The organism is Hymenobacter terrenus (assembly GCF_000972495.1).
Taxonomy (GTDB): domain Bacteria; phylum Bacteroidota; class Bacteroidia; order Cytophagales; family Hymenobacteraceae; genus Hymenobacter; species Hymenobacter terrenus.
The window spans coordinates 1-57671 of record NZ_LATM01000024.1 but is presented as its reverse complement, the minus strand read 5'-3'; the positions used below and the strand labels follow the sequence as shown (position 1 = coordinate 57671).

Annotated in this window: 50 protein-coding genes and 1 riboswitch (1 of these 51 running past the window's edge); of the genes, 34 read left to right on the top strand and 16 right to left on the bottom strand. The window is 58.3% G+C overall.

Features of this window, described 5'->3' with window-relative positions:
• The 3 genes from queA to WX88_RS20920 form a co-directional block, all read left to right on the top strand.
• On the top strand, positions 1 to 846 hold the 3' portion of the coding sequence (gene queA, locus WX88_RS20930) for a tRNA preQ1(34) S-adenosylmethionine ribosyltransferase-isomerase QueA (RefSeq protein WP_046246368.1). The gene continues 204 nt to the left of window position 1, outside the view; only the last 846 of its 1050 coding nucleotides appear in the window; its start codon lies off the left edge, out of view; it ends in the stop codon at positions 844 to 846.
• Between the two features lie 113 nt (positions 847 to 959).
• Complete coding sequence (locus tag WX88_RS20925; RefSeq protein ID WP_046246367.1) at positions 960 to 1679, top strand: 2-C-methyl-D-erythritol 4-phosphate cytidylyltransferase; 720 nt, start codon at positions 960 to 962, stop codon at positions 1677 to 1679.
• 159 nt (positions 1680 to 1838) lie between these two features.
• On the top strand, positions 1839 to 2624 hold the full coding sequence (locus WX88_RS20920; protein ID WP_046246366.1) for an enoyl-CoA hydratase-related protein: 786 nt from the start codon (positions 1839 to 1841) through the stop codon (positions 2622 to 2624).
• Between the two features lie 431 nt (positions 2625 to 3055).
• On the opposite strand, the gene WX88_RS20915 is transcribed toward WX88_RS20920, so the two are convergent.
• Entirely contained in the window at positions 3056 to 3313 is a 258-nt protein-coding gene (locus WX88_RS20915) for a hypothetical protein (protein WP_046246365.1), read from the bottom strand.
• A gap of 215 nt (positions 3314 to 3528) precedes the next feature.
• The gene (locus WX88_RS31830) at positions 3529 to 3660 is read right to left on the bottom strand and encodes a hypothetical protein (RefSeq protein WP_262489855.1); all 132 of its coding nucleotides are present in this window, start codon (positions 3658 to 3660) and stop codon (positions 3529 to 3531) included.
• A 183-nt stretch (positions 3661 to 3843) separates the two neighbouring features.
• Here WX88_RS31830 and WX88_RS20910 point away from each other — a divergent pair, with 183 nt between their 5' ends.
• Together WX88_RS20910 and WX88_RS28105 are read left to right on the top strand one after the other, a co-directional pair.
• Positions 3844 to 4455, top strand: a complete 612-nt coding sequence (locus WX88_RS20910; RefSeq protein WP_082116197.1) for a DUF4142 domain-containing protein — start codon at positions 3844 to 3846, stop codon at positions 4453 to 4455.
• Between the two features lie 296 nt (positions 4456 to 4751).
• On the top strand, positions 4752 to 5492 hold the full coding sequence (locus WX88_RS28105) for a DUF4142 domain-containing protein (RefSeq protein ID WP_052732933.1): 741 nt from the start codon (positions 4752 to 4754) through the stop codon (positions 5490 to 5492).
• A gap of 145 nt (positions 5493 to 5637) precedes the next feature.
• On the opposite strand, the gene WX88_RS20900 is transcribed toward WX88_RS28105, so the two are convergent.
• Together WX88_RS20900 and WX88_RS28100 are read right to left on the bottom strand one after the other, a co-directional pair.
• Complete coding sequence (locus WX88_RS20900) at positions 5638 to 6882, bottom strand: SMP-30/gluconolactonase/LRE family protein (protein ID WP_046246363.1); 1245 nt, start codon at positions 6880 to 6882, stop codon at positions 5638 to 5640.
• Between the two features lie 46 nt (positions 6883 to 6928).
• Positions 6929 to 7465 (bottom strand): TetR/AcrR family transcriptional regulator, encoded by a 537-nt coding sequence (locus tag WX88_RS28100; RefSeq protein WP_052732932.1) that lies wholly within the window; start codon positions 7463 to 7465, stop codon positions 6929 to 6931.
• A gap of 240 nt (positions 7466 to 7705) precedes the next feature.
• On the opposite strand from WX88_RS28100, the gene WX88_RS20890 reads away from it, so the two are divergent.
• The 4 genes from WX88_RS20890 (at position 7706) to WX88_RS20875 (ending at position 10424) form a co-directional block, all read left to right on the top strand.
• Positions 7706 to 8311, top strand: a complete 606-nt coding sequence (locus WX88_RS20890; RefSeq protein WP_046246362.1) for a Crp/Fnr family transcriptional regulator — start codon at positions 7706 to 7708, stop codon at positions 8309 to 8311.
• A gap of 88 nt (positions 8312 to 8399) precedes the next feature.
• On the top strand, positions 8400 to 8753 hold the full coding sequence (locus tag WX88_RS20885) for a nuclear transport factor 2 family protein (protein WP_052732931.1): 354 nt from the start codon (positions 8400 to 8402) through the stop codon (positions 8751 to 8753).
• A gap of 36 nt (positions 8754 to 8789) precedes the next feature.
• Entirely contained in the window at positions 8790 to 9254 is a 465-nt protein-coding gene (locus tag WX88_RS20880; RefSeq protein ID WP_046246360.1) for a DoxX family protein, read from the top strand.
• Between the two features lie 153 nt (positions 9255 to 9407).
• Positions 9408 to 10424, top strand: a complete 1017-nt coding sequence (locus WX88_RS20875) for a bestrophin family protein (RefSeq protein WP_046246359.1) — start codon at positions 9408 to 9410, stop codon at positions 10422 to 10424.
• Between the two features lie 160 nt (positions 10425 to 10584).
• Here WX88_RS20875 and WX88_RS31535 read toward each other — a convergent pair whose 3' ends face one another.
• A complete protein-coding gene (locus WX88_RS31535; RefSeq protein WP_231590761.1) occupies positions 10585 to 10752 on the bottom strand; it encodes a hypothetical protein in 168 nt (55 codons plus the stop codon).
• On the opposite strand from WX88_RS31535, the gene WX88_RS20870 reads away from it, so the two are divergent.
• Positions 10742 to 11323 carry an NmrA family NAD(P)-binding protein gene (locus WX88_RS20870; protein WP_156176320.1) on the top strand — a complete coding sequence of 194 codons (582 nt, stop codon included), beginning with the start codon at positions 10742 to 10744 and terminating at the stop codon, positions 11321 to 11323. The two genes, WX88_RS31535 and WX88_RS20870, sit on opposite strands and share 11 nt — an antisense overlap.
• Before the next feature lie 73 nt (positions 11324 to 11396).
• Here the strand turns inward: WX88_RS20870 and WX88_RS28095 are convergent, their stop codons facing one another.
• The gene (locus tag WX88_RS28095; RefSeq protein WP_052732928.1) at positions 11397 to 12344 is read right to left on the bottom strand and encodes a lipocalin-like domain-containing protein; all 948 of its coding nucleotides are present in this window, start codon (positions 12342 to 12344) and stop codon (positions 11397 to 11399) included.
• Positions 12345 to 12734: 390 nt separating this feature from the next.
• Between WX88_RS28095 and WX88_RS20860 the strand changes: the two genes are divergently transcribed.
• Both WX88_RS20860 and WX88_RS20855 read left to right on the top strand, forming a co-directional pair.
• Positions 12735 to 13730 (top strand): sensor histidine kinase, encoded by a 996-nt coding sequence (locus WX88_RS20860; RefSeq protein ID WP_052732927.1) that lies wholly within the window; start codon positions 12735 to 12737, stop codon positions 13728 to 13730.
• Complete coding sequence (locus tag WX88_RS20855) at positions 13727 to 14482, top strand: LytR/AlgR family response regulator transcription factor (RefSeq protein WP_046246358.1); 756 nt, start codon at positions 13727 to 13729, stop codon at positions 14480 to 14482. The genes WX88_RS20860 and WX88_RS20855 overlap by 4 nt, the downstream gene beginning before the upstream one ends.
• Here the strand turns inward: WX88_RS20855 and WX88_RS20850 are convergent.
• The 5 genes from WX88_RS20850 to WX88_RS28090 all read right to left on the bottom strand — a co-directional run bounded on the left by WX88_RS20850 (position 14479) and on the right by WX88_RS28090 (position 22556).
• Positions 14479 to 16848, bottom strand: a complete 2370-nt coding sequence (locus WX88_RS20850) for a TonB-dependent receptor (protein WP_046246357.1) — start codon at positions 16846 to 16848, stop codon at positions 14479 to 14481. The two genes, WX88_RS20855 and WX88_RS20850, sit on opposite strands and share 4 nt — an antisense overlap.
• Before the next feature lie 321 nt (positions 16849 to 17169).
• Positions 17170 to 19191 (bottom strand): peptidase associated/transthyretin-like domain-containing protein, encoded by a 2022-nt coding sequence (locus WX88_RS20845; protein ID WP_046246356.1) that lies wholly within the window; start codon positions 19189 to 19191, stop codon positions 17170 to 17172.
• Between the two features lie 48 nt (positions 19192 to 19239).
• On the bottom strand, positions 19240 to 20298 hold the full coding sequence (locus WX88_RS20840) for a FecR domain-containing protein (protein ID WP_046246355.1): 1059 nt from the start codon (positions 20296 to 20298) through the stop codon (positions 19240 to 19242).
• 3 nt (positions 20299 to 20301) lie between these two features.
• Entirely contained in the window at positions 20302 to 20883 is a 582-nt protein-coding gene (locus WX88_RS20835) for an RNA polymerase sigma-70 factor (RefSeq protein WP_072053068.1), read from the bottom strand.
• A gap of 446 nt (positions 20884 to 21329) precedes the next feature.
• On the bottom strand, positions 21330 to 22556 hold the full coding sequence (locus tag WX88_RS28090; protein ID WP_052732926.1) for a zinc dependent phospholipase C family protein: 1227 nt from the start codon (positions 22554 to 22556) through the stop codon (positions 21330 to 21332).
• 763 nt (positions 22557 to 23319) lie between these two features.
• Between WX88_RS28090 and tssD the strand changes: the two genes are divergently transcribed.
• The 4 genes from tssD to WX88_RS20810 all read left to right on the top strand — a co-directional run bounded on the left by tssD (position 23320) and on the right by WX88_RS20810 (position 31739).
• Positions 23320 to 23604, top strand: a complete 285-nt coding sequence (tssD, locus tag WX88_RS20825) for a type VI secretion system tube protein TssD (protein WP_046246353.1) — start codon at positions 23320 to 23322, stop codon at positions 23602 to 23604.
• 178 nt (positions 23605 to 23782) lie between these two features.
• Positions 23783 to 23899, top strand: a riboswitch (SAM riboswitch).
• 509 nt (positions 23900 to 24408) lie between these two features.
• Positions 24409 to 27438 (top strand): SusC/RagA family TonB-linked outer membrane protein, encoded by a 3030-nt coding sequence (locus WX88_RS20820; RefSeq protein WP_052732925.1) that lies wholly within the window; start codon positions 24409 to 24411, stop codon positions 27436 to 27438.
• A 156-nt stretch (positions 27439 to 27594) separates the two neighbouring features.
• A complete protein-coding gene (locus tag WX88_RS20815; RefSeq protein WP_046246352.1) occupies positions 27595 to 28950 on the top strand; it encodes a RagB/SusD family nutrient uptake outer membrane protein in 1356 nt (451 codons plus the stop codon).
• Between the two features lie 152 nt (positions 28951 to 29102).
• A complete protein-coding gene (locus tag WX88_RS20810) occupies positions 29103 to 31739 on the top strand; it encodes a M14 family zinc carboxypeptidase (protein WP_046246351.1) in 2637 nt (878 codons plus the stop codon).
• Between the two features lie 162 nt (positions 31740 to 31901).
• Here WX88_RS20810 and WX88_RS20805 read toward each other — a convergent pair whose 3' ends face one another.
• The gene (locus tag WX88_RS20805) at positions 31902 to 32498 is read right to left on the bottom strand and encodes an FMN-dependent NADH-azoreductase (RefSeq protein WP_046246350.1); all 597 of its coding nucleotides are present in this window, start codon (positions 32496 to 32498) and stop codon (positions 31902 to 31904) included.
• Between the two features lie 115 nt (positions 32499 to 32613).
• Between WX88_RS20805 and WX88_RS20800 the strand changes: the two genes are divergently transcribed.
• From WX88_RS20800 to WX88_RS20790, 3 genes are all read left to right on the top strand, one after another.
• Entirely contained in the window at positions 32614 to 33003 is a 390-nt protein-coding gene (locus WX88_RS20800) for a winged helix-turn-helix transcriptional regulator (protein WP_046246384.1), read from the top strand.
• Between the two features lie 175 nt (positions 33004 to 33178).
• Entirely contained in the window at positions 33179 to 33757 is a 579-nt protein-coding gene (locus tag WX88_RS20795) for a Crp/Fnr family transcriptional regulator (RefSeq protein ID WP_046246349.1), read from the top strand.
• Positions 33758 to 33845: 88 nt separating this feature from the next.
• Entirely contained in the window at positions 33846 to 34232 is a 387-nt protein-coding gene (locus WX88_RS20790) for a DoxX family protein (RefSeq protein ID WP_046246348.1), read from the top strand.
• Positions 34233 to 34376: 144 nt separating this feature from the next.
• Here the strand turns inward: WX88_RS20790 and WX88_RS20785 are convergent, their stop codons facing one another.
• Together WX88_RS20785 and WX88_RS20780 are read right to left on the bottom strand one after the other, a co-directional pair.
• Complete coding sequence (locus WX88_RS20785) at positions 34377 to 35498, bottom strand: hypothetical protein (RefSeq protein ID WP_156176319.1); 1122 nt, start codon at positions 35496 to 35498, stop codon at positions 34377 to 34379.
• Between the two features lie 138 nt (positions 35499 to 35636).
• The gene (locus WX88_RS20780) at positions 35637 to 37736 is read right to left on the bottom strand and encodes a DUF2264 domain-containing protein (RefSeq protein WP_072053066.1); all 2100 of its coding nucleotides are present in this window, start codon (positions 37734 to 37736) and stop codon (positions 35637 to 35639) included.
• 1026 nt (positions 37737 to 38762) lie between these two features.
• On the opposite strand from WX88_RS20780, the gene WX88_RS20775 reads away from it, so the two are divergent.
• From WX88_RS20775 to WX88_RS20765, 4 genes are all read left to right on the top strand, one after another.
• On the top strand, positions 38763 to 39110 hold the full coding sequence (locus WX88_RS20775; protein WP_046246346.1) for a YciI family protein: 348 nt from the start codon (positions 38763 to 38765) through the stop codon (positions 39108 to 39110).
• Between the two features lie 461 nt (positions 39111 to 39571).
• Positions 39572 to 39730 carry a hypothetical protein gene (locus tag WX88_RS30345; protein ID WP_156176318.1) on the top strand — a complete coding sequence of 53 codons (159 nt, stop codon included), beginning with the start codon at positions 39572 to 39574 and terminating at the stop codon, positions 39728 to 39730.
• Positions 39731 to 39851: 121 nt separating this feature from the next.
• Complete coding sequence (locus WX88_RS20770; RefSeq protein WP_046246345.1) at positions 39852 to 40244, top strand: hypothetical protein; 393 nt, start codon at positions 39852 to 39854, stop codon at positions 40242 to 40244.
• A 183-nt stretch (positions 40245 to 40427) separates the two neighbouring features.
• Positions 40428 to 41678, top strand: coding sequence for an RNA polymerase sigma factor (locus WX88_RS20765; protein WP_046246344.1), 1251 nt, complete (start codon positions 40428 to 40430; stop codon positions 41676 to 41678).
• Between the two features lie 184 nt (positions 41679 to 41862).
• Here the strand turns inward: WX88_RS20765 and WX88_RS28085 are convergent, their stop codons facing one another.
• Both WX88_RS28085 and WX88_RS28080 read right to left on the bottom strand, forming a co-directional pair.
• The gene (locus WX88_RS28085) at positions 41863 to 44952 is read right to left on the bottom strand and encodes a sigma 54-interacting transcriptional regulator (protein ID WP_052732923.1); all 3090 of its coding nucleotides are present in this window, start codon (positions 44950 to 44952) and stop codon (positions 41863 to 41865) included.
• Positions 44949 to 46643 carry a tetratricopeptide repeat-containing sensor histidine kinase gene (locus tag WX88_RS28080; RefSeq protein WP_197076879.1) on the bottom strand — a complete coding sequence of 565 codons (1695 nt, stop codon included), beginning with the start codon at positions 46641 to 46643 and terminating at the stop codon, positions 44949 to 44951. Before WX88_RS28080 ends, WX88_RS28085 begins: the two co-directional genes overlap by 4 nt.
• A 651-nt stretch (positions 46644 to 47294) precedes the next feature.
• On the opposite strand from WX88_RS28080, the gene WX88_RS20750 reads away from it, so the two are divergent.
• From WX88_RS20750 to WX88_RS20705, 11 genes are all read left to right on the top strand, one after another.
• Positions 47295 to 47918 carry an NADPH-dependent F420 reductase gene (locus WX88_RS20750; protein WP_046246343.1) on the top strand — a complete coding sequence of 208 codons (624 nt, stop codon included), beginning with the start codon at positions 47295 to 47297 and terminating at the stop codon, positions 47916 to 47918.
• Positions 47919 to 48234: 316 nt separating this feature from the next.
• Positions 48235 to 48957: an SDR family oxidoreductase gene (locus WX88_RS20745; protein ID WP_046246342.1), complete on the top strand. Its 723-nt coding sequence runs from the start codon at positions 48235 to 48237 to the stop codon at positions 48955 to 48957.
• Positions 48958 to 49050: 93 nt separating this feature from the next.
• Complete coding sequence (locus WX88_RS20740; protein WP_046246341.1) at positions 49051 to 49647, top strand: hypothetical protein; 597 nt, start codon at positions 49051 to 49053, stop codon at positions 49645 to 49647.
• A gap of 119 nt (positions 49648 to 49766) precedes the next feature.
• Positions 49767 to 50297: an ester cyclase gene (locus WX88_RS20735; RefSeq protein ID WP_052732921.1), complete on the top strand. Its 531-nt coding sequence runs from the start codon at positions 49767 to 49769 to the stop codon at positions 50295 to 50297.
• 164 nt (positions 50298 to 50461) lie between these two features.
• Complete coding sequence (locus WX88_RS20730) at positions 50462 to 51193, top strand: DUF481 domain-containing protein (protein ID WP_046246340.1); 732 nt, start codon at positions 50462 to 50464, stop codon at positions 51191 to 51193.
• 36 nt (positions 51194 to 51229) lie between these two features.
• Complete coding sequence (locus WX88_RS20725) at positions 51230 to 52210, top strand: SMP-30/gluconolactonase/LRE family protein (RefSeq protein ID WP_197076878.1); 981 nt, start codon at positions 51230 to 51232, stop codon at positions 52208 to 52210.
• A gap of 48 nt (positions 52211 to 52258) precedes the next feature.
• Positions 52259 to 53137 (top strand): SDR family oxidoreductase, encoded by an 879-nt coding sequence (locus WX88_RS20720; RefSeq protein ID WP_046246339.1) that lies wholly within the window; start codon positions 52259 to 52261, stop codon positions 53135 to 53137.
• 323 nt (positions 53138 to 53460) lie between these two features.
• A complete protein-coding gene (locus tag WX88_RS30340; RefSeq protein WP_156176317.1) occupies positions 53461 to 53601 on the top strand; it encodes a hypothetical protein in 141 nt (46 codons plus the stop codon).
• 31 nt (positions 53602 to 53632) lie between these two features.
• Entirely contained in the window at positions 53633 to 54514 is an 882-nt protein-coding gene (locus WX88_RS20715) for an oxidoreductase (RefSeq protein WP_046246338.1), read from the top strand.
• Positions 54515 to 54907: 393 nt separating this feature from the next.
• Positions 54908 to 55207, top strand: coding sequence for a hypothetical protein (locus WX88_RS20710; RefSeq protein ID WP_046246337.1), 300 nt, complete (start codon positions 54908 to 54910; stop codon positions 55205 to 55207).
• 216 nt (positions 55208 to 55423) lie between these two features.
• Positions 55424 to 57601, top strand: coding sequence for an Ig-like domain-containing protein (locus WX88_RS20705; protein WP_156176316.1), 2178 nt, complete (start codon positions 55424 to 55426; stop codon positions 57599 to 57601).
• Positions 57602 to 57671: the final 70 nt, after the last annotated feature.

The following is a 57671-nucleotide window of genomic DNA, read 5'->3' as shown; positions in this document are numbered from 1 at the left end:
TACGGCAATAAGGAGAAAACCGGCGCCAAGATTGAAGTATTCCTGCTGCGCGAATTGAACAAAGAGCTGCGCCTGTGGGACGTACTGGTAGACCCCGCCCGCAAAATTCGCGTCGGCAACAAGCTGTACTTTGGCGAGTCCGACATGGTGGCTGAAGTAATTGACAACACGACCTCCCGGGGCCGCACCATCAAGTTCCTGTTTGATGGAACCGATGAGGAGTTCCGTAAGGCGCTATATGAACTGGGCGAAACTCCGATTCCGAAAGAAGTTATCAACCGGGAAACCGAGCCGGCCGACAAAGAGCGCTACCAGACCATTTATGCCGAGCACATTGGCGCCGTAGCGGCTCCTTCGGCTGGTCTACACTTCACCCGCGAGGTGATGAAGCGCATGGAAATCAAGGGTGTAGAGCCGGCTTATGTAACGCTGCACGTGGGCCTAGGCACCTTCCGCACCGTGGATGTAGAAGACCTGACCAAGCACAAAATGGACTCGGAGAACTTCATCGTGACGGCTCCGGCCTGCGAGGTGGTAAACAAGGCGCTGGATGCCAAAAAGCGCGTGTGCGCCGTGGGCACCACCACCATCCGCGCCATGGAAGCCTCGGTATCGGCCAATGCCCGCATGAAGCCCACTCAGGGCTGGATTGACCGGTTCATCTTCCCACCCCACGATTTCAAGATTGCTAACTCGCTGCTAACCAACTTTCATATGCCAGAAAGCACGCTCATCATGCTGGCTGCGGCCTTTGCCGGCTACCCTCTGCTGATGGAAGCATATAAGGAAGCCATCAAGGAGAAATACAAGTTCTTCAGCTACGGCGATGCCATGCTGATTCTGTAAGTGGGAACAGGGCATTTGGGGCTTGGCTTCTTATTCTCGCCACATTGATTTTATGAGCGCCGAATGTTCTTCACTGAGCTTCGGCGCTCTTTTTTTGCCTGAACTTCGCGGCAATGAATGCTTTTTCGTCCCCGGATTCCACGTCCTCAAACTCCCAGGGCCCTCCTCGACTAGCCATTTTGGTGGCTGGCGGCAGCGGCACGCGCATGGTGGCCGACCGGCCCAAGCAGTTTCTGCTGCTGCGCGGCGAGCCCGTGCTACTACACACGCTGCGCCGCTTTGCGGAGCCGGCGCTGGGCGTGGAGGAGATAATCGTAGTCCTGCCCGCTGAGCAGTTAGAAACCTGGCAGCAGCTTTGCGCGCAGCACCAAGTTGTTATTCCGCACCGGCTGGTGACGGGCGGGGCTACGCGCTGGGCGTCGGTGAAAGCCGGATTGGCCGCGCTGGGTGACTACCCGAATGGTTTGGTGGCGGTGCACGATGGGGTGCGGCCCCTGGTGTCGCGCCTCGTGGTAGAGCGTACGTATGCCGCCGCCGCCACCCACGCCGCCGCCGCCGCTGCCGTGATGCCCAAGGACTCGGTGCGGCTCGTGTCGCAGCACGGCTCCTCGGCGCAAAACCGCAACCGGCTGCGGCTGATGCAGACGCCCCAAACCTTTGAAATTGACCTGCTCCGCCAGGCTTACGCCATGCCGGAACTGGCCTCGTTTACCGACGACGCAACGGTGGTCGACGACCTGTGCCGGGTGCAGCTGGTGGAGGGCGACTACCGTAACCTAAAAATCACGACTCCTGAAGACTTACTGATTGCGGAAGCCCTGCTAGCGGAGTAGCATGGACTTTGTAGTCCCCATCCCTGCGCCAATTAAGCAGTCATTCGGGTTTCCATCGGAGGACGTGGACTTACAAAATATGCGTTACGACGTGATTGGCGCGGTGGAGACGACGGGAGTCCGTTATTTGCACACCCACCAAACTCACTACTTCACCAAATGGAATTCACCAGCCTGCTTTACGACGTGCGCCCCGACGGCGTGGCCACCATCACCCTCAACCGCCCCGATGTATTCAACGCCTTCAACGACCCGCTGAGCTACGAACTACAGGATGCCCTGAAGCAAGTAGCCCGCGACGCGGCTGTGCGGGCGGTGGTCCTGACTGGCGCGGGCCGGGCCTTCTGTTCAGGGCAGGATTTGAAGGCGGCGCAGACTGGCGAGAAACGCTCGTTCTACGACTCCTTGCACAAGCGTTACAACCCTATCATCCGAGCTATGCGGGCGTTGCCGAAGCCTATTATCGGCCGCATCAACGGCGTGGCTGCGGGCGCGGGCTGCTCGCTGGCGCTGGCGTGCGACGCTTTGGTAGCCAGCACCGACGCCTCGCTGATTGAAGTGTTCATCAATATTGGTTTGGTGCCGGATTCTGGCTCGTCGTGGTTTTTGCCGCGGTTGGTGGGTACGCTGAAGGCCTTTGAGCTATGCAGCCTGGGCACCAAAGTACCGGCGGAAGAAGCCCTGCGGCTGGGCTTGGTAAACCAAGTGGTGGCGCCTGAGGAGCTAGACGAAGCGACGTATACCCTCGCAGCCCGTTACGCCAGCGCACCCACCAAATCCATCGGCTTGCTGAAGCAAATGCTGAACAAGGCCGGAGCCGCCACCCTGGACGAGATGTTGGATTACGAAGCGCACTGCCAGCAGATTGCCGGTGAATCGGAGGATTATTTCGAAGGTGTGAAGGCCTTCAGCGAGAAGCGCAAACCTATTTTCAAAGGACAATAGCTCCTCTCCTTACAGCCGACTCACTCGGCATTGGCTCACCGTAATCAGTAAAAAGAGCCGTCTGTGAAAAGACGGCTCTTTTTACTGATTACATTGTGATTTCTTGTAAACTAAGCTACAATCAATGATTCCTGCCCCAAAGCAAGGTGCTTCGGCTCCGCTCAGCAGGACCGGCTGATATACTTATGGTGGTTAGCTTCTTAGGACCTATCGCAGAATAATCGTTCTGGTGCGCCCATTCCCCGTCACGGTAGCCGTATTGTCGCAGGCGCCATTGCCATAGTCCAGCACCATAGTTTTAGAGTTGGCATTGGTGATGTTGATGGAGCCGGAAGTGAAATACTTGAAACAGCTGGCGCTTTTGACGAGGGGCGTCCGAATGGTAGTGGTGTAGCTTATTTTGTTGCGGTTAGTGCCGTTGACCGAGCCGATTACGCTGTAGGCATCGTCCGAAACCTGGGGGGGCCGTAGCCGGCGGTGCGGTTGAAGGCCCAGTTGGCAGTCCAGGAATGAGTGCTACCATTGTTGGCCAGCACGATGCGGGCATCGGTGACGTCGACGGTGAACGAGCCCAGTCCCAGGTCGGTGAATGCGCAGGTAGCCATATGCTGGTTGTCGTTCACAAAGTAGTTGGTGCGGGTAACCACTGCCCCGGCCCGGCGCGTGAGCACGTCTGTGGTGAAGCGCACCAGAATCTGCCCACGGCGAAAGCGCCCATCGGGGTAAAGCAGTTGGTGGCACCGAAATCAATGGTCAGCGTACGGGCTCGGTAGTCGTACGTGCGCGTGGCACAGTCCCCGAACTTGGTCCGAAACTCGGCGCCGGTGCTGATATAAGCCGAATTCTGGGCGTTTGGGTCAGCCATTTGCATGGCATCGGAGCTGATAGCCGTTTCGATATTGTCCTAACTACGGTCTTCGGCGGTGGTAACGTCAGTGACGGGCGTAGCGTCGTTGTCGCGCTTGCAGTTGGTGCTAAGCAGCAGGCTGCTGGCAAGACAGGCAAAAGCCAGGGAGCGGAGGGTCAGAATACGCATGCTGTGAAGTAAGAAAGTAGTTGAATAGAATAATAAACTAAAATTTTGCCTGTTGCAATTACCTGAGCCGTTCAGGTTTAGAGCGGCTTTAAAAAAACTACGGGTGCCACTGGAATAACCTCGCTTCGGGGTGGGCGTATAGCTTGTACCTAAGCCGTCGGCCCTTCCATCAATCTGTTTATCATGCCTCATCTGCCGTTTCTTTCGTTGCCTGCGCGGCAGTTATTTCTTCGAATGGCGGTGGCACTGCCGCTGCTCACGGCCTGCTCATCGGGCAGCAGCGATGGCGACGCCGTGGACGCGGCCAACGCCCAGAACGAGCATAAAATCGACGAGGCTGATGTGACGGCCAAACAGGAAGCCGACGCCCGGTTTTTGGTGAAGGCTACCAGCAATGCGTTGCTGGAAGTGGAGTTGGGCAAGCTAGCGCAAGCCCGCGCCAGCACCCCCAGGGTGCGCGATTTTGGTACTCGCGTCGTGCAAAACCGCCTGGAACTGCTCACTGCGTTGCGCACTTTGGCCGCAGCCAAAAAGCTGACACTGCCTCCGGCCCTCGGTGAAGATGAGCAAGCCGCTTACCATGAAGTGAGCACGCAAACTGGGGCGCAGCTGGACAGAGGCGTTATGGCCCTCCTCCTCAAGACCCAAAAGCAGGATGAAGATGCCCTCGATGACATGAAGGACGATGCATATGACGGCGACATTCGCGGCCTTGCGGCCAAGTACCACGAGCCCGTGAAGGAGCAGCTGAACGCCGCTGAGGAAGTGGCCGAGACCACGGAGAAGCAGCCTTAGATGCTGCTCGACTTCACTAACAGTAAACAACTGCTTACCAGTAGCTAATTCGGATAGATTGCCGAGCCCACTCCGTCCGGAGTGGGCCTTCTATCTGGTCCAAAGTATAGTCGGGCTTATTCCTATTCAGTGGTTCAGCTTAGATTAGCCCGGATGGTTAAAATAAGGTTGAGTACGCAACATCTTTCCCTAAACTGCCCGTATTACTTGTATTGCCAGTGGCTTGGCTCCCACTAAAGCCTGCCTGTAAATACAGCAATACTTGTGCTTCTTCCTTTCCACAAAGTCCCTCCCTTATGAAACGCTCCCTCTTTCCTCTGCTGGCTACGGGCCTGCTTGTTTTAGCTTCCTGTGGTGATAATAAGTCGGCCACCGCTGAAAACGGCAACGCCAGCGACAACACCATGACCAGCTCGGCCACCGGCGGCGATACCGTATCGGCTACCATGCCAGCCGGCGCTGAGAAGCCCGAGAACCAACCCGAAAACGCGGGCACCGCCCAGGGCAACGCGGGTAATGGAGCCATGCGCAACACCGATACCGGCGCCATGGGTGGCCCCGACAATGCAGCTGGCATGGGTGACCCCAACGGCCCCACCGCGCCGCACAAAGACGACAAGGAATTCATGATGTCGGCCGCCCACAGCGACCAGAATGAAATTCAGCAGAGCAAACTGGCCCTGGCTAAAGGAGTGACCGGCATGGCCAAAGAAATGGCTAATAAAATGATTGCCGACCACAGCAAATCAACAGCCGACCTCAAGAAAATCGCGGCTAAAAAAGGAGTGACTCTGCCCACTGACATGGATGCCGAGCACAAGGCCCTGGCTCCCGCCATGGAAAAGCTCTCGGGCGCGGAGCTTGAGCAGAAATACCTGGCTCAAATGCAAGCCGACCATCAGAAAACCGCCAACACCATGATGGCGCACCAGAAGATGACGAACGATGCCGACTTGCAGGGCTTCATCACCAAGACTCTACCCGTCGTGCAGCAGCACTTGATGATGGCCCAGCAACACAGCAACATGAAAATGTAATCACCGATTTAGTTGGAGCAACCTGATTCCACAGATTAGTCCGCTGAGTGAAAAAACCGCCCCGAAAATTCGGGGCGGTTTTTTGTGGTAGCCGGACCTGACTTTACCCTGAAATGACGCCAAGACCCGTGACTCCAAATGCCCCTTACGGTTGCAGGCGGAGCTGAACCAAGGTGCCTCGAGGGTTGGGAGTGCCAGCGAATGCGCCGCCGTCGGTCACAATGTACAGCGTGCTCTCATCGCCTCGACGAGTTCCGAAGGCGGCATCCGTCGCGCCGGCTACTGCCTGGGCAACTCCAGCTACTACGGCACGCTCGCCACTTGCCCGAATTTGAACCACGGTGTTATAAGGGTGAGTCGTTACGTATAAATTGCCTGCGACGTCAATGGCGAAATCATCAGCGGGCACGCCAGTAGCCAGCACGGTAGGTACGCCTAGCTGTCCGGTGGGCTTCCAAGGGATTGTGAGCACGGTTCCCCGGTCAGAGACGGTGACGAATAGAGTATTTCCGCGAAAATGCAGGCCATTAGCACCGGGCGCCAGGGCCAAAAAGGTCCGGGGGCGAAGTAAATCGTGCTCGATGGCTTTGGTAGTAGACCCGGTGCGCGGGTCGACGCGCCAGATAGTGGCCAAGGCTGCGTCGGCCACGTAGAGGTAGCCATCGGGTCCTAGTGCTAAGCCATTAGGCCAAGCCCCCACTGGTAATGAGGCGAAAAGCGTCGCGTGTCCGGGTGCGGTAATGCGCCACACTCCGCGCCGGGCGCCCCCACCGGTGCAGTAGAGGGTGCTGTCGGCCCCAAACGCTAGTACTCCGGCGATGGCTCCGCGCGGCAGGGTTAGCCATACTTGCTCCTGGCCGGCCGGGGTTCGGCGTAAGATTTTAGCTGTTACGCGGCTGGCATCACCAGTAGCAAGGTCCAGCTCCTTATTCACGGTCAGAAAGAAATTGCCGCGCGCATCCAATCGGACGCTCTCTAACACCTCGCCGGGCGCGTACGTGGCCAGTATTCGGGTGTTTCCCAAGCGTTGGGGCAATTCGTCGGCTTTTGGCAATGCCAGGACGCGCAGCCCCAAGGGCTGGAGTCCGCCCAAGGCCAGAGCAGCCAGGAGCAGCCCCACCAACCAGCCACTACGACGGATTATCCACCAAGTCCCAAGTAGCACGGCAGCGGCCACAGCCACAAAAAACGATAAAAAAGGCACGCTGACAGTGGCTACCGCCGCTAGGCCGCAAAGTGCGGCGCTTCCTCCCATTACCCAGTGCGGCCATGACCGCCCCGAAAATTCATCTGGCCTGAATGCGAAGCGGGTACGACGGGCAAATGTGGCCCAGGCCAACAGCAGCAGGGCTATGCCCAGTGCCAATTGCAAGCTAACAACAGTATTCATTTTGTAACAGTGTTATAAAAAGGTGAAAAAAAAGAGGGTTGAATAATCAAAGAGCCTGGATAAACTGGCTGATGCCTGCGGCAAAAAGGCCCTGCACATGCGCTTGGCGGTCGACAGGCACGGTCAAGCCAATGCCCACGAAACCCGTGGCCAGGGCCCACCAATGAAGAAATAAATCCATTGGATCGGCGCTGGATAGACGACGCAACACTGCCTGGACAACTTCGCCTGCTTCCAGAATCTCGGTTCCCGCGTCGCCTTTGCATGTCACCGGTGCCAGCCCAAACATCAATTCGTAGAGGGTGCGATGAGCAAAAGCAAAGACCCAAAAAGCGAGACTGATAGCCTGTAGCTGAGCCGGGTTGTTAGCGGGATGCTGGTTGGCGGCGGCCTGCATGACTGCCCGCAACTGCCGGAAACCCTGGCGCTGAAGTTCCACCAATAGGTGGTCCTTACTGCCCAGGTAGTAATATATGGCCGACGTGGTGTAGCCGAATTCCTTCGTGATACGGCGGGTCGACACTTGGTCCCAGCCTTCCCGCTCGGCCAATTGTAACGCGCTATGGAGGATTTCGTCTTTCACGGCTTTATAACAGCGTTACAAAATTAAAGGCTTTCGATATAAGTCCAAGCTTTTTGTTCGCATATCAGCAAACTAGGCTGCTACACTAAAAGCAGCAGGCATCTATTTTTAATTGATGTATAAAACTCGGTAAGAAGAAAGGCTGGAAAATTGTATTCTTTCTCCTCATACTTCCAGTAAAACCCCGCGCGCTCTGGTCCCACGGCGACTACCTGCGGGAGTTGGTGCTTATTTGCATCTATGCCGCCCGCTATTCCTTCCGTATCACCCGATTTGCTGCTGACTAATATTGCCCGTCACGTCCTGCTCACGCCGGCCGAAGCAGCCACCGTGGCAGCCGCACTGCGGCCGCGCCACCTGCGCCGGCGACAATTCGCCGTGCAAGCAGGTGAAGTGTGCCAGTACGAAAGCTTCGTGGTGCGGGGCTGCCTGCGCGCCTTCTATACTGACGTCAACGGCTTTGAACACAACGTGTTGTTTGCCATCGAAGATTGGTGGATTGCCGACTTGGCCAGCTACCTGACCCAAACCCCAGCCACCCTCGACGTGGAGGCGCTGGAGGACTGCGAGTTGTTGCAGCTCGACCGGGCCGCGCTGGAAGCCCTTTATGAGCAAGTGCCCAAGCTGGAACGCTACTTCCGGCTGATGCTGCAAAACGCCTTCGTGGCCCAGCAACAGCGTGCCCTGCAAAGCATCAGCCTCCCGGCGGAGGCGCGGTACCGGCAGTTTCGGGCCAAATACCCGCAGCTAGAGCAGCGCCTGCCGCAGCGGCACGTTGCCTCATACTTGGGCATCACGCCTGAATTTTTGAGCAAGGTGCGCAAGCAGGTACTGCAAGAAAGTTGAACTGGATTAAGGTCTTTTCTTAAACCAGTTCATGGGACCACCGGAGCCGCTACCCGGAATTTTGCTTCGTTCAATCAACCTTAAAACGATGCAGAATTTACAGCAGAAAATCGCGGACCTCAATGCCCTCGTGCTCGACGGCAAAGCCCTCGAAGCATTCGACCGCTACTATCACCCCGAGGTGGTGATGCAGGAAAACGAGCAGAGCCCCACGGTAGGCAAAGCTGCCAATCGTCGCCGCGAAGAGGAATTCTTCAACGCCATCACCGACTTCCGCGGGGCCAAAGTGCAAGCCGTAACGGTGGGCGACAGCGTGACGGCCGTGGTGTGGCATTACGACTACACGCACCGGGAGTGGGGCGTGCGCAACTACACCCAAGCCTCGGTGCAGCACTGGCAGGACGGGCTCATCATCCGCGAGCAGTTTTTCTACGGCAGCTAAGCGCAGTGACCCTTCTTTGATATTACTTGCTTCGACATGTTTTCTCAACTTCTTACTATCCGCCGCGACTGGACGGGCCTGTTCCTGCGCCTGGCTCTGGGAGGCGCTATGTGGCCCCACGGGGCGCAAAAACTGCTGGGCTGGTTCGGCGGCTATGGCTTCGACGGCACCATGCAGTTTTTCACCGGCACCCTGCACCTGCCTTGGCTACTGGGCTTTCTGGTGATTGTGATTGAGTTTTTCGGCTCATTGAGCTTGCTGCTGGGCTGGGCCATCCGGCTGTGGGCGGCAGCACTGGCCGTGCTAGTGCTCGGCATCGTATTCACTTCGCACTGGCAGCATGGCTTTTTCATGAACTGGTTCGGCACCCAGAAGGGCGAAGGCTACGAGTACTTTTTGCTGATGCTGGGCCTGGCCGCCGCCTTGATGGCGAACGGCAGCGGCCGGTACTCGCTGGACGGCTTGCGGCAGCGTGGCGCGCTTCAGCAGCAACTCGTCTGATGCTTCCCGGGGCTGGCGGCTTTGCACAGCGGGGCCGCAGCTACCGGAAGCCCCGGCAAACGCAGCCTACCGCCGGGCCAACACCAGCAACGCTATGGATTACACTTTGATTACGGCGACTGACTTCTACTGCCGACCGCTATATTCACGGCCATGTATGTCAGACGAAATATCCGGCCGGGACTGATTCTACGCTTTGCGTGGAAAAATTTGTTGTTGTTCATCTTTTGGGCCACCGTGGTAACCTTCGGGTATGCTTACTTGCGGCGCCACTACGGCCTGGATATTCGCCTGCCATTTCTGCCGCTGAGCACCATTGGTATTGCCGTGGCTTTTTATCTGGGCTTCAAGAATAACCAGTCGTACGACCGGTTCTGGGAAGGCCGCAAAACCTGGGGCGGCATCGTGAACCAAAGCCGGAGTTGGGCCAGCCAGGTGCAGAGCTACGTCACCAACCTGCGCGCCGCGCTGCCGCTCGCGCCAGCCGAGCTGCACGCCGTGCACCAGGAGTTGATATACCGGCAGTTGGCGTGGCTCAATGCCCTGCGCCTGCAGCTGCGCCGCACCACCATCCACGACCGCCGCAATATGAGCTACGTCCCCGACCTGCACCTGCCCGCCGGCGCCCCCGGCGAGCCCCAGGTGCAGACGTTTTTGTCGGAAGCAGAGTATGTCCGCGTGACTACCACCGCCAACGCCGCCGCGCAGCTGCTGCACCAGCAAAGCCTCCGCCTCCAGCAGCTGCGCGAGCAGGACCTCATCGACGACTTCCGCCACGTCGACCTGATGCAGACCATCAAGGAGTGCTACAACCTGCAAGGTGCGTGTGAGCGCATCAAGAATACGCCTTTCCCGCGGCAGTACGCGTATTTCAGCACCCTATTTACCTGGATTTTTGTGTGGCTGCTGCCATTGGGCCTCGTGAGCGAATTCAGCAAGCTGGAGTCTCACAGCTTCGTGTGGCTGACCATCCCGTTTTCTGTGCTCATTTCCTGGATTTTCACTACTATGGAAATTGTGGGCGATAACTCGGAAGACCCATTTGAAAATTACGTCAACGATGTGCCCATGACGGCCATCTGCCGCACAATAGAAATTGACCTGCGCCAGATGCTGGGCGAAACAGCACTGCCCCCCCGGATGCAACCCGTCGATGATATTCTGCTCTAGAGCTGGCAGTTGGCGCCAAACGGCTGGATGATGACCGGCATTTTTTGCAGAGCCAAGCCGAAGTGACCGCATCAAAAAGACGGACTTGCTGAGCTTCAACCGGAAATACCAGAACGGCCACCTCACTTTACCACGATTGGTCACAACGAGGCAAGCGCCGCTAGTGCTGCCGAGGTGACGCTTCTGCTTGCAATGGCAGGGACGTCAGCCCCTGGTCTTCCTTGGGAGCTGGCACGTAAAGGAGTGGAATTAGCCCCAATAGCCCCAGCGCAAGTCTCGGCGCCGGGTAAGCCAGCACCAGGGGCAGCAGGGCCGGCGTGCGGCACATCGTGTTTATGTCGGTGCAGGGTGCGGAGAACAACCACTTCATCCCACATCATAAAACCGAACAACTGCTGATGGCCAGTGGCGTGCCCTACACCCTGCTGCGCCCGGCGTATTTCATGCAGAACTTAACCACCACGCTGCGGACCGACGTGGTGGAGCGGCACCGCATCTTCCTGCCCGCCGGCAAGGCCCGGTTCGCGCTTATCGACGTGCGCGACATCGGCGATGTGGCGGCCGCGGTTTTCACTGATGAATCGGGCCGGCACCACGGCCAGGCTTACGCTCTCACGGCCCAGTACCGCCTGAATTTCCGGCAAATGGCCGACCAGCTCACCGCTGGCCTGGGCCGGCCCATCACCTACGTGTCGCCGAGTCTGTGGCGGTTTTACCGCACCAAGCGGCGTGAGGGCCTGGCCCACGGGTTCGTGCTGATTATGCTGCTACTGCACTACCTGCCGCGCTTTAGTGCCGAGCCGCCCGTCACGGATGCCGTGGCGCGCATCACCGGCCGGCCGCCCCGGGAGTTCGCCCAATTTGTGGCCGACAACCGGGCCCATCTGCTGGGCGAATGACCTCGACCTGTCCGACGGCGTGCCATAGCCCGAGTGCGGTAGCGCATACTTGCGCCGCCTGGTTATTGGTGGTTTATTTATCTTTAAATTTAGCTGGTGCGGGATTTATCTCCTGTAGATGATAAGAGTAAATTAAATTCAGGATAAACCAGGTGTTTTCTGATTTGACTAACTGCCAGTTTTCCTTGCCCCAGTTGGTGAGTATACCGGATGATTTGAACGCATAGTCGAACGAGATGGAGCCGATGCGACCGTCGGTTATAATCTCAGGGTTTAGGAATATTTCTTCCATCGCGATTTTTTTGAACTTGGGGTCAGCAATCGATTGAAAAGCACCTGCTTGTTCTATTGGCTGGACTTTGGGATTTAGCTTTTTAATGTAAGCCAGCGAAGTGGGATGCGCTACCGAAATCCAGACAACTTTATCTTTGTAAAAAAGGCTTGCTAACCCTGCGGTATCCTTCTGGATAATTGCCTTCTTAAACTTGTCTACCAAAGCCAAAATCTCCTGTTTTTCTTTCTCCAAATTTACTGAGGGCTCAGTGCTGGCCGGTCGGATTGTGGCAGCAGAAGCCAAAGCGTATTCAATGTTTTTTCGCACTTCCGGATTAAACAGCACCACCTTGTTCGCGGTAATTGAGATGATGCTATCGGTGCGCTCGGGGCCGCCCGTGAGCTGCGTAATAAGCTTGCTGCCCTTGATTTTCCAACTGCTTTTCTTCGCTCCCTGCGGTGAAATGGACTCATACACGCCATCAGCATTAAACGTGTATTGAATAGCCCGGATAAACGGGGTGAGGGCATCCGGATTGGCTTCCAACTGCTTCGCCTGTTCGGCATTTGCCTTTTTGGTCCGCTCAATCATAATTGAGGCGAAAACAGGCACTGATTTCTCATTCAGCTTCCAACTATTAATCAACGCTTTTGGTTGAATAGCTGGTTTTGACTGAGCCTGAACCTGAGTGACTAGAAAATAGAAGGGAAGGACAAGAAAGAGCGTGATGTGGGAAGATATTTTCATGATTTTTTAATTATGACTGCAAAAGCTTTATGGTTCTACTATTTAATCCGAAGCTTATTTTTTTCCTACACTTAAATACCAGGTATAATTAAATGAGCCCTGGTATTTAAGTGTAGGAAATTTTATTTCTTACTGGGCACTCTGAGCTTAATTTTACTCATCAGAATGCCCAGGGGAAAGCGGATAGCCAAAAGTACAGGTAGTGATTTGGCAGCTAAAATATTTCGGATGAAACGACGAATATTCGGATGAAATGCTGCTGAACCAGGATGAACCTTCTATTTCCTGCGAATGCGCTGTTCACATGGTTTTCGAACACTTTCATCCAAAAAATTTGGAATAGCCTTTCCGAAGAGCAACTTTTGAGCAGCACCTCACCTTGCTTATGTAATGCCCCAGCTGTTTAAAAGACTCTTTGCTACCCGCTGGCTGCTGCACGGAGTCTTTTGGCTGGCCTGGTATATCCCCGAACTCCTGTCTGACAGCCTATCCAATAAGCCGCTTGATGGAGAGCAAACCGTAAGAGAGCTGCTGCACTATGCGTTGATGGCTGCGGCGGTTTATACCAATCTGTATGGGCTGCTGCCAAGGCTTTTTCGGCACGGCTGCTATGGGCTGTATGCAGCGGCGGTGGGAGTGCTGTGGCTAGGTACCTCGGCCCTGGGCGCGCTGCTATACAAGCAGCCTTTGAGTAAGATGTCAGTGGTGGTTGGCCACCTGACGACTACGGCCATCTTCCTATTCGTGGCCGCGGCGCTGCACGCTTACCGGCGGCTGATGCTAACGAATGAGGAACTGCGTAAAAAGCAGTTTCAGGCCGAGTTGGAGCTGCTTCAGCAACAACTCAATCCGCACTTTTTCTTCAACAGCCTGAACAGCCTCTACGCGCTTTCGCTGGCCAATTCCCCGCAAACGCCAACCACGATTCTCCAACTGGCCGACCTGATGCGCTACATGTTCGACTATGCCTCGCTGCCGCAAGTGGCATTGCAACAAGAAATTGCTTACTTACAAAACTACGTCGCCATCGAGCGGGTGCGGCTCAGCGGGCGCGCCGACATCAGCCTGACCATTCAGGGCGACGTGGCAGGCCACGTCATTGCCCCGATCATCCTGCTGCCTTTCGTCGAAAACGCGTTTAAACACGGCGTCGAGCAACGGTCCGGACAGGTGGAGCTGCGTATTCTGTTGGCGATGCAGCCCAATGGCCTGTTTTTTATGGTCGAAAATTCCATGCCGCGGCAGCCGGTTGCCAATTCCTCCAACCCTGGTACCGGGATTGCCAACGTGCGCCGGCGCCTGGAACTGTTGTATCCCAATCGGCACAGCCTAAGCATTCAGCCGGGGAGTGAACTGTTTACCGCGAGCCTGCACGTTCAGCTATGAGCCACCGCTGCCTGATTATCGACGACGAACCACTGGCCCTTGATGTGTTGGAACGCTACATTGGCCAAATTCCGTCGCTCACGCTGGTGAGCCGGTGCAACTCGGCCTTCGAGGCCCTCCAAGTGCTGCACACCCAACCAATCGACCTGATTTTCGTGGACATAAAGATGCCGGAGTACTCCGGCATTGAGCTAATTCGTAGCCTGGCCCGCCCACCCCAGATTGTCCTGACCACGGCCTTTTCGGACTTCGCCGTGGAGAGCTACGAACTGGGCGTGACGGACTATTTGCTCAAGCCTTTCTCATTCGACCGTTTCCTGAAAGCCGTCAACAGAGCCATCGTTCAGCTGACTTCGCCGGGCTCCGTCCTGGTGACGGCGCCCCCGGTTGCCGTGCCGCCCCCGCCGGAGTTCGTTTTCTTAAAAGCTGACCGGCAAATTCACAAGGTGTCGCTGCGCGAGATTGAGTACGTAGAGGCGTATGGCAACTACGTCAAAGTACACCTAACCAATCGCATGCTGCTCATTACGGACCGGATTTCGGACATGGAGGCGCTGCTTGTTCCGCACCGATTCGTGCGCGCCCACCGCTCCTACGTGGTGCCACTTGACAAAATAGCCAGCATCAGCGGCCACGAAATCCTCCTTGGGCCGCACCGCATTCCGGTGAGCAGTCAGTATCGAAAAGCGCTGCTCAATGAGCTACTGCTGCGGGGCGGCCAGCCTTCTGAATCAGGTGGGGTAGCCACTTAAAACTCTACCCGATAATTCAAGAAGGGCACGAGCGAGGTTTGATATTCGGTTTCGATGTTCTGCGTGTAGCGGTCATAGAAACGGCCGTAGATGTTCTGGTTGTTGCTGGCGTTTTGCAGGTCGAGGGAGATGATATGGGAGGCACGGGGACGGTTTTTGCGGTAGCTGGCGCGTAAGTCGAGGCGGAAATACGCTGGCCCTTGCTCGGCCCAGGCGCGGTCATCAATCGTGACGTCGTAGCCGGCTTGGCGCGAGGCGCCCAGGTCTACCGGCGAGTAGCGGTTGCCGCCGGACCAAAGTAGGCGCAGGTTCAGGCTGACGAGGTTGTTTTTCTCATGGCCCACCGAAAACTCACGACCGGCCAGCGCATTAGCCACGAAATGGCCGTTGTAGCGGGTGTTGCGCCACTTGCCGTCGGCGGCGCGGTAGCGCGAGTCGTACAGCGAACCTGTGAGCTGGAAGTAGTATTGGTTGGTGAAGAATTTTTCCAGGGTCACGTCGAGGCCGTAGTTACGGCCGAGGCCACGGGCCACCAGGGCTTCGGTGGGCGTGCCTCCGCCGAAATTGAGGGCCGCGAAAGTATTGGTGGGGTTGGGGCTGATGGCTACGTTGTAGAGGTGCTGGAAGTAGGGCTCGACGCGCAGGCGCAGGTCGTCGCGCAGCAGGTTGTCGTAGCTGAGCACGTAGTGCACGGCGCGGGCCAGCCCCAGGTTTTTGTTGGGCTCACTCATGCGGCCATCGGCTTGCGGCAGTTGCGTAAAATACACAAACGGAGCTTCCAGCCGGCTGTGCAGCCCCATGCCCGCCGATATCGTCTGCCGGGGCGAGAAAGCCCAGCGAGCCCCCACCCGCGGCTCCACAGCGGTATTACCATTCAAGCCAAAGCGCAGAAAGTGGACGCCGCTGGTAAAGGTCAGCTGCTCGGTGGCGCGGTATTTCCACTGCCCGTAGGCTTGGGTGGTGGTGGCATGGTCAGCAGTCTGCAAAAACTGGATGAACCGGCCGCCGTAATCGTCGTTGCGAAAGCCGTTACGAGCGTCGAATCCCAGACGACTCACGATGCCACCGAAGCGCACGGTGTGGCGGGCGTTAATCTTGTAATTGTAGAGCAGCGAGGCCCGCACCGCCGTATTAGTGTACTGCTGGTCGGCATCGAGCACTTGATTGTAGCGCTCGTCTACTTCGTAAGCCTTGTAGCCGTGCCGGTCGCCGGAGGCCGTGAGGCCCGCTTCGAGGTAGGCGCGGTCGTTGAGCACGTGGGTGTAGGTCAGCCCGCCGGCGGCCACATCCGAGGTCGCATTATCATCGAACCGGTCGTCATAGCGCTTCCACTTGGCGGCGTCGCGGTCGGCGCGGCTGCTGGTGCTGCTCAGACCGCCGATACCCCAGATTACGACGTTGTTGCGGCCCACGGGTAGGTTCAGCTTGAACGATAAGTCCTGGTATTTGGGCACGCCCCCGTCGCCGGTCACATCCAGGCCCGCGCTTTTCAGCAGCGCCAGCGACGAGTACCGGTAATTGACCAGATAGGAGCCCTTGGAGCGGGCGCTCAGTGGCCCTTCGGCCGCGAATTCGGTGCCCAACGAGCCCACCTGAAAGGCATATTCGCGCTTTTGGTTGTTGCCAGTACGCAGCTTCACGTCGAACACTCCCGAGAGAGCATTACCGTACTCGGCCGGGAAGGCGGCCGTGAAAAAGTCAGAATTACTGAGCATGTTGGTACTCAGAACGCTCACGGCGCCGCCGCTGGCCCCGGCATCGGTGAAGTGATTGGGGTTGGGCACCTCCACGCCCTCGATGCGCCAGAGCAGGCCGCGGGGCGAGTTGCCGCGCACCACGATTTCATTGCGCAAGTCGCCGCTCGACGTGCCCGACACTCCCGCCAGGGTCTGGGCCGTGCGGGCGGGGTCGGAGATGCTGGCCGCGTAGCGCTTGCTTTCTTCCACCGAAATGGAGCGGGCCGACACCGTGGCCATCTCATTGCGGCTGGTGCCTTTTTCCCGCTCGCCGGTCACGGTCACTTCGTTGAGGCTGGTCATGGATTCGGCTAGACCGATGTTTAGCACCAGTTCCTTCCCCGAGCCCAGCAGCAATTCGGGAATGGTTTGCTCCTCAAAGCCAACAAAGCTGATTTTGAGCGTGTGCCGGCCCACTGGAATTTGCCCGATCCTAAAATCGCCATTGACGTCGGCAGAGCCCACCAGCAGCGGGTCCGTATCCACGACCACCACGGTGGCCCCCACCAGCGGCTGCTGCGACTCCCGGTCGACAATGCGGCCCCGGATGGTTTGGCTGAGGTTTTGGGCGTGAGCGGCGGAAGTCCATTCTGCGGCCAACAGCAGGAACAGAAAAAACAGGAAACGCATAATTCGGTGGTTGAGTTAAACGGGCACAGCGGAGCCAGGCAGCCACTGTGAGCCATCGATAAAAAGCCTAAAGACAGGGAACCAGGCACCAGTACCTGGCCAAAAGCGGGGCCACGCGAGGTGGCCGGGAGGAACGTTCCGTGTGCAAGACCCGCAAGTCTGGGGTCCCCCCTATGCCCAACCAAAAAATATTCTCAGCGTGGGTATGCGTGTAGCGTGGACTCTGCGAGTCCGCGCTACACGCATACCCACTCCTAATTTACTCTATAATAGTACATTATGTCAGAGCAACGTTTATTGGCTCACCTCACCCACGAGCCCTCAAAACCGCAGCCCGCCCTGGAAACCCAGCCAGGCGCGGACCAGCGTCTGGCCGGATGTTCTGTCCAGGAACGTCAGCTGGTCGCGGCCCAGCTCGGAGCCGTATTTTGACGCATCGGCGCCCTGGTATTCTGATACTAATACGTTGAGCGTGGGGCCGGTGACCAAAGTGGCCCGGCCGCGGCCCAATTGCCAGCCCAACAAGAAGCGTAACTGATTCAACTGATTAAGGTCGTTGGTCCAGACCTCCTGCTCGTTTACCTGATACGTTAGCGCGTCGATACTCAGCCGCAACCGATTGCTCAGCCGGGGCTCGGTACCGATGCCGTAGCCCACTGCCCAACGGAAAGTGCTACCAAACGATTGGGCCCCCACGGCCAGGATGTTGTAGAAGCGTGATGAGCCGCCCATCTTCAAGCCGATGTTGGCTTGCAGGGCCTCGCCGGCCCACACCTCCCCGCGCCGGTAGCCGTGGCGCACGAAGCTCAGCACACCAATTGACACCCCATCGACGGTGTCGGCCACGTTGAAGGGCGCCAACTGGATGCCGCGTATGTGCCGGGCCACGTTGAGGAAGCCGGCCACCTGCACGCCCCGGGTCTCGCCAACGGAGTCGGGCGCGAGGTTGGCAAAGCCTGCTACTTGCAAGACCCGGCTTGTAGTTGGGGCGCCGGGCGGGGCGGGGGTCCGCCGCCGGTAATTGAGGAAGCCGGCTACCTGCGCTACAGCGGCGGAGCCGCTCGTTGCTTTGTTGCTAAATCCGGCCACCTGCAGCCCCGCAAAGTCTTTTTTCACCACGTTGGTGAAGCCGGCTATCAACGCTCCTTTTGTTGAGCCACTCATCACGTTGGCCAAGCCCGCCACCGCCACGCCACGCGTCGAATCGGGGTTGAGGTTCAGCAGACCGGCCACCTGAGCCCCGCGCACCGGGCCGCCAGGCAGGTTGCCGAGGCCCGCAATTTGCACGCCGGTCACGGACCCGCCCACGAGGTTGCCAAGGCCGGCAATTTGCACGCCGTGCACGGTGCTGCGCACGTAGTTCAGCAGGCCACCCACTTCCACTGCGCGCACGCCAAACGAGCGTCCCGCCAAGGCGTTGAGGGAATATCGGTTGCTGATTTGTCCGCTCAGCCGGTGGTTGGTGCCAATATTGGGCAAAAATGAGAATTGCCAGTCGCGGGAGAGGGTGTCCCGGCTCATGTTCACGTCGTGCACGGCTTGTTGTGCCGAGGTCAGCAACCGTTTCAGCCCCAACCGGGCCCGACTGAGCAGCGCGGCCTGCACCGGCGTCGAATCTGCGGAGGCCGTCAGCACTGCATCGACATCGGGCGCCGGCAACGACGAGGGCAGCGTTCGGCGCCGGGCCGTATCCAGCACCACGCGCCGGGCGCTGCCCTCACCAGCCAACGTGCGCACCGGCCGCACGGGCCGTGGCCGGCTCTTCGGCACCGGCGCCAGCCGCACCGTGAGGGAGTGCGGAGTCTGGGCGCGGATGACAACGGTTTCGCCCACATAGTCCTGCCGGCGCACTTCCAGGCGCAGCTGCGGCTTGCCCGCCGGGAGGCGGATACGGTAGTAGCCATACGGGCTGCTAACGGTGGAAGCCAACGTCGTTTTTTCGAAAACACTAGCTTGGCTCAATCGCGCGCCCGTCTGCTCGTCCACAATGTAGCCTTCAAACAGCAGGTTTTTGGGCGCAGCATCACGGCGCGGCTGGCGCAGCAGAATCACGTGGTTGCCCCGCGAGTTGTATACCACGCTGCCGTTGAACACTTGGTTCAGCACCTCCCGCACGGGCGTCTGGGTGAGGCGGACAGTGACGGGCCCGCTGACCACAATGTGCGCCGGGTTGTACGAAAACGTGAACCCGCCAGCCCGACTGATTTGCTCCAACGCCGCCCCCAAGGCCTCGTTGCGCAGGTCCACCGAAATCAGTCGTTCGAGCGGGGGCGCGGTCTGGGCTATCAGCGGGGGGCTGTAGCTCAATAGCACGAGCAGCAAGCCGAAATAGAAACGGACCATCAACAATAATTGGGTGGGAAACAGGGCCAATGGGCTGGATTGCCCGATTTATCGGCAGACGTCACCTTCCAGCGTGATGCGCTCGCCGTCGCGCCGAACACGTAGCCCAAGGGTCTCAGAAGTAATGGCCACCACCTGGTCGAGCGGCAGCTGCACAAAGCGGGTGGTCAGGCGGCAGTTGCCAATCTGCTCATTGGCGAGCCGGAGGTCAGCCCCATACTCGGCATTCACGGCGCGAATAACGTCGCGCAAGGGTTCGTTCTCGAACACCAGCTCGCCGGTTTTAAAGGCAAATACGTTAGGCTTCACGGGCAGCTCCGGGCGCAGCGAATCGACCCGGGCCGAGTAGGTGGCCTGCTGATTGGGAGTGAGCAGCACCGTTTGCCGGCCTTTGGCAAAGCGCACTTTACCGGTTCGTACGGCCACGCGCACATCGGGCTCGTAGGCCCGCACGCTAAACGAGGTGCCCACCACTTGCACCGTGGTCTGGCGCGCCCGAATGCGGAAGGGCCGCGAGGCGTCGGGCGCCACTTCAAAAAAGGCTTCGCCGATGAGCGTCACCTGGCGGGCAGTGTCGGCAAACGAGGTCGGATACGTCAGCGAAGAATTACGATTCAGCAGAATGATGGTGCCATCGGCCAGCCGGAGCGTCTGTTTCTGGTTGGTGGTCGTCAGGGTTCGCTGGGCAATGGTTGCGTTGGGAGTCTGCCGGCGCACGACCAGCCACCCCGCGCCGGCCACCAGTACCAGCAGCGCGGCAATACGCAGGGCGGGCCAGTAGGCCGACCAGCCGCGCTCGGCCGGCACCACCAGCGGGCGGACCACTGCCTCGGATTGGGGCACGCTCGGGGTTTCTGAGGGCCGGAGCTGGCGACGCACGTTCTGCCAGGCCGCATCGGTGTCGACGGCCGGCGTGGTGGGCGGAGTGGCGGCCTCCCAGATGTGCTCAAAGCGGGCAAAGTCGGCGGGGATGGGTTCGTCAGCGCTGCTGGGCACGGGCGGCGAGGCAGCGAGCCAGGCCTGCACCCGCGCCGCCTCGCTGGGCGTGGCTTCGCCCGCCAGAAACTTGCCCAGCAGGGCGTCATCAATGGGTAATTGTTCGGCCATAACTCAGTTTTGGCTCAGCAGCCACAGCAGGATAAAGGGCAAATACTCGCGCAGCTCTTCGCGCATGAGGCGCAGGGCTTTACCAATCTGATTTTCCACGGTTTTAGGCGAAATATTCAGCTGGTCAGCAATCTCGGCGTAGCTTAACTCATCATATCGACTCAGGGTGAAAGCCAGCCGGCACTTTTCGGGCAGCCTCTGAATGGCCTGTTGGACGCGGCTGGCCAGTTCGTCGCCCAGGAGCGTTTCCACCGGCGACGCGGCCAGACCATTGTCCGTGACTAGGACTTGCTCGCGGTGCTTGTCGCGCACATTTTCGTGCTGCAGACGCCGCAGGCAGCGGTTGTGCACTGCCCGAAACAAGTAGGCCTTGAACGAAATGGAAACGTCCAGTGTAGCCCGCTTCTCCCAGATAGTTACGAAGGTGGCCTGCACCGCTTCCTCCGCATCATCAGCATCGGGTAGCAGCTGGCGGGCATAGCGGCAAAGCGGAGCGTAGTGCAGCCGGAACATGGCTTCAAACGCTGGCTCATTGCCCTGACGGATGGCCTCGCCAATGTTCTGTTCGGTTAGTAGCGGTGCCACAATAAGGTAGGGCAAAAGTGTATCATCAAGACCGAATCAGTTTTCCCGCCCCCGGCAAATTTAGGGCACGGCAAACGCTCAACTGAGTTCCTGAAGTAAACAGATGCTACTACACCATCAGACATCCCTCGTGCAGACACACGGTGAAATAAGAAGAAGTATTAGAGCAGCTTCAGGGTCCGTGCGCCGTAGCGCGAACTACGCAGTTCGCCCCGTAACCGTTACAGGCACACGGTTCTGTAAATTGCTCTAAAGGTACTATATGGATCATATCGAACCTGTGACCCCGAAGTTGGGCTCTACCCCTACGCCGTCACCCTAAATAATTTAAGAGGCTTTCATCCCGAAGTTTTTTCGGCCGCAACACCCGTACCGAAGACCTTTCATTGGTTCCTCAGTTTGGCTGAGCCCCGGGCCGCCCGGTCACTTGTCACGGCGGACAGGCATTACCTTGGTTCCGGCTGGTGCCTATTCCGAGCGGAGCCGCTTATCTCATGGTACCCGGCCTTGTCATCGCCGCGATGGAATAGCCGCTGAAGGTCCTGTCGCACTGTCGCCCAGAAGCCGGCCTTGCGCGTAGTCTGGGCCAGCAGGCGGCGCCAAACCGCGTAGGTGCTGTCGGCCAGCGGGTAATCGGCCACATGAATGGGCTGGCCAGTGTCCAGGTTTAGGTTAGGCAAGGGTGCATTGAGGTCGGCTAAAGCGGTTTGGTAGTTAGCCAGCGCCTCACCAAAGCCACACCGCATGGTGGCCAGGGCAGCCGGTGACAACGGCCGAAACGCTAGTAGCGAGGCTACTCCGCAGCGGGGCAGGGTGTGCACCACCGCCACCAGCGCGTGCATGCCCAGGCTGAGGCGGTTGGCCTGCGCCCTGGTTCGCCGGCGAAAGCGGCCGGTGTTGATGCGCGCGTAGTAGTCCCGGCGTTCGGTGGGCGACAATTGGCGCACTTGGTGGGACGGCAGATACAGACTGGCACGCGCTGCCGCGGGCAGCAGCTGGTTGGCAAACAAACGATACACAGCTAGGCTAGGCCCCACCCGCGGCAGCACTTTGGCCAGGGGGAGCCCGTAGGTTCGCTGAAAGGCCCGCTCCAGTGCCTGTCGGCTCACTCGTGTCCCAATGGCTTCGTGAAACTCTTCTGACCGGTAGTACCCTGCTTCTAACTGCGCCACATCGAAGGCAAACTCAATCTGAGAATGCTGGTCTGGGGCCTCGGCATAGGTAACGAGGCTGCCGAGTGGGGAGTTTAGCTCAGGGAAAACCAAGCTGGTAACGGCGTTTGCCGCCTCCGGGTGACCGTAGGCATCGGCCACGTAATGGGCCAGGGCCCCCAGGGCAAACGCCAGTTCGTTGCGGTCGTGGGCCTCCTCCTGCAAAGCCCGCACGAAATCGCCGGGGCGTACATAGTGGGTTAGGTCGCTAAAAAGTACGGCGCTGCCAGGGAAATAGCCCAGGTCGTGCAACATGGCTCCGCCGTAGGCATAGCTGCGGGCTTCCCGCAGCTGAGCGGCGCTGGCTCCGGGATATGAGCGTTCGAGCGCCGGCACCACGGCCCGCGCCCAGCACGAATCGACCACAGCCTGATGGGTAAGAAGCGCAAAGCCCGCGGCTGGCTGCACGCCGGTTAGCAGGCCCAGCAACGGGCCTATGCACCAAAAGAGAGCATACTGCATCAGTCGAAAAGGAAAGGTAGTGACAGGCTGGAGCCCTACCCCGCCTGCCCGCTGGGCAGTAGACGCTCTCACCCCACTCCTACCCCTATGCGGTTCCAAACTTTTTTCAGCCATCTCTTCCTGCCCCACAAAAGCACCACGCTTCGCTCTCATCGGACCGCCCTGCGCCCGCCCGCCCGAAAAAGGCGGGGCACATAAAGCAGAGCAGGGCCGAATATTAACGTATCTCAGCATACCGGTTCAGTCGCGGGCACTAATCACGCCTTATCAAAGGAGACCGTTGCGGGGCAAGAACAGAGTCCTTTTCAACTAGGTTTTCAGACATCGGGTGAGATAACAGAAAGAAAATACGACCAAGAGTTCCACTCTCTATGCAACGCGCAGATGCGTGCCCCGAAGCAAGCAAATGAGTCGGCGCACATAGGCCTCGTCTTCACCGCGCTACAGGAATAGGGTCTTACAACGCCCCTTTACTGATTAACGATATAATTTTGAAGGGGAGCCCCACGTGTGGATAGGAACTCCCGGCCAGGTAGAGAATCCTTGGATTTCGGTGAGGCTTTCTACCTGGCAAGGAAGAATCCAGACTGACTTTGATACGCGCCGCGTTAACATGTAGGATAGATTAGCTGTAGGCTAGCCTCACCCTACAGCCAGCCTGCCCTCTATCAACGAGCAACCGGCCCGTGGCCGCCGCGTCTAGGAGAAGATTGCGGCGCCCGTCCCGAACGTAGCTTTGCGGCCCCTACAAGTCTACCCTCTCATGCTCATTCTAACCGCTGAGCTTCAAATTGTGGGCCGCTGCGCCCGCTGTACGGTCGTGCAGCAGCAGTTCTCCCGGTCTACCGACGACCGGGGGCGCCCCAGCAGCACGTTGCACGGGGGCTACTTCTCGGTGCTGGTCACGGGCGCGGAGGCGGCCTGGCCCCTGTGGCAGGAGCTTATGTTTGATTCGTTTCGGCGCGAGAGCGGGCACCTGCTCTTTCGCCACGGGCCCGGCACACGACCAAGCGCATCACCTTCTTCGACGCGGCGCTGGTGGCGCTAGATTGTGAGTTTGATGCCCGCGGCAAAGCGGGGACGTCGCTACACATAAAGCCGGTGTTCTGAGCGCCCTGGGTGCACATGCAGGCCCTTGTAAGTAATACAATTTTGCAGGAGTATTAGGCTTCTTTGAAGATGCTGCGTTACATTTGCAGCATCAATTCCTTCTGACCAAAGGATTGTTTTTATAAAGAGGCGTGGAGAGAAAGGCTCGACGAAACGCCGGCAACCCCCAGCACTTCAACTGGAACGGTGCCAACCGAGGGTCAGCGACAGCAAAGTCCTGACTACTATAAAAACAACTACTATGGACTTTTCTCGTCCTCTCCCCGTCTTCTCGCTCACCCCGCTTGCCACTGGCAAAGGGTGTTGTTGTGCGCCGCACGCTGCCGTCTGTATGCGGCGGGCCGGTCGGGGCTATTAAGCTAGGTTAGCTTTTTCCTGCCTTACCGGTCACAGCGATTTTTGCGGCTAACTAGCTCTTAGCCTGGCTCTTTTTCATAAGCTTGCCAGTCCCCTATGAGGTAGTTACTCGGCAGTTCGCTGGTGTCCGCCTCCCTACAGCGGGCGCGACCTATTCTTCAATTTCCGGGCAATTTCGTGGCTTCGGGCCGGGCGTCGTGGTGCACCAACGACAGCCAACCTAGCTACAGCAACGCTTTTATTGTCAGGCACTTCCTTGTATGCAGGAGGCATTGCTAGCTACGGCCGATTGGTCCTTTTCTCTTCTGGGTACCCGCACATAGTAGCCTAGCCGCACGGCGCCGGGGCGGGCAGGTATCCCCCACTCTCAACTTTTATAATTGTGATGAAAACAAGTACGCTTTGGCGCGCCCTATTTTTCCTGCTATGGGGCGGTGTTAGCACCACCGGTTACGCCCAGTCGGCGACGGGGCCAGTGGTCAGCGGTACCGTGACGGATGCCGTCAGTCACACGCCTTTGCCGGGCGTGACGGTGGTGGCTAAAGGCAGTAGCGCCGGCACCACCACCGACGCCAATGGCCAATTCTCACTGCCCGCGCCCGCTGGCAGCTACCTCGTCTTCAGCTATGTAGGATATGGCAAGCAGGAAGTACCGGCCGCGGGCAGCCCACTAACCGTGGCCCTCAAAGCTGATTTGCAACAGCTTTCCGAAGTAGTGGTGACAGGCTACAGCGAGCAGAACCGTAAGACGCTGACCAGCGCCATCAGCTCGGTGCGGGGCGATGCGCTGAAGGACATTCCGGCCGCCAGCCCCGACCAGCTGTTGCAGGGCAAAGCGTCCGGCGTGCAGGTGTCGGCCAACTCGGGCGTACCGGGCGGCGGCATCTTCATTCGCATCCGGGGCAGCAACTCGGTGAATGCCAGCAACGACCCACTCTATGTAGTCGATGGTGTGTTCGTCAACAACACCAACCTGATAGCCACCGGCCTGGGCAACCAGGTGTCGAGCAACCCGCTGGCCGACCTGAATCCGCAGGATATCGAGAACATCGAAATCCTGAAGGACGCCAACGCCACGGCCATTTATGGCTCACGCGGGGCCAACGGCGTGGTGCTAATTACCACTAAGCGCGGCACGGCCGGCGACAAAACGCGCATCACCTTCAATACCTACCACGCGCTGTCGGAGGCGCCGAAGAAATTCAAGCTGGCCAGCGGGCCGGAACTGGCGGCGCTGGAAAACGAGCGGTTTCTGAACGACGGCGGCAATCCGGCGTTGGTGCCGTTCCGCTCCGTGGCGTCGGGCGGGCGCGGCCTGCCGGAGGAGCAGCCGACGTTTGACCGGCTCTCCGACGTGTTTCGCACGGCCCAGACGCACAGCTACGAGCTGTCGGCAGCCGGGGGCTCAGCTAAAACCCAGTTCTATATTGGGGCGGGGTATTTCAAGCAGGAGTCCATTGCCCGGCCCAGCAACTTCGACCGCTACAGCTTTCGCGTGAACCTCGATAATTCCGTGACTGACAAGCTGCGCATCGGCACGAGCACCGCGCTGAGCCGCACCCGCCGCAACGTGAGCAGCAACGACAACAACCCGGTGGGCGTCATCAACTCGGCTCTCTTCACCCGCAACAACCTGCCGGTTTTCAATCCAGATGGCACTTACGTCAAATACGGTTCTTTCGATAATCACCTGGCTCTCATCAAGAACCTCAACAACGATGCGGTGGGCACGCGGGTCATCTCGAACGTATACGCGGATTACAAAATCCTCCAGAACCTGACCTTACGCAGCAGTTGGAGCATCGACTTCAACGACATGTATGAGAATAACTTCAACAACACGTTGATACTGGCCGGGCAGCCGCGCGGCACCGCCAGCTCGTTTCTCTCGCGCGACATCACCCTGCTCAACGAGCAAACGCTGAACTACAACGTCAACTTCGGCGAGAACCACTCTTTGCAGGCGCTGGTGGGCAATACCTTGCAGCGCAATACCTTCCAGCGCACCAGCTTGGCGGGCCAGCAGTTTCCGGGCAACGACCTGCCCACCATCGCCTCGTCGGCTACGCAAACGGGTTCTTCGGGGCGTTCCGAGGCGGGGCTGGTGTCGTTTTTCGGCAAGGCGACCTACAGCTTCAAGGAGCGGTACACGGCCGACGTGAGCGTGCGGGCCGATGCCTCGTCGCGCTTCGGGCGGGAAAACCGGTGGGGTTATTTCCCGGCCGTGGGGCTGGGCTGGCGGCTGGGCGAAGAAAACTTCATTCAAGACCTGAACATTTTCCAGGAGCTGAAACTACGGGCCAGCCTGGGCAAAACCGGCAACCAAGCCGGCATCAGCGACTTCGCGTCCCTTGGCCTGGTGCAGGGCGGCACCAATTACCTCGACCTGCCGGGCACCGCGCCGCTGCAGCTGCCCAACCCCAACCTGAGCTGGGAATCGACCCGGCAGTGGAACGTAGGCCTGGACGCGGCCGTGCTGCAAAACCGCTTGGTGCTGGAACTCAACTACTACGACAAATACACCTCAGGCCTGCTGCTGAACGTGCCCGTGCCACGCAAAACGGGCTTTGCCTCAGTGGTCGAGAACTTCGGCGCCGTGAGCAACAAGGGCATCGAAGTGCAGCTGACGGCCAACTGGCTGAAATCAAAGGACGTGCAATGGAGCACCACCTTCAACGTGGCCCGCAACGTGAATAAGATTGAGCGGCTGGCCGCACCCATCACCACGGGCTCGCGCGACATTTTCCGGCTCGAAGAAGGCGCTGCGCTCTACTCGTTCTGGCTGTATCACCAAACCGGCGTGAACCCCGAAAATGGCGACGCCCAATACGAGGACGTGAATGGCGACGGCAACATCACCGTGGCCGACCGCAAGCTGGTGGGCAACGCCTGGCCGAAGTACTTTGGCGGCGTCACCAACTCGGTTACCTACAAAGGCTTCGATTTGGGCTTCACGCTCAACTTCGAGAAGGGCGCGAAAATCATGAATATGAACCGCTTCTTCCTCGTGCACGGCGGCACCCAGAGCAACATCGGCTACCTGAGCGACCAGCTGAACCGCTGGCAGAAGCCCGGCGACGTGACGGACATCCCGCGCCTGACCACCAACCCAGCCAGCAACAACTACGGCGGCGTGGTGCAAAACCTGAGCGACCGGTACCTGGAGGACGGCTCGTTCCTGCGCCTGCGCACGCTCTCGCTGGGCTACACCGTGCCAGCCGAAGTGGTGAGCAAAGTTCGCCTGAACTCACTGCGCCTGTACGTGCAAGCCGCCAACCTCTTCACCATCACGCCCTACTCCGGCCTCGACCCGGAAGTAAACTCTCAGAGCGGCGTGGCCAACACCAAAAACTTCGACTGGGCCACGGTGCCCCAGCCTCGCACCTTCCAAGCGGGCGTCACGCTCGGCCTGTAGAGACGCCGCCTGCGCCCGAAGAACCATGTAGAGACGCGACCCTTCGCGTCTTGGCGTCCGCGCCGTTCGGGTGTCGTTGGCCCTGCATCGTTCGATGCCAATCGTTCAACGCCGAGACGCGAAGGGTCGCGTCTCCACAGATCAACTACTATTCTGATGAAAAATACCCTATTTCGCTTCCTCTTAGCTTCGCAAGTTGCGGCAGCCGCCTTCAGCTTCTCGAGCTGCAACGACCTGCTGGAGCCCACGCCCGCGCAGCAGCTGACCGACGACAAAGCCATCACCGATGCTGGCAGCGCCCGCTCGGCTACCATTGGCGTGTACGACCGTGTGCAGGCCTACTACCAGCTCAACTGGCCGGTGCTGGGCTTCTTGCCCGGCGAAAACGTGCGCTTCAACGGCACTCTCAACCAGTTTCTGCAGATCGACCAGAACCAACTCAGTGCCGACAACGTGCTGATCACCGAAGCCTGGACCCAGATGTATCAGGCTGTGAACGGAGCCAACATCGTCATTACCACCCTACCCGGCATCAACGACCCGTTGCTGCCCGTCGCCGAGAAGAACCAGCTGCTGGGCGAGGCTTACTTCCTGCGGGCGCTGGTGTACTTCGACCTCGGCCGCGGCTGGGGCGGCGTGCCGCTGGTGCTCACCCCCACCCGTACTAAGGAAAACGGCCAGGGCCTACGCCGCGCTACCCTTGCCCAAACCTACGACCAGGTGCTAGCCGACCTCGCCGAGGCCGAAAAGCTGCTGCCCGACGCCACTACCCGCAACCGCGGTGTAAAAGCCTCGGCCCGCGCCCTGCGCGCCCGCCTGCACCTCTATCGCAAGCAATGGGCCGAGGCCGAAACTAACGCTACGCTGCTAATTGATAACGCTAATTATGGCTTAGTAACACCCTACCGTGCTTTTTCCACCGCCCCATTCCTTAGCCGGGAGTCCATCTTCGAACTAACCTTCAGCAATGCTGATGCGAATACAATGTGGAACAACTGGTTCCCGAGCGCCTTGGGTGGGCAATTCAACTTTCAGCCTGTGCCGACCGCCATCACCCTGCTGAATGACCCGGCCACGGGCGGCAGCCGCGCAGCCCTGTTGGCCAGCACGGTTATTGCCGGCACCAACGTGACCTACGGCAACCTCTACAGCCGCTCGGCCCAGCGCGACGACCCCAGCTACGTGCTCCGCCTGGCCGAGCAGTACCTCATTCGCGCTGAGGCCCGCACCCAGCAAGGCAAGCTCACCGACGCGCTGGCTGACCTGAATGTAGTACGCAGCCGCGCCGGCGTGCCCGCTAGCACCGCCGCCACAGCTGCCGACTTACTACTAGCCATCGAAAACGAGCGGCGTGTAGAATTCGCCTTCGAAGCCGACCGCTGGTTTGACCTCGTGCGCACCGGCCGCGCCGGCACCGTGCTCGGTGTCACGGACCAGCGCCGCTGGGTGTTTCCCATCCCCTTCAACGACTTAGTAGCCGACCCTGGCCTGGAGCAGAACCCGGGGTATTAGGCGGGTGGCACCCAGGAAGGAGGAGCCACGGTGGCAGAGGCGTAAGCGCGGACTTTTAGTCCGCACTACAGCCCATCGTTAGGCTCCCCTTTCCTGGGGAGAGGGGCCGGGGGTGAGGTGCCCCCGCCCGCAACTTTTCAATCTTAGATTCCATGTTGAAAACATACATCGCAGCTTCACTCCTCACTTTAACCCTTGCGCTTGCCACCCCGGCCGCCGCACAAAACAGCTACTTCTTCCCCACCGCGCAAGCCAGCAGCTTCGACCCGGCCATTCCTACGCCGGAGAAGTTTTTGGGTTACCCCATCGGCTCACACTACACTCGCACCGACCAGATTGTAGCCTACCTGCGTGAACTCGACCGCGTGTCAGATAAAGTGAGTTTGCGCGTGCTGGGCAACACGTTCGAAGAGCGGCCGCAGGTGGTAGCCACCATTACGGCAGTTGCTAATCAGCAGAAGCTGGCGGCGCTACAGCAAGACCGCCGGGCGCTGGTCGACCCCAAACTGCCGGCGCCGGACTACCGCAAGCTGCCCGTAGTGGTAAGCCTCAACTTTGGGGTGCACGGCAACGAAAGTTCGTCGTCGGAAGCGGCACTACTGCTGGCTTATTACCTCACGGCTTCTACCAGTTCCGAAACTACACAGTGGCTGGAGCAGGCCGTGGTGACCATCGACCCGCTGGAAAATCCCGACGGCCGCGACCGGGCCTCGCACTGGTTCGACCAGAACAAGTCGTGGCCCAATGTGACCGACCCGCTCGACCGCGAGCACACCGAAGCCTGGCCCGGCGGCCGCACCAACCACTTCTATACCGACCTCAACCGCGACTGGCTGGCCCTGACCCAGCCCGAAAGCCGGGCTCGCATGGCTTTCTTCCACGAATGGTACCCGAACGTGATGATAGACTTCCACGAGATGGGGACCAACGGCACCTACTACTTCGAGCCCTCCAAGCCCTACAGCACCGAAAACGACCTCATTCCGCGTGCTACTTACGAGGTACTGAACGTGCACCTGGCCAAGTATTTTGCTCAATCCCTGGACAACCTCGGCACCCTGTATTGGACGAAGGAGCAGTTCGACAACCTTTCGCCTATCTACGGCTCCACCTACCCCGATTTTGAAGGCGGCGTGGGCATCACGTTTGAGGTGGGCAGCTCGCGTGGTCTGGCTCAGGAAAGCACGAATGGCGTGGTGACGTTCCCGTTCACCATTCGCAACCACGTGGCCACCGGCCTGGCTACTGTGCGCGGGGCCGTGGAGGAGAAAGAGCTGTACCTGCGTCACCAGCGCGACTTCTTCACCTCGGCCCTCACGGAGGCCCGTAAGCTTCCGACCAAAGCCTACGTCTTCGGCAGCGCGCAGGACGAAACCCTGACCAACAAATTTCTCACCCTGCTGCTCCAGCACAAGATTGAGGTGCACGAGTTGAGCAAAACCGTCACGCTCGACAAGCAGAGCTTCGTAAAAGGCCACGCCTACGTGGTACCCACGGCGCAGCCCCAGTACCGCATCGTCAACTCCTTATTTGAGGAGCTAACCACCTTTCACGACAGCGTATTCTACGATGTGACGGGCTGGAGCCAGGCCCACGCCTACGGCCTACCGGTGAGCAAGCAGAAGGACACCAAGCTGGTAGCAGGGCCCGCTCTATCGGACCCCCGAGCCCTGGCCGGCACCGTGCGCGGCGGCCAGAGCAGCTACGCTTACTTGCTGCCCTGGGCCGACTACAACGCTGCTAAAGCTTTGGTAGCCTTGCAGCGGGCCGGCGTGGTGGCCAAGGTCAGCTTCAAACCGTTTAGCGCCGGCACGCCCGCACAGCACACCGATTTCGGCTACGGCACCTTGGTTATTCCGGTGGCGGCCCAAAAGCTGCCGGCCGATTCCCTATTCCGCATTGTGAGCCGAGTGAGCCAGCAGGCGCAGGTGGCTTTCACGGCCGTGAACACAGGCTTCAGCGTGGATGGTATCGACCTCGGCTCAAACAACGTGCGCACGGTACCGGAGGCTAAAGCAGCCATTCTGGTGGGCAATGGTACCAACTCGGCTGAAGTGGGCGAAGCCTGGTTTGTGGCCAGCCAGCAGCTAGGCCTGCCCCTGAGCAAGATTGAAGTTGGCAACTTCGGCCGCGCGCCACTCGACCGCTACACCAGCCTCGTGCTGGTGGGCGGTACCTACGCCGCCCTCGACCGCGCCGCCGTGGACCGGCTGCGCCGTTGGGTGCAGGACGGCGGCACGCTTATCACCCTCAAAAATGCCTCGGAGTGGGCCATCAAGCAGGGGCTTGTGAAAGAAAAGCTGCTGGTGCCCACCAACAGCGGCTGGGCTGATACCACGGCTGCGGCCAAGGGGAAGCCCACGCAGCGGGCCGACTTTGTGGCCCAAGAGCAGGAAGGCACTCGTGCCATTGCCGGCTCCATCTATTTGGCCGATGTGGACCCCACCAATCCCATTGCCTTTGGGCTCACAAGCCGGCGCCTCTACGTGTTTCGCAACGGCACCACCTTCCTGCGGCCTAGCCGCAACCCCTACGCCACCGTGGCCCAGTATACGGCCAAGCCACTGGTAAGCGGCTACGTTTCGCCGGTTAATCTGAAGCAAATCAGCAATTCGGCGGCTGTGGTAGTTAGCAAAGCCGGGGCCGGGCGCGTGGTCTTATTCGCCGACGACCCTAACTTCCGCCACTACTGGTACGGCACTTCGCGTCTGTTTACCAACGCCCTGCTGCTGGGCCCGTTGCTAAGCTTGCCTGACAGCCCCGGTGCCATCTCATCGGAGGCGGAATAGGCTTCTTCTTTGGCAGCCTTGGGGTGCTCCCGATTTGGCCGGCCTTGATAAACAGGAGTTGCTTGACACCGCGACTAGCTCACTGTTACACCATAACAAAAAAAGAGAGCAAGCCTGACTGAAATCAGTTGGGCTTGCTCTCTTTTACTCGTAATCGGTTGCTTATGCTACCACGGCGTGAATCTGTCGGATGGCTTCGCGGGCTGTGCCGACGGGCTGCTCACCGAGCAGGTTGAGCTGGTCGGCGCTGATGATGTGCACATCCGTGATGCCCACAAATGCCAGCACCTGCCGCAGGTAGGGCGTGGCCAGGTCGGCCGGGCTGCCCACCGGCAAGCCACCCGAGGTGACGACGAGGTAGGCCTTTTTGCCTTTCAACAAGCCTTCGGGGCCAGCCTCGGAAAACTTGAACGTGAGACCGGCGCGGGCAATCAAGTCAACCCATGCTTTGAGGGAGGCTGGGATGCTGAAGTTGTAAATGGGCACGCCGATGACGAGCACGTCGGCCGCTTGCAGCTCCTGCACCAACTCGTCGGACCAAATCAGGGCTTGGCGCTGCTCAGCGGTGCGCTGCTCGTCCGGAATGTAGAAGCCGCCAATCATCAAATCGTTTACGAAGGGCAGGCCGATGGCTACGTCGCGGTAGGTTGTTTGCAGGCCGGGGTGCTTGGTGCTGAGCTCAGCTACGAGTTCGGCAACTAGTTTGCGGCTCACTGATTGTTCGGTGCGGCCGCTGGAATTAACTACAAGAGCATTCATTGGTAAGGGGTTAAATAAGATAACGGCGAAACTACAAACACTACTTACTTTTTGTTAGTGGTTACATCAATGTTTAGTGGTTACCTTTGTGTACTACTCTTTGATTATTAACCCTATGGCTAGTAGAAAAAAAGTTGGCCACGGCTGCCCCGTCCGTCACACCCTGGATATAATTGGTGGTAAGTGGAAGCTGCCCATCATCTCCCTGCTAAGTCAGGGGACCCTGCGCTTCACCGAAATTGAGCGTAAGCTGCCCGACATCAGCGCCCGCATGCTGATTAAGGAGCTCAAGGACCTGGAAAGCCACCAGCTCCTCACCCGCACCATCTTCGCCGCCGTGCCGCTACGCGTAGAGTACAGCCTCACTGACGCTGGCCGGAGCCTGGGACCCATGCTCCTTGTGATGCACGATTGGGGCCGCAACCATATGGCCAGCCTGGATCAAGTGTCCGAGCCATGCTCCGGGGAGCGGCGGCTTGTCCCGCTGATGCAGCCAAAAGAATAGCAACAGCCAACCCCTCACAGCTGACGGAAAGGTTGGCTTCACCCAGCTAGCATCCTGTTGGTCAGGCGTAATTCGCAACCGAATCATCCACCCTGGAACAGCCCTGGGATTGGCTATAGCTTAATACATCTACCCGATACTTCACCAACTGCCATCGGGCAAGTTTTCACCACTCATGACTGCACCTAACACGGAAATCTTAGCGAAGGCTATTCAGCAGCTTTCGGCTACTTCAGCGGCTAGCCTGGCCCAGCTGTGCATTGCTGCGGCGCCACGAGTACTCTCGAAACGCGAGGCCCTGCACCGGGCCGGCAAGCCGTGTGAGTCGGTGTGGTTTGTGGAAAAGGGATACCTACGCGCCTTCCAGGCCGACGAGGCTGGGCGCGAGCTGAATCATTGCTTTTACCTTGAAAACAGCTTCGCCACCGACCTGGTCAGCCTGCGTACCCATCAGCCATCGGTGCTCACGCTGCAAGCCGGCGAGCCGACGCTGGTGTGGGAATGGCCAAAACAACGACTGCTCGACCTCTACGCCACGTCGATTGAGGCAGCGCAGTTTGGCCGGATGCTGCTAGGCTACCTGTTGCTGAAGCAGGAGCGGCAAACTCGGTTTTTCCAGCACTACGGGCCGGCAGAGCGCTACGCGCACCTACTGCGCGAGCAGCCTGCGTTGGTGCAGCGGGTGTCGGTGTCGCAGCTGGCCTCCTACCTGGGCATGGCGCGCGAAACCCTCAGTCGGCTCCGCTCCGCCTGAAGACGCATTTTGTGCCTTTTGTCACACGTAATCGAGGGGCCAGCCGGGGACCTTTGCAAACCGAACTCACCTTAAATTTCTGTTTGCGATGAACCGCCCCCCTATCTGGTATCTACTCCTGCTGGCCCTCATTTCGCTGGGCCTGCTATTTGCCGGTGGTGGCAAGGCTGCCGCCATCCCAGCTGCCATGCAGCAAAACGCCACCCTGCACCTCGCCCCCTGGTTTATCCGCCTCATTGGCGGGTTCGAAGTACTGGCTGCCATCGGCCTGTGGCTGCCGCGGTGGCGCACGTCGGCCGCTATTTGCGCGGCCATGCTTATGATTGGAGCAATTGGCTGCCACCTGGGCGCGGCCCAGCCCCAAAACGTGGGGCCGGCCACGGTGTATTTTATCCTATTGGTCCTTGTGTTGGGGCTCGACCCGCAAAACAGGCTCACTGTTCGGCGCGTTGGTCTCCCAACAGCTGCCGAATAGTCCTGAAGCGGTATCACTGCGGCGTTTTTCGCAAAGCCATTACTCGCCAATGCTGTACCGCACTTCGGGCACGGTATTTCGAAAGAGGCTTTTCCTACGTTTTTTATCGCGGTGCCCGGTGAGGCTCTTTGCCGGATGCCGCGTTTATCTCACTGGCTTGGCTCCGCACGAAGAGCAGAAAGGCAAATGCGCGAAGTTCTTATTGCCGCAATTATGGCAATTCGCAAATAGCCCAAGGCCGCAGTGACGGCAGAAATCAGTTACAAGTCGTAGCGCGTCGTTCTCGTTGACCTTAGCAGGCACCTCCCACTTCTTGATGATAAAATCCTTTCCGCAGGAAGGACAGAAATGGTTTTCCAGCGCTTTTTCAGCAACCTCCAGCTGTACGTTTTTGGCTCTTTCCTGCGTCGATGTTTTCAACTCCTCTTGCTTACTCTCGATGTAGGACCGGATTTTCTTGATAGCGTAATAGCCCAATCCGACCGATAGCGCAATACCAACGGTGTAGCGGATGTAGCCGCCGTAGCTGGGCAAATAAGGTACCAGCCCGAAGAAAAAAGCATAGAGCGAGAATAGCGCGAAGCCCAGAAATAAAGGCCAGAATTTATGCTTGCGGTAGCGAACGAAAAAGAAGATACCCAACGCCAATATGGGCCCTACAAATAGCAGCCTAATCAGCAAGACTTTTACCTCAAAACGCGTTAACTCGCCCTGATACCGCTCTTCCGCTCGTTGCGTTTCGGCATCAATCAGGACCTGATTTGCGGCTTGCTGCTTGGTTTTTTGCTCGATGACTAGTCCCCGGGCGTTTAGCTGCGACCGCCAATCCTGTTCCACTTTGTAGAACTCGTCCAGCCTTTTGGCTCTATCAACCACTTCCTTGTCTTTACCAGGTGAGCCCAGGGTTTTGCGGGTTTTTATCCAGTTTTCAAAAGACTGCTTTTCATTTTCGTAGTTCTGCTGAGCGGCAGCTATGGTGTTTTCGATGGCCGTATTCTTATCGCGCAGTACTTCTATCTCGTTGCTTAGAGCGTCTTTCTTCGCGGTCAGCGCATCTATCACCCGCTGGTTGATAAAATTCTCCACTTCAGGCCTGACCGTAGCCGTATCGAGGTCATCAATAATCTTGTTGGAGAGTAAAATCAAGAAAAAACAGACTGCTAATGAAATGGTGCTGTAAACCAGGCGGGAGGTGCGTTCGAGTTTCTTACTGTTGAATTCCATTATTGACGTTAAATCCCCGTTAGCTGCTTTTGCGGATTGCAATGTATGAATCTTTTAATCGCACTACCAGCGGGGGACTTTGCCTGTCGTAAAACAACTCACTACATCTACCAGGCCCCTATTAGCCAAATAAAAGCATACGAACAACTTGAGCTAATAACCCAACCTAGTATAGTCCCGCTAGCGGAAGTTTACGGTCTTTTGGCTGCCGTTCGCGAAACGCACCAATACGTTATTGGTGGGTCCGGCATAATCCAGCTTGGTGACCGGCAGCAGTTCGTCGTCGGTCCAGGTGGCCCCGGATTTTTTCCAGAGCATGAGCGTGGCGTAAAGCGCCGGGCGAGACTTAGGGGCCTTTAACGTACTGGAGGCATTGATAACGGCACTTTCCGCGCTAACCGGATGCAGCCCCTTGGTGTCGTAAACCTGCACAGCCTCCCAACCGCTGAGCGGAACCAGGGCCAGCTGGTAGGCGCCATTATCCAGCAGCTGCACCGAACGGCCTTTCACTTGCCGGGTTTCGCGCCGGATGGGGCTTTGACGAACAGGCAGGGCATAGTGGCCCAGGTGCAGCGGCGTGCCGGCCGGCCCGGCAACCTGATCAACGCGCAAGATGCCGTTGGGCAACGGGATGTCGGCTAGGCGCAGACGCACGGTGGTGTCAGTTTCCAGCACCCCATCGCGGTAGTAGATGCCGTCTTCGAAACGCCGGAAGGTGTACAAGCCCAGAGCTTGCCACTGGCGGGCCTTGGTTTGGAAGACGTAGTTCATGGCCACCTCACCCTGGGGGCCATCGGTTTGCCAGGGAAAGGCGCTGTTGTAGGCTAGGCGGTTGTAGTTTTCGTTTCCGCGGTAGGGGTCGTCCACGCCCACCACCGGGGTTGCGCACCGCGCCCGGATTTCGGCCGTGCCGCTGCTGGGGTAGTCGGTCAGCAGAATGTTAGAGCCCGGCTGAAAGCGGTTGGCCACGGTGCCGGGAGCCAGCTCTTTGGCCCAGGAACCTTCGTTTTCGGTGGCCGTCCAGAAAGGGCTGTTGGCGGGCACGAGCAGCCCCAGAAAAGCCTTGCCCATCCAGAATACGCTGCCCCGACAGCTATAAGCCTGCACTGCCTGCTCGAAGGGCCCGTAGAGGCCCAGAGTGGGCACGTTATCGCGCAGCAAATCCGGGTTTTGCAGAAACTGGAGCAGCACCCCCGACGAAATCCGCCGCAGCCAGCCGTAGTTGGTAGTCGGGTCGGGGGTTAGCCCCATCAGCGGGAGCGGAGCGATGGCGCCGAAGCGGTAGCTCATGCTGCGGCCCCACATTATCATCTGCCCATCGCGGCTAAACATATAGGGGTAATTGTCGCGCGCATCGGTGAGGTGCGCGGCAAACTGCCGGGCGTACTGCGGGTAGTGCTGGCGGCCGTAGAATTCCGACCACAGCGTGCCGTAGAGTTGAAAAGCCCACATGCTGTAATAGTCATAGGCGCCATTGTCACTGTACCAGCCCGCGCCCCGGTAGGCTTCCAGCACTAGCTTGAGGTATTCGTCGAGCAGGGGTTCATTCACGGCGTAGCCCCGGCTTTTGAAAAAGCTCAGAACGAAGATGTTGAAAAACCGCCAATTGGAGGGCACCGTCGGGCCATCGCCGTAGCTGAGCATAGTAGCGGCCAGAGCATCTTTCTGCGCCTTCGTCAGTGGGTTCCACAGAATCTCTGGGGCCGCGAACAAGGACACGGCCAAACCGCCGAATTCCACCAGCGTCTGGCTCTGTCCTTCCTGTTTGGGGCGCAGCCGGATGTAGGTTGGGCTGGTTGGGATTAGCAGCTGGCCTATTTGGTAGCGGTAGTAGTCGCCCAGCTTGATGCCGTTGATGGTCAGGTTGGGGTCTTCGCGGAGCAGCGGCATGGCGATGAACAGTGTCCGGCACAGGCCTTCGAGCTTTTCGGTGGTCTGCGGTCCGTTGTCGCGGGGGTAGCTCTTGCCCGGCTGCTTGGGAAATAGCAGCGGGTCGTCGAGCTTGTGTACGTAGCTGAAGGCGCCGGTGAGCAGGTAGCGCGCAGCGTCCTGCCAGTGTCGGCGCGTCATGCCCGTGAAGGGGCTCAGCTGCAAGTTCGGCTGGTTCACCTGGAACACCTGGGGCCCGGCGGGCGCCGAAGTAGGCGGTTTTGCCAGCTGCTGAGCGGCGGCCGGCCGACCTAGGCTGGCGAGCAGAAGCGCGCCGAGCACGGCGCGCCGACTACCTGATGACAACGCCCGCTTTACAAATCGGAAATCAAGAAAAACTGAAAGGTGCATGAAAGTAGATAATTGCTATACTGGCGGGCGATGGGTGGTTATAAGTGCAAAAGCGCAGCGTTGACGCTCATCAGGTGGCGGTTTCTTCGTTCCGGAGATTTGGGCAGCACGGGCACTTAGTTGGCTATTACTGTGCGAAAAGTTGGCGGACGGAAACGCTAGGATAAAGAACCCAGCAGCAAGCTGGGGCTGAGTGTGAGCTGATGCAGCGGGCAATTTAGCACTCCGGTCAACGACGGCCTGAGCATCTTCGCTCTGCTCTCACCAAGGGTGAAACCAGTTGGGCAGGCGAAAAATAAAAATATCCAATATCTCCAAACCACTTGGCCGCCTTCTAACGACAAGGCCCGTCCGCTGCATGGCAGCCGCGACCGGGGTGCTTTTGAGCAATAAGCAGTCGCTCAATAACGCACCCGCCTTTTAAACTACTCCTGTATTCTCAACGAAAAAGCCAGAGCGGTTCCCCGGTTGGTGTAGCGCAGCGCGGACTCTAGAAGTTCGCGCTGCGCTACACCAACCGGGGAACCGCTCTAGGCTTATTGCCAACCACCGCACCGTGGCTCAGACCTGCCAAGTCCAAGCAAAGAAACAATTCCTGCAAAGCCTAGCAAAGGGTCAGCCGCTAGCGCGGCCGCCCTCAAAACCTGCCGGGCAGCAGGTGTCACCATGCATCAGCAGTCCGTTGCCACCCAAGTACTCCAACACGAAAGTCAAGTAGTACCGCATTCATTGCTCTGCGCCCACGCTCTTGTCCTGTACTGTCCCACGCTGATACAGACACTCTTCGGGCCACTGAATGATGCGGGGTGGTAGCTGTTTCAGTTAGAGTCATTTCGGGGTTGATGTACTGTAGCGCGGACAGTATGGTCCGTCCGCGCCGCTCAGCACCTCTTTTCGGGCTTCACCTACAGGGTACTCCTCAGCAGCAAAAAATAATTTGCTGACGGTGTCCGGTTTTTGGCTGCTCATTGGTCCTCTACCTGAATCCAGGGTGGATTCGCTTTTTAACCTTTTTTCTTTTTACCGATGCAGGATTTCATGCTTTTATTCCGCAACGTGGCCGGTAACGGCAGCTACTCCGTTTCGCCTGAGCAAATGCAGGCCGCCATGCCCAAGTGGCAGCACTGGATGGGCGAGATGGCCCAGCAGGGCAAATTCGTGGGCACCCAACCCTTGCAGTACGAGGGCAAAACCGTACGCGTGAGCGGCGTGACTGACGGTCCGTTTGCCGAAATCAAGGAGCTGGTGGTAGGCTACGTGCTCTGCAAGGCCGACGACGAGGCCGAGGCCATCCGCTTCGCCCAGAGCTGCCCGATTCTCGACTACCCCGGCGGCAGCGTCGAGGTGCGCGCCATTGCTCCGTTTGAAGTTTAGGAAGCATTTCTTTATGCGCCGCCTGACCAACCTGGGCCGCTGGCTCTTCGTGCTCGGCCCGACGTGGGTGCACGCTTAGTACCAGCCTAGCTGCCGCAGCCCTATTTCTGGAAGTACGCGCGGTGTCGGCCCAGCGCATGGCGGGGCAGGACAGGGGTTGGATTTTTTACTTTTTCTAAATCCAACCCCTGGGGCTGTAAACTTGTAGTGGGGCGGCCGACGAGCGGCGGCGCCGACAGCACCCCACTATCTGGTACGTTGGATGAAGACGCTGCCGCCCGGACTGCCGGGAGCCATGCGGAAGCACTTCAGGGTGTCACAGGCGTACGTGGCGGGCCTACTGGGCGTGTCGCAACCGAAGGTGAACGACGCCGGGTCCGGCGCCCGGTGCCGGCGGGCTCTGGCGCCGCTGCTGGCTGGCCGCCACGCCGGCCTTCTATATTCTGCTGCTGGTCGGGCTCGTGCACCTGCTGCACACCCTGCGCGGCACCGACCCAAACGAAGTAGTGAACATTTTCCGCAACTTCATTGCCATGGGCGGAGCCTTGATGTTTGTCGGGACCCACGCCTGCGCTTCGGACAGCCGCGGCAGCCCAGTGCCGTCCCGGGCATACCGCTGAGCTGCCCCCGACCGGCAAGTAGCTTTCCCACCCACCGGTAGCCAGTGGGAGATGTCGGAGAGAACTGTGCTCCTCTCCGACATCCGCCAGGCTTTTTCCCATTCATTTATTTCTCGCTGTTATGTCCACCTCCCTCACCGCTTGGGGCCGCTGGCTCTTCGTGCTCTCATTTTCCTTTTATGTGTTCCTGCACTTCGGCCTGCCCGATGTAGGCGTAAACACCTACGTGCCCAAATACCTGCCGTTCCCGTATTTCTGGAACTACCTGACCGGGGCCGGGCTGCTGGCATTCATCGTCAGCGCCAGCCTGGGGCGGTTTGATAAGCTGGCGGCGCTGCTGCTGTCCGTTTACCTGCTTTTGGTAGCGGTGCTCATTCACGCGCCTCATGCCGCCGACCCTATGGAACTGCTCAACGTATTCCGGATAGCCAATATGATTGGCGGGGCGCTGATGTACGCTGGGGCGGTGGCCCGGGACCAGCGCTTGTGGTTTGGCTCCCCGGCGCTGGCGTAGGTGGTAGCCCCACCGTTGCTCCTGCCCTGGCTGAACCGCCCGGTGTTGGTGTCCGCCTTTCGCCCATCCGATGTCCTCTATATCCTTGAGCTGGCATGCTACCCGAAGCCCGAGCTGGGGGCGCGAATAGTCGGTGATGCTGTTTGAAATACCAATACTAACTCCGGCGTAACTTTCCTGCCGATGCCTACGCCTCCCGATGCGCCCATCTTAGTCGACCATCTGTTCCGGCACGAGGCCGGACGCTTGGTGGCCGTGCTCACCCGGCTCTTCGGCTTCGACCGGCTCGAAGTGGCCGAAGACCTGGTGCAGGACACCTTCGTGCAGGCCTACGAAACCTGGCGCCTGCGTGGGCTGCCCGACAACCCCACTGCCTGGCTCTACAAAGTGGCCAAGAATAAAGCCTACACCTATGTGCAGCGGCAGCGTACGGCCGAGAAGGCAACGGCTGACCTGCGACTGGGCCTGCCGGCGGGCTACACCATTCAGGCCCATATTGAAGCAGCGTTTCAGGCCCTTTCGGACAGCCAGTTGCAGATGCTGTTTGCCGTGTGCCACCCCCGACTGCCCGCCGATGCCCAGGTGGCCCTGGCCCTCAAAACCCTGTGCGGATTCAGCATTGCCGAAGTTTCCCACGCCTTCCTGACTACTCCCGACACCATCACCAAGCGGCTGTACCGGGCCAAGGAAAAGATTCGGCAGGAGCAGCTGAGTATGGACTTCCCACCGGCGGAGGCCTTGCCGGGCCGCCTCGATGGGGTGCTGCGCTGCATCTACCTGTTGTTCAACGAGGGCTACTACTCGGCCAGTCCCGACGCGGTGGTACGTCAGGACCTGTGCCGCGAAGCTCTGCGCCTGGGCCTGCTGCTCCTGGAAGCGCCGGCCACCCGCCAGCCAGCCGTTTACGCCCTGGTGGCCCTGATGTGCTTTCACGCCTCGCGTTTGGCCAGTCGCACCGCGGCTGACGGGGACCTCCTGCCCTGGCACGCCCAAGACCGCGCCCGCTGGCACCCCGGCCTGCAGGCGCAGGGCGTGGCCCATCTCAATGCTGCCGCTACTGGGTTAGAAGTAACCTCCTATCATGTCGAGGCCATGATTGCCTACCACCACACCCAGCCCGATACGCCCGCTAAGTGGCAAGAATTACTACAGCTTTTCAACCAGCTGCTGCGCTTGCAAGCCAGTCCTATTGTCGCGCTAAGCCGGGCCTACGTGCTGAGCAAGTCGAACTCGCCGGCCGCGGCCATCGCAGCCGCCGAACAAATTGAGGGCATGGGAAGCAGCGGCTTGTATCATGCGCTGCTTGGCGAGTTATACGAAGGCTTGAACCAACAACGCGCCGCCGCTCATTGGCAGCAAGCGCTAGCCCTCACCACGGAGGTACGGAAGCAGGATATGCTCCGGGAACGGCTCCAACGGTGCTTAGCTGGCTAAACCAGTTAGGGCACGCCAAATAAACGCAGAGGCTGTTTTTTGTACCGTAACGCGGACTCTTAGTCCGCGCGTCAGGCAGTCAGGCGGACTCGCGGACTAAGAGTCCGCGTTACAGCGGGGCGGTACACAGACCTCGAAACCGCTCTAGGCTACATCTTACGCCACGGCATCCCGTGCCCCTGTCTTATGCTGTTGCATTAAATTCTTTTCTGATACCCAGCTTCTCCATTTTCGCTTCCAGGGTAGTCGGCTTAATATCGAGCAATTCCGCGGCACCGCCCCGGCCGCGGATGCGGCCGTAGGTTTGCTTGAGTACCATTAAGATGTAGCCCTTTTCCAATTCCTGGAGGGTTTGCTTCATCATTGCTGGGGAAGTTAACGTCAGAACACCCGAATCATTCGTTTCAGACTGGATAATCTCAGCTGCTGACTTCCTGGAAGGGCTAGTCAGGGGCCGACCCCACACCAAGGGGCCACGCCCGTCGTGGAGAATAACGGCTTGCTCGATGAGATTTTCTAATTCCCGGATGTTGCCCGGCCAGGCGTAGCTGTGCAGTTCCTGCAACGCCCCTTCACTAATACCACGGAAAGGGCGCCCCATGCGCTGACAGCATTTCTGTGCCAAGTGGTTAGCCAGCAGCACTAGGTCTTCGCCACGGTCGCGCAGAGGCGGCAACAGTACCGGAAACACGCTCAGGCGGTAGTACAGATCCAATCGAAAGCGGCCGGCGCGCACTTCCTGCTCTAGGTCACGGTTGGTGGCGGCCACCACCCGTACATCCACCGGAATGGGGCCTTTACCGCCCAGTCGTTCGATTTCCCGCTCTTGCAAGACTCGCAGCAACTTGCTTTGCAGCTCCAAAGGCAGCTCCCCAATTTCATCTAAAAAAATAGTGCCCCCGTGGGCTAGCTCAAACTTGCCTATCCGCCGGTCGATGGCCCCGGTGAAAGCGCCCTTTTCGTGACCGAACAGCTCACTCTCAATCAAATTACTGGGCAGCGCAGCGCAGTTGAGTTTAACCAGCACCCGGTCTCGGCGCGGCGAATGGTCGTGCACGGCACGGGCAACCAACTCTTTGCCAGTGCCGCTTTCGCCCAGCACCAACACGGTGGTATCCGTAGCGGCCACTTGCTGGATTTGACGAAAGACTTGCTGCAAGCCTGGGCTGGTCCCAATAATTTCTCCAACGTTGTACGCCGTTTTTACTTCCTCCGCCAGGTACTGCTTGTCTTGCTCCAACCGGGCTTTTAGCTGCTCAATTTGCTCGAAGGCGAATAGGTTTTCCAGCGCTAGCGAGAGCTGCGGAATCAATGTTTGCAGTAGCTCATAATCCTGATGGGTAAAAGCGAAAGCCCTCGTTTCACAAAGAATAACCGTCGCTTCTACGTCGGCACCCATGCGGAGCCCCAGAATCAGGCAGGAATTGATACCGCCCTGGTCTCGGGCATTTTTGAAGCACGAGGCCCGCTCGTATTGATACTCAAAGTCCTCCCCTACGTACAGGCCAGGGGGCAGGCGGACGTGCGGCCCGGCAACGGCCGTCTCCTCTTCTGTTCGAACGCGGCCCTGCCAGGTACCATCCAGCTGCTTCCGGAAGTTTACGCGGTAGTCCTCTTTCCCATTCAGGTAGATGCTGAGTGTAAAAGATTGTATTCTCACCAAGTGGTTTATTTCGGTGGCCAAGGCTTCGCAGAGCTTGATGCGGTCCTTGATTGACACCAGCGCGTTGTTGACGGTGAGCTGAAAGGCCTTTTCCGCTTCGTTTTGTTGCAGGTTTTCGAAGGCAAATAAGGCTTCCAGAGCCAAGGCCATTTGCGGCAGCAGACGTTGGCAGCTGGCTAGGTCTTTCTCCGAGAAAGCGTCGGGCTGAGAAGATGCCAACAGCAGGTGAACTAGCCTCGCGCCGGCGACTGGTACGGCCAGGCAAATACAGGACCGCACCGCCTGGACGTCACGTAGCAGGCCCACTATACGGTAGCGGCGGGCTATTTCCTCGAAGGTCGGCCCCGTGTAACAAGCGGTACACTGGTAAAAAGGCCGGGCTTCTAGTAGAATGTCGCGCATTTCCAGCGGCGAAGGACCTCCCGGGAGCTCGCCCAGCAGGTCCTGCCTCGTCACGGTCCCATCAGTCAGCCGCCGCCAACTGATCGTGCGTGAGGGCTGGCCCGGTACTGAGGCACTGTATAGCTCCCACGGCAGGAACTGCCCCAGGTTTACGGCCGTGCCGCACATTTTATCGCCCCAGTCTTTTCCTGCAGTAAGGCCCTGTTGGACGGCCAGCTGCAACGATTTTTCCCGCTCACGCTCCACCACCGCTTCGTTGGCCAAGATGTTAGACAGGGCCAAGGCCACTAGGTCGGCCACGGGTTCCAATAAGCTCATGGTATCCGCCGGGATGGGGACAGCGCTTCGGTAGTGAAACTGCCACGCACCCAGTACCATACCCGCCGCGCGCAGCGGCGCCACCACGACCCGCGCGATGTCTGGCCCGGCCGTCGCCCCAAGCAGCCAATCAGCGGGAAACGACTGGCGCAACTCGGCAGCACGGTACTGCGTGGGGTGGCGGGCCGCGAGGGCAGCCCCAAAAAAGCCGTTTATTGCCAACCGCTCGTGCAACGGCTGAGCGGCTCGATCGGCGTCGCTTCTCCGGTTTGCCTCCGGCAGAAACAGGCGTAGCTGCTGGCCGTCTGGCTCCACCACGTACAATAGGGGAGAGTCGTCGAAGCCAAACAGGGGCCGAAGCCGCTCGTTAATCAGGGTAAACAACTCCTGTTTGTCTCGCACCGTGGCAAGGGCAGTGCTTAGGTCGAGCAGCAAGCGGCGTTCCTGCGCCTGGCGGGAAACGTCTTCGTAGGCGTGGCGGTACACGGCCAGCTCCAACGCCGTCTGCACATTGGCCGGCTTGAACGGCTTCACGACGAAGCCGTAAGGGTGGGTGATTTTGGCGCGAGCCATGGTGGCCTCGTCCACATGAGAGCTGATGTATACGAACGGCAGTTGGTAGCGCAGTCGAATTTCGCGGGCTAACTCAATACCATCAGGTTCGCCCTGCAGACGGATATCAAGCAACACGAGTCCAACCCGGTTTTCTTGCAGGAACAATAAGGCTTCGGCGGCCGAATGCTCAATGCCCATCACAACGTAGCCGAACCCATGTAGCAACGTACGCAGATCATTGGCAATAGCAAACTCGTCTTCCACAATCAGCACGGATACGGGGGCCGGGGCGTTGCTGATGGTCGAAAGGGGCGCGAAAGCGAGGGGAATACTCATATTGTCATCGACAAAACAGGTGTAGCAAGCCGTGCGCCAATGGGCAAAGGCACGTATAAGCTAACGTGACAACCGCCTTCACTACGAAAAGTCACGCGCCCGCGCAATTGGCGCGCCAGGCCGTGTACCAGACTCAATCCCAAGGAGGTATGCGCGGCGGGCCGAAAGCCTTCGGGCAACCCGATGCCGTTGTCGCTTATTTCCAGTAATAGCTCGGCCTCGGTTGTCTGGCACAAAGCCACCCGAATATTCCCGGTCTGGCCCGTGGGGAAAGCGTATTTTATAGCGTTGGTCACCAGCTCATTCAGAATCAAGCCCATGGGCAAGGCCTGATCCATATCCAGCTTCAAGGGCTCTACGTCTACTTCAAACCCAATCCAGCCGCCGGGGCTCAGCGTCTCGTGTAGGTATTCCACGAGGGTTTGCACGTAATTGCTCGCATCCAGCCGGGAAAGATTGTGCGACTGGTAGAGGAACTGGTGGATAAGGGCAACCGTCTGCACGCGGCTTTGGCTTTCCTTCAGAGCCGACAATGCCCCAGGGTCCTGCAGCTGCGCCGCTTGCGAATTCAACAGGCTCAGAATGACTTGTAGATTATTCTTGACGCGGTGATGAATTTCCTTAAGTAACCACTCCTTTTCTTCCAACAGCTCGCTTTTCTGGCCCAGCAGCCGCTCCAGCAATTCATTTTTCAGGTTGATTTCAGCTTGCTTCGCTTCCAATAGGCGGTTGGCCTTTTGTTTAAGCCGGTACCGGCTGAACAGCACCCCTAGCACCAGCACCAACAAGCCGGCGGCACCAAAGCTGGTATTACGAGCCTGCTGCTGCTGCTTGATTTCGGCTTGCTGCAGCTGGCTTTTTTGCAGGAGCTGGCCAATCTGGTTTTGCTTACGCTCCAAATCAAACGCCCCTTGCAAATCGGCAACTTGCAGACTCTTCTCCCGATTTAGCAAGCTGTCCTTCAGCGCAGTATATTTTTCCAAGTGATTAAATGCCTGCTTATAGTCCTTGAGCGCAACGTAGTTTTGGTAGAGCGAGGAGTATACTTCCTGCACCAAGTCAGCTTTATGAATGGATTTAGCGAGGCGAAGAGCTGTCAACGTATGCTGGTTGGCCAAAACAGGGTTATTCTGTTTACGGTACACATTTCCCAGGTTCATGTTGGTCCCGGCAATCCAAAACTCATCTTTCAGGCGCTGGAATCCAGCTAATGCTTTTTGATAGTAGGCTAGAGAATTACCGAAGTCCTGCTTTTTTTCATAGACATACCCCAGGTAAAAGAACATCAGCGTTTCTGACCTACCATTATCAATTCCCCGGCTCAGCTGCAAGGCTTTCCTTCCGTAGAGCATGGCACGGTCGTACTGCTTCTGCGCGGCATAAGCATCAACGATGTTGCCGTAGTTGACGACGGCTTGGTCCTTGCGCCCTAGTCGAATATTGGATTGAGCGGCTTTCTCATAGTATCCGATGGCCTGCTGATATTGCTGCTGAACCGTGTAGCCCAAGCCGGTAATGTTGAAGTTATCGGCTAATCCCGCCGAGTCGCCGACGGCCTCCAGCAAACGAGCCGACTGTGTAAGCGCTTCAACTGCTTGGGAGTAGTTGCTGATGTTCAGATGCGCTTTGCCCTGTGCGGTCAGGACTCGCGCTACCGCCTTTTGGTCATCGATACGGCGATAAATTTTCATCGCCTCCACGTAGTTCCGTAAGGCTTGCCGATAACCACTTTTAAGGGTCTGTAAATCCCCTGCTATTTCCTCTGCTTGCCCCAGTTCAGCTACGAGGGAAGTTTTTTGCGCCAATTGCTTACCCTGCGTCATCAAAGCCCAGGCAGAATCGGGTTGCGAGTCCGCATATGCCTTCGCCAAAGCCAGCATATTTACAACCCGTGCACGAATTGGCGTCGACGACTTCAAGCGCAGACGCAAGCTATCAATTTTAGCTGAGCGAGGTTGCGCACTACTGTTGCCAGGTACTCCTATTACCAGCGCTGCCAGCATCAATGCGCTAATAATTCGCTGAGCTAATGAATTGAGAACAGGCATCTCGCCGGGGTATAAGGTAAAAACTACAATGTATACTATTTCTCCGTTTAATTAAGCAAGACACTTATAGGTCCGGTTATTTGGGCATTCCCTCCATTTTTTTGGAGATTCGGCCATTTTTTGGAGTCATAGTTCCAACTATTCTACGGCCCTAGTTATAGTAAAAATCTCTTTTTTACGCCATAAGCCCCGTTTTAAGGCTTTCTAAACCCTGCCTGAGCGGACGTGGCACAACGCTTGGCAAGAGGGTAAGAGAGCAGGCTAAACGACTAGCCTGTCCTTGTGCACTCCACTATGGCCTTACAAAAAATCGGAATTGTCGGTGCTGGCCTGATCGGCGGCAACCTGGCCCGCCTCTTCACTCAAGCCGGCCACCAAGTGTTGCTCAGTTTCTCGCGCGCCCCACAGAAGCTTCGTACCCTGACCCAGGAGCTGGGCTCCAACGCCCAGGCCGGCACACCTGCCGAGGCTGCGGCCTTTGGTGACATAATAGTGCTTTCGGTCCACTTCGCAGCGCTCGACGCGGCCTTGGCCCAGACCGGCAACCTTCAGGGCAAAATCCTAATTGACACCAATAATCCATTTGATATTACGCTGCCACCCGGCGTGAGCGGTGCCCAGGAAATTGCCCGCCGCTTGCCCGGTGCCCACATAGTCAAGGCATTCAATACCCAGGGCTATACCGTACTTCTGGAAAAAAGCTTTGCCACCCCACGCTTAGTCATGCCGCTGGCCGGCGATGATGCCGCTAAGGATGTAGTGGCGTCGCTGATTGTCGCCGCCGGGTTCGAGCCATTCGATCTGGGCAACCTAGCTGAAGCCCATTTGCAGGAACCCAACGGTCCTTTCTATAACAAGGCGCTCGACCGGGCACACGCCCAAACCCTGCTCGCCGCTTACTCCACTACGAGGCGGTAAGCAGGTTACCCGACGGCTTGAACAAGTAGTTCCGCGCAATAGCTTTTTTAACGGAGCCCCACTCAACTGACGGAGCCTGCTCGCCCGTCGGCGCTGCCCTCAATTTGCCTTTTACTGGTGCCCAAACGGCGACGGCACCTGCTTTCCACATCTTTTGATGAAGATGCCCGGCTTCAACCTGCCACAATAAAGCCTTGTTTTTCAACACACTGCTCCCGCTCCTGGCGTGGTCTAGCCACGCTTTTGCTCAACTCTGCCAGCGAAATAGTAGCCAGCCCTCTCGCCGCCTCTTTTGGTACTCTCGATTCTCTTTTTCATGTCCAGTCTCAAACACAAAAATGTCTTGGTGGTAGGCGGCTCCGAGGGCATTGGCTTGGCGGTGGCTCAAGCCGCCCAGGCCGCTGGCGCGCAGGTGTACGTAGCCAGCCGCTCAGAACACAAGCTGACAAAAGCCAGCGCCGTGCTGGGTTCATCAGCCCTCACCTTCCCGGTGGATTTTACCGACGAAAGCTCTGTTCAGCGGCTTTTTCAACATCTACCAGCCGTTGACCACTTAATAATAACGGCCATTGCCAAGACGGAAGCCCGCCGAGTGGCTGACTTATCGGTGGCGGAGGCCCAGATGTGGTTCGCGGCCAAGTTCTGGGGTGCCTACACCGTGGTGCGGCACGCCCTGCCCAAGTTGGCCACTGATGGTTCCATCACGTTGTTCTCCGGCAACTTCAGCGTGCGCCCCAGCCAGGGCTGGTCGGTGCTGGCCAGCGCCAACGGGGCCATTGAGTCGTTTGGCCGGTCGCTGGCCGTGGAGCTGGCCCCGGTGCGAGTGAATGTAATTCGGCCGGGACTAGTGCAGACGCCTGCCTACAGTGAGATGCCTGCGGAAGCCCGACGGGAAATGTTTCAACAGTACGAATCGGTCGTGCCAGCGCGCAAAGCCGGCCTGCCAGAGGAAATAGCTCAAGCGGTGGTCTTTGCCATAACCAATCCTTACATGACAGGCTCCGTGCTCACCCTGGATGGCGGCGCTCGCTTAGTGTAGCGCACCGCTGCATACTGTCCGCCTAGGCCTACACCTCTTTGTATTATAACTCTTCCACCGGACACCCGACAGCACGTTCTTAGACGGTTACCAATGCGACTAATAACCAAACGTTGGGATTTTCAGGGCTGGATTATTACGGCCAAACCGTGGACGCTGTTTGCGGCCTCATTGCTCCTAACACGTCAGGGAGCCGCGCAAAGCGTGGAACTGTTTCCTGGGCACCGCAACACGCAAGTAGACGTGCAATGGCTCAAGCCATTTCGCCCTGACAGCCGGTTTCTGCTTTTTAGCCGCAGTCGCTACACAGTCGACTATGAGAACCGAACGGGGTATTTCATCTCCGGCATCACGGCCTACGGATTCAAGAATGGATTGGGGCTGGCCAATGAAATCCTAGTGGATGCTGGTGGACTCACTCCCAAAGTGGGTGTGCAATATCTCAAGCCGCAGGCTAATTCACTCGTGTACGCGTGGCTGAACGTGGGGTACGCTGACCGGGAAGCTCGCTACGGGGGCTTTATCATCCTGCGCTATCTGCCCGCCCTATCAGAACGGTGGCGGCTGTATTCGCAACTCGAACTCGCCGCCGACTACACAGCTCAAGGTCACCAGTTTTCCGCAGTTCGACCCCGGTTGGGGCTTGGCCTTGGGGCTTGGCCTACAAACGGTCGAATTTGGGCTGGCTAGTGAGTTCATCAGCTTGGGAAATAGCTGGACCAACTCCTCAAACCTCGGGGCCTTCCTGCGCAAATCATTCTAAGACAGCCTGCATTTTTTAATCATCTCATTTTTAAACACTCAAAACCATGACATCGAACCCAACCCCCAAAGAGGAAAAGAAAGCTCAGAAAAAAGCTAAACAACAACAGGTGAAAGCAGATAAGAAGCGCAACCTGGAAGTAGTGCTACGCTATATGAACGAGGGCATTGGCAAGGTTGACCTGACCGCTTTCGATGCCTGCCTGCACCCGGACGTGCAGATTTTCACCGGCCTCAAACCACAGGGCCCTATCGAGGGCGTGGAGGAGTATAAGCAGGTTTTCGCCGGTTTCGCCGAGGCCTTCCCGGTGCGTCAGTTTACGATTGACGAGGTGTTTGCCACGAAGAACAAAGTGGTGGTGCGCTTCACGGCTGTCGCGGCCTTTAAGCGAGATTATTACGGTGTCGTGGCCACCAACGAGGTGATTGAGATGAAGGAAGTCCACGTTCTCACCCTACAAGAAGGCCGCGTGGTGAGCAACATCGTCAGCGGCACCAACTTCCCCTTTGAGTACCTGATGTATCCCGTGCTCAAGGAAGCTGTTATCGGCCACTTGCCCCTCGATACGGAGAAGTAAGCAATAGTAATTACCTATCCGAAGTAGGCCTGGAGTCTTCCCTGCGCTACCGACCCTGCGCAACACGGGGCCTGGGCTTTGGCTAAAAATCACCCGCAACGCCTTGACCAACCATGAACTATAGGAGTACGAAAAGGCTATGCGCCAGCCCTCTACTAATGGTCATGGGTGCGGTACTATTCGGCGGGCAGCGGGCATATGGCCAGGAACCCCTGGCTACCCTACCGGCCGACTCCGCAGTGTGGAGCCTACGCACCAGCCTCGATGGCGTGGCTTCATTTGGAAATATCGAGCGGCTCTTGTCCACCACGCGAGCCTCGTTGGGCTACGTACGCCCCATGTTCGGGGCCACGCTCAGTCCTACATTCGTGTATGGCACGGTAGAACGCACGATACCCCGCGAGCGTGACCTGTTCATCAATCTACATACCTACTACTGGCCGCGCAACACCTTCCTGGGCGTGGCCTTCGGGGTATTCGACAAAAGCCGGCAGCGCTTTATTGAGGCGCGCTGGGTAGCTGGAGCGGGAGTAGGCTGGAATGCCGTGCGTCGGCCTCACCAGTCCCTGGTAGCCGCCTTGGCTCCTCTCTTCGAGTCAACTCACTACCGCCCCGCCGCCGAGCCTACACGCCAAACGGTGCGGTTCGGCGCCTATGTAAAAGGCCGTCACCTGCTGCCGGGAAGGACTCTCTGGCTCGAACACGAAACTTTTTTGCTGCCGTCGCTGGAACGACACCTAGACTATCGCTGGCGTAGCACGCTGGTGCTGTCTTGCCCTATTACCCAAGGCTTTTCGCTGCGCTTGACGCTCGACGAGACCTACGAACGGCTGCCCGCAGCCGACACGCTCCCCAACGACTTGCGCACCCAAGTAGGTATTGCCTACGCCCGCTAAAACCGCTCCCTTTACTGTACTTCTTACCTCAAAATCATGTTTTCCACAACCCTCCGTCGCACGTGGCTGGCCACGTTATGCTGCTTACTGCTGGCGCCTACTGCTCATGCCCAAGGCTTGCCCCCCATTTACCAGCACACCCCAACCCGAGTGGTGCCCGCCAAAACGGTTGCCAGCCAACCAGCTGGGACCTTCCTCGAAAACGTGGTCCTCGATGGTCAGGGCACGGCCTACATTACCAACTACCCGGCGGGTCAGGTATTGCGCCTTCCCCACAATAGTACACTAAGTGTCTACGCGACACTGCCCGGCACGGTAGCCGGCGTGGTGCTACTGCCAGACGGGGGCCTCCTGGTAGACGGCGTGGCCAAGGCCGGGCTGCCCACCGTGTGGCGAGTGGCAGCCGGTGGCAAAACTGTAGAAGTCCTACTGACCTTGCCGAAAGCACAGTTTCCCAATGGCATGACCCAACTCGCCCCCAACCGTTACTTAATGGCTGATTCGTTTCTGGGAGCGATTTGGGAAATCAACCTGACGACGCGACAGGCCAGCATCTGGCTGCAACACCCGCTGCTAGCCCGCAAGGCCGAGACGGACAAAGTACCTGGGGTGAACGGCCTGAAGCTCAACGGCACTACGCTTTACGCCTCCAACACCGACCGCAAGCTGCTGCTGAAAATCCCCGTAGCCAATGGCCGGCCCGGCACACCGCGCGAGTTTGTGAAGGACACCAACATAGACGACTTTGCTTTTGATGGGGCGGGCAACCTCTACGGCGCTACTCACTTCTATAACAGTGTGGTGCGCGTGTCGGCTACCGGCCAAACTACCCTGGTGGCTACTGCTGCCCAGGGGGTCACGGGTAGTACTGCCGTTGCCTTTGGCCGCGCCGCGGGCGACCAGCAGGCCCTGTATGTGGTAACCAACGGCGGTATGTCGCTGCCCCCACCCACCGGCATTGAGCCAGCCAAGGTTGTGCGCCTCGATATCCGGGCGCGGGCTACAGCGCAACGCTGATAAGTACACTCCTGGCCCAACCTGACGGGATTCCCAAGCTCCTATTTCATGGCAAATGACCTGTTTTTAGTTACCAGCGGCAACATCGGCGACGAAGTAGCGGCCCTGCTTGCCCGTCAGGGCCAATCGGTGCGCCTACTGGTGCACGAGCGCAAAGCCATGCCGGCTCTCGATGCCCTTGGCGTGGAGCAAGCTGCCATCGACTTGAATCAGCCCGCGACGCTGGCACCGGGTTTTGCGGGCGGCAGCAGCTACTTTTCTGTCACGCCCTTCTCCGAGAATTTAGTGCAGCTCGGCGAAAACGCTGTGCACGCCGCTAAGGCGGCTGGTGTGCGCCACTTCGTGCGGTCCTCGGCGCGCTTCGCTGCGCCCGACGCGGCTTTTGCCTTAGGCCGCTGGCATGGGGCCGTAGAGCAGTTGGTGAAGAAATCAGGCATGAGCTATACCATCCTCCAACCAGCTTCCTTCATCCAGAATACCCTATACAATGCGGCTACTATTGCCCGCCAACATCTCTTCTACGGCTCTACTGGCACGGGGCCAGCTGCTCTTATCGATACCCGCGACATTGCTGCCGCCGCGGTAACTGTCCTCACCGGCGGTGCAGTCCACTACGGCCAGACTTACGACCTGACTGGTCCCAAGGCCCTGACAAACTATGAGGTGGCCGACATTTTCACCGACGTATTGGGGCACCAGGTAGAGTATGCCAACCTGAGTGAGGACGAGATACGGGAGTCCATGCTCCAAGCCCACAGCCCTGTTTGGATGGTCGATACCTTCCTGGAGCTGGACCGTATCACCCGCCAGGGCTACGCGGCCACGGCTACGCCCGACTTTACCAGGCTCACCGGCCAGCCCGGACGCACCTTACGAGCCTTTGTGCAGGAGAATCGCGCTGCTTTCCAAAGCGCTACAACAACGTAGCGCGATTTAATCGGCCCAATTGAGTCGCGGACCAAAAGTCTGCATCACTATGCCAAGACCGGGCCCAGCAGCTGAATCGACGCGGCAATCATCGTAAAATCTGTACATCCATAACCAACTTCATCCGTGAAAATACTAGTCATTTTCAACGTTAAAGCAGGCGTTCCAATGTCCGAGGTGTTTCCTGCCGCTACTGGCCGATGAGGAGCGGGTAGCCTGGCGCAAATACCTCAACGGTGAGCTGCGTGAATTTTACCTCACCAGTACGCCGGGGGTCGTGCCCGACATTTTCGAGGCCTCATCGGTAGCCGCTGGAACAAGAGATGCAGTCATTGCCCCTCATGCAGGCCGGCCTACTGGAAGCCCCCTACTACGACCTGCCCCCCTTCAAGAGTTGGGAGACGCTGTTTACCAAAACTAATAAAATGCCCACTGCCCTGGCTTCAGGTCAAAACAATCAGTGAAGGCTATTCATCTTTTTTTCCCTTGCTCTAAATGGATACTACAAAAGTTTGGCTGATTACCGGCACTTCTTCAGGGTTTGGCCGGGCCCTGGCTCAGGAAGTCATCCGACAGGGCTACCGGCTGGTAGCCACCGCTCGTAACCCCGAAGTTATTGCCGACCTGGCTGCGTTAGCGCCCGACCGGGTATTGGCCCTCGAACTTGACGTGACCAAGCCCGCTACCATTAAGCGGGCTGTAATGGCCGCAATAGCCCGATTTAGCCGTATCGACGTGTTGGTCAATGACGCGGGCTTCGGCCTGATGGGCCCGGTGGAAGAAGCTACTGACAAGCAATTCCGCTACCAGTTTGAAGTGAATGTATTCGGGTTGATGAACGTGACACGGGCGGTACTGCCGCATCTTCGCCAGCAACGGTGGGGGCTCATTGTCAATTTCTCCTCGATGGCGGGATTTGCCGCCTATAAAAGCCTGGGCGTGTATTCCGCCTCCAAGTTTGCCGTCGATGGCCTGTCCGAAGACTTAGCGCTGGAGCTAGAACCCTTCGGCATTGGGGTGATGATTGTAGAGCCCGGGCCTTTCAACACGAGTTGGATTGGCAAAAATGCCGTCAGTTCTCCCCGGACCATTGCCGGCTACGAAGCCGTTTGGCAAGACTTGGATGCCATGCGTAGGGTGTACGCTGACCGCAGCCTTGTCGGCGACCCGGCCAAAGCAGCCAAGGCTATTGTACTAGCGGTGGAAGCACCAAACCGTCCGCTACGCCTCCCGCTACACGAATTTGCGATTGCTTCCATCCGAGGTAAACTTCAAAAGGTGAAGGAAAACCTGGACGCGTGGGAAGCCGTGAGCCTGGACGTGCATTATGCAGACGGACGAGCCCTTGACAACGCCTCAGTCGTCAACCATCACTAAGCGTACAAAGTGGTCCTGCTCACCCAGTGGTAGGCTAAAGCACTATGTTCCAAAATTGAGGTGTTGGCCAGTCACCATAGTATTAGAAGAGAGAAACAGGCTTTGATCATCGCTTCACTGGTACGCTGATTGGCTCGACCAAGAGCCAATCAGCATCTCTCAAATCCGTGGAATGAGCTGCGCGCAGCCGTTCATCTATTCATTCACCCTGGCGTTCCCCTCTCCTTGAGCCCCTTCTGGGCGTGGGGTATTTAGCTCAACTAGGAGGGATGGGGTTCCAGCGCTCAAGTAGGATAGTTCAACTAAAAGCCTCTTAGATGGTTTGTAAAAGACTGTAGGATAAGTAAATTACATCAGAATCCATCCCTTCACAGTACTAAATCAATACTCTCTATGAAAGTACCTGTATTCCCTTTCGCCATTTTGGGTCGCTGGTGCGTCGCCTTGCTATTGTTGGGATGGCCACTGTGGGGGCAGGGCCAAACCTGCCAGGGCCAGCCCGGCTATCACCTAGTGACAGAGTATGGTGCCTTCACGCCCGATCTGTCGGACAAGGCCACCATCAATCGTAACAACGCCACCCTGAACCTGGCCATTCGTCAGGTGGGTCAGGCCGGTGGGGGCATCGTCGGGCTGCCGGCGGGTACGTTCTATATTGGCCCCGACCCAGACGGACCGGGCCGTCACGATTGATTACGACAACATCACACTGTGTGGGGCGGGCCAGTACCAGACCAAGCTGCGCACCAACGGGGAGTAGTCTTGGTCAATGGCGAGGTCCGCCGGGGGTACGGAATATACATTTCGGGTACGCAGACTATCGGGACGCCGCGCAAGAATATCGTCTTAAAGGACTTCGAACTCGATGGACAGGCGGGCTGGACAGGTAGTTACGGGTTTCCAGCTGATGTGAATACCGGAGATGGCTGGGACATCTCTCATAAAGGCATCTTCCTGTCCAATAACGACTACGTGAACAACGTTGAGTTACAAAACTTATACGTGCATCATTATCGGGGCGAGATTTTATATACGGGGGGGCCAAATGTCGGACGACTGCACGTCAATAATGTCAGGACGGAGAACACCAACGGGTCGGACTTCAACCTGTACGGTGCGGACCTACTGGTGGAAAACTGTGAGTTCGGCGGCCCTAGCCGCTTCTGGATGGAACTGTTGGCCCGTCCAAACCAGGGTAACTACGCAACGGACCAAGCGGTTATTAGAAACAACTACTACCATGATGCGCTCGGCGGTACTGGCATTGTGCTCACGCAGGGCGATTATCTGCCGTATGAGTTTACGTTCGAGAACAACCGGATTGAAAACGGTAGCTTCGGGGCCTGGGGCCTGTATGGCGGTGTGGCCGGGCCCGTCAACATCGCTCATAACACCATCACCAATTGTGCCGGGCCCGTGCTGGAATTCGGCGAAGCCCCGGGCTGGCTCAATAATGGTGGCTCCGCGAACGTAACCTTTGAGCATAATACCATCACTAAGTCCGCGTCGTTGGTTTCCTTTTTCGCGAAGCAGCGCAACATCGCGGTGCGCAATAACACGTTCACGGGCTATTCGGCCGCTAATCCGGGCTTGTCCACTTCCGTGTTTTACGGGGCCTCGGATTTGATCAACGGGGTGGTCGAAGGCAACCTGTTTACAAATTGTCGTACGCCGGAGCAGACAACCGGCATTGGCAATGAGCGCCCCCTGTTTCGGAATAATAGCTACGCCAACGCGGAATGGCGGGAGCTACAGGGCTATTATAACATCACCCCCGGCAACCTCAACGTCACGCCGCACTTCGAGTACATAGCCATTGCGGCGTCGGTGCCAAACCTAGTGCCCAGGTTCGAAACGGTGGGCTACGCAAATGACCAGCGGCTGGAAGTCTTCGCCGGCTCCGTGTCTAATCCGGTGCGGTTTGCGACGGGGCAAGCGTCTTACTACGTGGCCCAGGACCGGGTTTTGGACGGCACTCAATCCTTATTTCTGCACTTCGACGGCACACAAGGCAAGTGGGTGGAAGACCCGGCTACGACGGTGGCCAGCGTCAGCGTCACCCCTGCTAGGGCGACGGTTGCCGTGGGCAGTACCCAACAGCTATTCGCAGTGGTCAGCCCTTGGAATGTGCCTAACCTGAACGTGAGCTGGCAGTCCGGCAATCCGGCTGTGGCCACGGTCGATGCCAACGGGCTGGTAACAATAGTGGGGCCTGGCACGGCCGTGATTACCGTCACGACCCAGCAGGGTGGCCAAACCGCCACTAGCACGATTAGTACCCCCACGCCCGGCTCCACCACGTCTGGTACCAACCTGGCGCTCAACCCTAGCTTCGATGCCGACGGGGCGCCCGTACAGTCGCCCATACGCTGGAGCACCTGGGTGGGCAATGCCGGTACCGACACGGATGCGGATTACACCGAAACCTATGGCGGTGCCCACAGCGGCACCTACCATGGCACGCACTATAAAGCCAGCGATTATGAGGTGTTCACCTACCAGGTGGCCACCGGGCTGACGAATGGCCTCTATACCCTCCGCGCCTGGACCAAGAGTAGCGGAGGCCAAAGCGTAGCCGTGCTGCTGGCCAAGAACTACGGCGGCGCCCAGCTCATGACCACGCTGCCGCCGACCCCGGGTGGGAGCAGTGGAGCCTGGCAGCAGGTGGAAGTCCGCAACATCAACGTCACCAACGGCCAGTGCGAGCTCGGCTTTTATTCTCTGGCCGCCGGCGGACAGTGGATCCATTTTGATGACGTCGAACTCGTCAAGCAAGCAGCGGGGACGGCGCGGCTGGCGACGAGCACTTCGCCCCAGGCGGCAGGGCCCTTACCCACTTTCGAGAGCTGGCCCAACCCCGTGCAGGATAGGCTCACGGTGAGCTACCCTAGCCTCCGACCGCACCCGCTAGAGGTGCGCGTATTCAGCCAAACCGGCCAGTTGGTACTGCACCAGCAGCAGATGCTGGTGCCGGGGGGCAATGTGTTTTCCCTGCCCACGAGCACGCTCAGCCCAGGCCTGTACCTGCTTCAAACCCACGATGGGGAGCGGATGCAGCATCAGCGCATACAAGTGACTCGTCCTTAGCGCTACCTCCTTGCCGGAAAGAAGGTGCCCCCTTTCGTGCGGATGCTCTTCACCTGGTTGTCGGGGTGGC

Bases quoted from the DNA above. Each gene is read 5' to 3' on its own strand.
- WX88_RS20925 (WP_046246367.1), top strand. From the start codon at position 960: ATGAATGCTTTTTCGTCCCCGGATTCCACGTCCTCAAACTCCCAGGGC.
- WX88_RS20920 (WP_046246366.1), top strand. From the start codon at position 1,839: ATGGAATTCACCAGCCTGCTTTACGACGTGCGCCCCGACGGCGTGGCC.
- WX88_RS31830 (WP_262489855.1), bottom strand. From the start codon at position 3,660: ATGCGTATTCTGACCCTCCGCTCCCTGGCTTTTGCCTGTCTTGCCAGC.
- WX88_RS20910 (WP_082116197.1), top strand. From the start codon at position 3,844: ATGCCTCATCTGCCGTTTCTTTCGTTGCCTGCGCGGCAGTTATTTCTT.
- WX88_RS28105 (WP_052732933.1), top strand. From the start codon at position 4,752: ATGAAACGCTCCCTCTTTCCTCTGCTGGCTACGGGCCTGCTTGTTTTA.
- WX88_RS20900 (WP_046246363.1), bottom strand. From the start codon at position 6,882: ATGAATACTGTTGTTAGCTTGCAATTGGCACTGGGCATAGCCCTGCTG.
- WX88_RS20890 (WP_046246362.1), top strand. From the start codon at position 7,706: ATGCCGCCCGCTATTCCTTCCGTATCACCCGATTTGCTGCTGACTAAT.
- WX88_RS20885 (WP_052732931.1), top strand. From the start codon at position 8,400: ATGCAGAATTTACAGCAGAAAATCGCGGACCTCAATGCCCTCGTGCTC.
- WX88_RS20880 (WP_046246360.1), top strand. From the start codon at position 8,790: ATGTTTTCTCAACTTCTTACTATCCGCCGCGACTGGACGGGCCTGTTC.
- WX88_RS20875 (WP_046246359.1), top strand. From the start codon at position 9,408: ATGTATGTCAGACGAAATATCCGGCCGGGACTGATTCTACGCTTTGCG.
- WX88_RS31535 (WP_231590761.1), bottom strand. From the start codon at position 10,752: ATGTGCCGCACGCCGGCCCTGCTGCCCCTGGTGCTGGCTTACCCGGCG.
- WX88_RS28095 (WP_052732928.1), bottom strand. From the start codon at position 12,344: ATGAAAATATCTTCCCACATCACGCTCTTTCTTGTCCTTCCCTTCTAT.
- WX88_RS20860 (WP_052732927.1), top strand. From the start codon at position 12,735: ATGCCCCAGCTGTTTAAAAGACTCTTTGCTACCCGCTGGCTGCTGCAC.
- WX88_RS20855 (WP_046246358.1), top strand. From the start codon at position 13,727: ATGAGCCACCGCTGCCTGATTATCGACGACGAACCACTGGCCCTTGAT.
- WX88_RS20850 (WP_046246357.1), bottom strand. From the start codon at position 16,848: ATGCGTTTCCTGTTTTTTCTGTTCCTGCTGTTGGCCGCAGAATGGACT.
- WX88_RS20845 (WP_046246356.1), bottom strand. From the start codon at position 19,191: ATGGTCCGTTTCTATTTCGGCTTGCTGCTCGTGCTATTGAGCTACAGC.
- WX88_RS20840 (WP_046246355.1), bottom strand. From the start codon at position 20,298: ATGGCCGAACAATTACCCATTGATGACGCCCTGCTGGGCAAGTTTCTG.
- WX88_RS28090 (WP_052732926.1), bottom strand. From the start codon at position 22,556: ATGCAGTATGCTCTCTTTTGGTGCATAGGCCCGTTGCTGGGCCTGCTA.
- tssD (WP_046246353.1), top strand. From the start codon at position 23,320: ATGCTCATTCTAACCGCTGAGCTTCAAATTGTGGGCCGCTGCGCCCGC.
- WX88_RS20820 (WP_052732925.1), top strand. From the start codon at position 24,409: ATGAAAACAAGTACGCTTTGGCGCGCCCTATTTTTCCTGCTATGGGGC.
- WX88_RS20815 (WP_046246352.1), top strand. From the start codon at position 27,595: ATGAAAAATACCCTATTTCGCTTCCTCTTAGCTTCGCAAGTTGCGGCA.
- WX88_RS20810 (WP_046246351.1), top strand. From the start codon at position 29,103: ATGTTGAAAACATACATCGCAGCTTCACTCCTCACTTTAACCCTTGCG.
- WX88_RS20805 (WP_046246350.1), bottom strand. From the start codon at position 32,498: ATGAATGCTCTTGTAGTTAATTCCAGCGGCCGCACCGAACAATCAGTG.
- WX88_RS20800 (WP_046246384.1), top strand. From the start codon at position 32,614: ATGGCTAGTAGAAAAAAAGTTGGCCACGGCTGCCCCGTCCGTCACACC.
- WX88_RS20795 (WP_046246349.1), top strand. From the start codon at position 33,179: ATGACTGCACCTAACACGGAAATCTTAGCGAAGGCTATTCAGCAGCTT.
- WX88_RS20790 (WP_046246348.1), top strand. From the start codon at position 33,846: ATGAACCGCCCCCCTATCTGGTATCTACTCCTGCTGGCCCTCATTTCG.
- WX88_RS20780 (WP_072053066.1), bottom strand. From the start codon at position 37,736: ATGCACCTTTCAGTTTTTCTTGATTTCCGATTTGTAAAGCGGGCGTTG.
- WX88_RS20775 (WP_046246346.1), top strand. From the start codon at position 38,763: ATGCAGGATTTCATGCTTTTATTCCGCAACGTGGCCGGTAACGGCAGC.
- WX88_RS20770 (WP_046246345.1), top strand. From the start codon at position 39,852: ATGTCCACCTCCCTCACCGCTTGGGGCCGCTGGCTCTTCGTGCTCTCA.
- WX88_RS20765 (WP_046246344.1), top strand. From the start codon at position 40,428: ATGCCTACGCCTCCCGATGCGCCCATCTTAGTCGACCATCTGTTCCGG.
- WX88_RS28085 (WP_052732923.1), bottom strand. From the start codon at position 44,952: ATGAGTATTCCCCTCGCTTTCGCGCCCCTTTCGACCATCAGCAACGCC.
- WX88_RS28080 (WP_197076879.1), bottom strand. From the start codon at position 46,643: ATGAAAATTTATCGCCGTATCGATGACCAAAAGGCGGTAGCGCGAGTC.
- WX88_RS20750 (WP_046246343.1), top strand. From the start codon at position 47,295: ATGGCCTTACAAAAAATCGGAATTGTCGGTGCTGGCCTGATCGGCGGC.
- WX88_RS20745 (WP_046246342.1), top strand. From the start codon at position 48,235: ATGTCCAGTCTCAAACACAAAAATGTCTTGGTGGTAGGCGGCTCCGAG.
- WX88_RS20740 (WP_046246341.1), top strand. From the start codon at position 49,051: ATGCGACTAATAACCAAACGTTGGGATTTTCAGGGCTGGATTATTACG.
- WX88_RS20735 (WP_052732921.1), top strand. From the start codon at position 49,767: ATGACATCGAACCCAACCCCCAAAGAGGAAAAGAAAGCTCAGAAAAAA.
- WX88_RS20730 (WP_046246340.1), top strand. From the start codon at position 50,462: ATGGGTGCGGTACTATTCGGCGGGCAGCGGGCATATGGCCAGGAACCC.
- WX88_RS20725 (WP_197076878.1), top strand. From the start codon at position 51,230: ATGTTTTCCACAACCCTCCGTCGCACGTGGCTGGCCACGTTATGCTGC.
- WX88_RS20720 (WP_046246339.1), top strand. From the start codon at position 52,259: ATGGCAAATGACCTGTTTTTAGTTACCAGCGGCAACATCGGCGACGAA.
- WX88_RS30340 (WP_156176317.1), top strand. From the start codon at position 53,461: ATGCAGTCATTGCCCCTCATGCAGGCCGGCCTACTGGAAGCCCCCTAC.
- WX88_RS20715 (WP_046246338.1), top strand. From the start codon at position 53,633: ATGGATACTACAAAAGTTTGGCTGATTACCGGCACTTCTTCAGGGTTT.
- WX88_RS20710 (WP_046246337.1), top strand. From the start codon at position 54,908: ATGAAAGTACCTGTATTCCCTTTCGCCATTTTGGGTCGCTGGTGCGTC.